Origin of the sequence: Thermobifida alba, assembly GCF_023208015.1 — a bacterium.
Classification (GTDB): Bacteria; Actinomycetota; Actinomycetes; order Streptosporangiales; family Streptosporangiaceae; genus Thermobifida; species Thermobifida alba.
This window is the reverse complement of sequence record NZ_CP051627.1, coordinates 2,909,113-2,966,783: the sequence shown is the minus strand read 5'-3', so window position 1 is coordinate 2,966,783 and position 57,671 is coordinate 2,909,113. Positions and strand designations below refer to the sequence as shown.

Sequence of the window (57,671 nt, the reverse complement as noted above, 5' to 3'; positions counted from 1 at the left end):
GAGCGGGTGGACGCCGTCCTCCCCGCGGCGGAACGGCATGGTCGTCCTGGTGGCGGAATCGTCGACCGGGCCGGTTGCGACGGGCGGAGCGGCCGGTTCGGGGACGCGCTCCCGGGCGGGGGAGGGGACGGCCTCGACCGGCGGGTACGCCTCCCCGGCCCGGTCACGGCGGGGCGAGCGCCACCGGGACGGGACGAGCGCGGAGATGAACAGCAGCGTGCCCACGGCGAGGAAGAGCGGCAGCCCCGGACCCAGCGGACGCCAGAACGAGTCGGCTCCGGCCAGCCAGGCCGGAACGACCGCGGCCATCGAGGCGGGGTCCAGCAGCGCCCACAGGGGAACGCCCAGCAGCGCCCCGCCGGAGACGAACGCGGCCAGCGGGGAGACGCGGGTCGCGGCCAGGACGCCGCCGACCAGGCCGACCCCGATCAGGGCCGCACAGGCGGCCGGCAGCGGGACGCCGGACGCCTGGGAGTGGACGTGCTCGGCGATCCGGCCGGCCGACCACGCCGCGCCGACCCACAGCAGCGGGGTCAAGACGAGCCCGGCCAGCAGACCGAGTGAGTGGCGCAACACGAAGGCCCTCCTCTGTACCGGTGTCCCCTCCCAATACCACCGGAAGCGGGGGAGCTAACACCTTCCGGTCCACCGGGACAACGGACGGTGCCCGCTTTCCGTTTCCGCACCGTCCCGCGACGGCCGTCACCGGCAGACGTTGTCCGCCGCGGTGCGGGTGTGCACCGTGTCCCGGCCGCCCACGTCCACGGGCTGCTGGTGGGCCGGGGAGGCCGCGGACGCGGGGACGGCCACACCCGTGTGGCCCGCCCCCGCGACGACCTGGACGCGGCCGCCCAGCGTCGCGTCCTCCTCCGGCCGCGAGTTCGGGATGCTCTCCAGCAGCAGGTGCGCCGCGTCCTGGCGGTCGGGCGAGTAGCGGACCAGTGTCTCGGCGAGGTCCTGACGCGTCCAGTTCCCGGCCGTCGCGGGAACCCGGAAACCCGACTCCAGCAGTTCCGAGCGCAGCCGCGCCCCCAGCCCGGGGATCCCGGTGCCGTTGTAGACCTCCACCGTCACCTCCTCGGGGGCGGGGAAGTCCGCCTCGGCCGGGGGAGCCCCGGAGGGGATCGGCCGGTCCCCCGCGATCGCCTCGAACAGCTCCACGGCGTGCTGATCGTGCCAGGTGACCGCGACCTCGCCGGTCGGCGTCCAGAAGTCGATCCGGTCCACCGGAACCTGGGTGAACGTCACGTCGTCCAGACCGATGGAGCGCAGTTGCGCGCCGAGCTGGTTGAGGGCGGCGGTGTCCAGCGACTCGTCGACCGTGACCGAACCGAGCATGGTCTCCAGGAACCGGGTGAACCGGGCCGGATCGCTCAGGGTCCGCGAGTCGAGCGCCCGCTCCAGCAGCGCGGCCAGCACCTGCTGCTGCCGGTCGATGCGGTCCAGGTCGCCGTGGGCGCTCTTGCGGGTGCGGGCGAAGGCCAGTGCCTGGACGCCGTCGACCCGGTGGGTGCCCGCCTCCAGGAACAGGTGGGCCTTGTCGTCGTGGATGGCCTCGGGAAGGCACACGGTGATCCCGCCGAGCGCGTCCACCACCTCGACGAAGCCGGTGAAGTCGACCTCCACGTAGTGGTCGACGCGCACGCCCGTGGCCGACTCCACCGTCTGCACGACCAGGCCCGGACCGCCCAGGGAGTAGGCGGCGTTGATCTTGTGCGGTCCGTGGCCGGGGATGTGCACCCAGGAGTCCCGGGGGATGCCCACCACGGTGATGTGGTCCCGGTCGTGGTCCAGGTGGACCAGCATGATGGTGTCCGAGCGCCGCCCCTCCACGTGGCCCACGCCGAGCTCGGAACGCTGTTCGGGGGCCACACCGCTGCGGTCGTCGGAGCCGATGACCAGGAAGTTCAGCGCGCCGTGCGGGCCGGCGGCGGGCCGGTCGCCCTCCAGCAGGCCCGCGAACACGTCGTAGCGCTGCAACTGGCCGGACAGCCACCCGGTCACCGACCACGCGGTCCCCGAGGCCAGCAGGACCAGCATGGAGAGGAAGCCCGACAGCAGCAGCGCGGCGCGGCGCCGCCGGGCCGCCGCGCTGGGCAGCCACGCGGGCTCCCGGCCGTCGGGAGTGCGCCGTCGCGGCGGGGACTCCCGCTGCGGCGGAAGCGGTTCCGAGCGGATGCGCCGGAACTCCGGAACCTCGCCCGAGGGGCGGGGCGTGTCGCTGCCGTCCTCGTTCACCGGTCGTCCTCCCGAACCATCCGGCCCACCGCTCCCGTGGAAGCGGCCCGTGCCGCCGACCCCTCAAGACTGGCAGGAACACCGGGCCGGATCGGGAAAATCCGGTCACGGCGTGTTGCCGGGCCGTCCACCGCGTCCGCGAGCGGGTGACCGGTCGGTTCCTCCCGGCCACTCCCGCGGTGCAGTACCGTTGCGACAGCGGATTCCCGCACCCAGATACCCAGATTTCTTCCCGGATCGCGTGAAATTCTTGTGGATATGCCCGTGAGCTGGCCTGCCGTTTCGGTTGTCATGCCCGTCCTGAACGAGGAACGCCACCTCGCCTCCGCCGTGCGCCACGTCCTGAGCCAGGACTATCCAGGCGAGCTGGAGGTCGTGCTCGCCGTGGGGCCGTCCCACGACCGGACCCAGGAGGTCGCGGACGAACTCGCCGCGTCCGACCCGCGGGTCAAGGTGGTGCCCAACCCGTCGGGCCGCACCCCCTCGGGGCTCAACGCGGCGATCGCCGCGTCCTCGCACGACATCGTCGCGCGCATCGACGGCCACGCCATGATGCCCGCCGACTACCTGCGCATCGCCGTGGAGACGCTGGAGGAGACCGGCGCCGACAACGTGGGCGGCATCATGGCCGCCGAGGGGGAGACCCCGTGGGAGAAGGCGGTGGCCGCCGCGATGACGTCGAAGATCGGCGTGGGCAACGCGCGGTTCCACACCGGCGGCCAGAGCGGCCCGGCCGACACCGTCTACCTGGGCGTGTTCCGGCGCTCCGCGCTGGACCGGGTCCAGGGCTACGACGAGGCGTTCCTGCGCGCCCAGGACTGGGAGATGAACCACCGCATCCGCATGACCGGCGGCACCGTGTGGTTCCAGCCCCGCATGCGGGTCTCCTACCGGCCCCGGCCCAACGTCCGGGCGCTGGCCAAGCAGTACTTCCACTACGGGCGGTGGCGCCGGGTGGTGGCCCGGCAGCACCGGGGCACCCTCAACCTGCGCTACCTGGCGCCCCCGGTCGCGTTGACCGGGATCGTCCTGGGACTGGTCGGCGGGTTCTTCTTCTGGCCCGCCTGGCTGGTGCCGGGCGGCTACCTGGCCGCGATCCTGGTCGCCTCGGTCCCGCTCGGCTCCGGACTGCCCGCGGCGTCCCGCTTCGCCATCCCCGTGGCGCTGGCCACCATGCACATGGCGTGGGGAGCGGGCTTCATCACCAGCCCGCCGAGTCTGGGCGCCGACTCCCGCACCGCCCGGGCACAGCGACAGGACGCCCAGACGGGCTGACGCGGAGGCGCCCGCCGGCCCCGGTCACCCCGCGGGCCGGGCGGAGGCCGGCGCCGCGGCGGCGAGGGCCCGCACGGTGCCCGGGACGTCGTCGACGACGACGGCGTCCATCCCGGCCGCGGCGAGGCGGACCGAGTCCGCCGGGCCGGGGCACCACGACACCACCCGCAGGCCGGCCCGGTGCGCCGCCTCGACCGTCTCCTCCGGCGAACGGCGGCCGGGACGCTCCGGCTCACCGGCCAGGCCGAAGGAGCGGGCGTCGATCGCGACCAGTTCACAGCCCAGGCCGGCCGCGCCCGCCACCGCCTGGTCCACCGGATTGCGGACGAACGGCATCCACGCGGTGGCCACGCCGGGCGCCTGCTCGCGCACGGCCAGCACCACCGAGGGGTCGAAGGAGCACACGAAGAGCCGCCGGAACCGCACCTGCCGCCGCAGGTACGGCGCCAGCAGCGCCACGGTGCGCCGCGCGGGCGCGTCCACGGCGTCCTCCAGCACCGTCTTGACGTCCACGTCCAGACCGACGTGCGCGGGAACGGCGTCGAGCACCTCGTCCAGGGTGGCCACCCCGGCGGCCCGGCACTCCGCGGCGGGCAGGTCCACGACGAGGCGCCCGTCGGGCAGAGCCGCGTTGTGGTACGCCAGCAGCACGTCGTCGGCGCTGCGCCGGACGTCGACCTCCACCCAGGAGGCTCCGGCCGCCGCGGCCGCGGCGAACGACTCGGGGGTGTTCTCCAGCAGGCCGTCGACCGTGCCGCGGCCGAGCCCCCGGTGTCCGATCACCTCGGTCGGGACGAACATCACCGCTCCTCCGCGGCGCGCAGCAGGGTCTCGGCCACCGCGAGGTCACCGGGATGGGTCACCTTGATGTTGCTCTCCTCGCCGGGGACGATGCGGACCGGTTCCTCCGGCAGGTAGCGCAGCACCACGCCGCAGTCGTCGGTGGCCACGAAGGCGGGGTCGGCGAACGCCCGCTCGTAGGCGCGGCGGACCACCCCGAGCCGGAAGCCCTGCGGTGTCTGCATCCGGCGCAGCCCGGAGCGGTCGGGGACCGAGTCGATCACCTCGTGCCCGTGCGCGTCGGTGGCGACCCGCACCACCGTGTCGCTGGACGGCACGGCCACGCCGACCGCTCCGGCCTCGGCGAGCTCGGCCACGCAGGCGGCGATGGTGCGGCCGCTCACCAGGGGGCGCGCGGCGTCGTGCAGCAGCAGCAGGTCGTCGTCCGCGCGGTCCCGGACCGCCCGCAGGGCCGCGCGGGAGCTCTCGGAGCGGCTCGCCCCGCCGGGGACGATCCGGGACACCTTGCCGTGTCCGCCCTCGGCGACGATCTTCTCGGCCTCGGCGACGTGGTCGGCGACCATGACCACGACGACCTCGTCCACCTCGGGTGCGGCGCAGAACGCCGCGATCGAGCGTTCCAGGACCGTTCGTCCGGCCAGCCGCAGGAGCTGCTTGGGACGCGGGCCGCCCATGCGGGACCCCACGCCGCCGGCGAGCACGGCGGCCGTCACGTGCGGTCGGCCGCGGACGGGCTGATCGATCGACATGACCCCTCTCCCGGGTGCGACGGGACACAGCGGTGGAACAGAGGAGAGGCTAGCCCAACGGCGTCGGGAGTCCCCGGGACTGTCCGGAGACGAAGGAACAATCCCTCTCGAACGGGACAATCGGTCTGTCCGACCGGTAACCTTAGGACGCCTGGAATCGCGGGGCCGCCGATCGTGCGAATATGGGTCTGGTCCCGGTGTTCTCCCGGAGGCGCGGCGGACGTGTCCCGGCCGGCTCCCGAGCGGCGTCGCCAACCCCCCGAGCATCCCTGCCGCTGTCACACGCGAGACGTCCTGTGACGGCGGCCCGGACGCCGCCGCGGTGTACCGACGGCTTCGCCGGCCGCTCCGGGCGCCACAGGCAAACCCCTGGTCCCACGGCGATACGCGTCGCGCGATCGTTCCCATACGACTGCATCCCGAGGAGGTGGCGGTGGCGTCGAGGACGCTGGCCGTCTGGCGGAACCGGAAAGTCGTCGGACACCTGGTCCGCCGTGATCTCAAGGTCAAATACCAGAACTCGATCCTCGGCTACGCCTGGTCGATGTTGGAGCCGCTGGCGATGGCCTGCGTCTACTACTTCGTCTTCGGCGTGGTGTTCGCGGCGACCGGCGGGGCGCGGGAGGCCCCGGGCGGTCCCGACGCGCCCGGGGGCTACGCCCTGTTCCTGCTCTCGGGTCTGCTGCCGTGGATGTGGTTCAGCGCGGCGCTGAGCGACGCCCCCAAGGCGCTCATCACCCACTCCAAACTGATCACCACGATGAAGGTGCCCCGGGAGATCTTCCCGATCGCCATCGTGCAGACCAAGTTCGTGGAGTACCTGCTCACCTGGCCGGTCCTGCTGCTGTTCGTGATCACCCTGCAGGGGGAGACCGGCTGGAACTTCTTCTGGATCATCCCGGCGATCCTGGTGCAGTTCGTCCTGTCGCTGGGGGTGACGCTGCTGCTGTCCTCCATCAACGTGCTGCTGCGCGACGTGGAGCGGATCGTCCGTATTCTGAACCGGGTGCTGTTCTACGGGACGCCCATCATCTACCCGATGTTCCGTGTCATGGAGGTCGAGGCGCTTCCCGACTGGTTCAAGACGCTCTACGCGCACAACCCGCTGGCCGGTATCTTCCAGATGCACCACGCGGTGTGGTACAGCACCGAGGCGCCTCCCGCGTCCGTCCTGTGCGCTGCGGTCGGGGGGGCCCTCCTGGTGCTGCTGGTCGGGTATGTCACGTTCCGACGACTCGAAAGCGCCGTTCTTAAGGAGTTGTAATGGCGGAGCCGGTCATCGAGGCCAAGGGGCTCGGCATCAAGTTCGCGACGAACCGCCGACGCAAGCGCAGCCTGCGGGAGATGTTCATCCACGGGACCAAGCGCGACCCCAACCGCGGCGCCGCCGACTTCTGGGCGCTGCGCAACGTCTCCTTCGAGGTGACCAGGGGCGAGTGCGTCGGCATCGTCGGCAAGAACGGCACCGGGAAGTCGACCCTGCTCAAGCTGATCGCCGGAGTGCTCATCCCCGACGAGGGCACCGTCACCGTCCGCGGCCGGGTCGCCCCGCTGCTGGAGCTGCGCGCGGGTTTCAACGACCAGCTCACCGGCCGGGAGAACGTGCACCTCGTGGGCTCCCTGCACGGCATGAGCCCGCAGATGCTGCAGGAGCGGTTCGACGAGATCATCGACTTCGCCGAGATCGAGTCGCGGTTCATCGACACCCCGGTGCGCCACTACTCCAGCGGTATGAAGGTGCGGCTCGGCTTCGCGCTGATCTCCCAGCTGGAGCACCCCATCATGCTCGTGGACGAGGTGCTCGCGGTGGGCGACAAGTCCTTCCGCAACAAGTGCTACGACGCCATCGAGCGGATGCTGCAGAACCAGCGCACCATGGTCCTGGTCTCGCACAACGAGGGCGACCTGAAGCGCTTCTGCGACCGCGGCCTCTACATCAGGAACGGCGAGCTGGCGCTGGACACCGACATCAAGGCCGCGTTGGACGCCTACAACGCCGACACCAAGGCCGAGATCGCCAAGCGCAAGAAGAAGGGCGGCGACAAGGCCGCCTGAGCCGCCCCGGGGCACACGGTCCGTGTGGCCGCTTGCCAAGCGGTCCCCGCATGGGTAACGGTTACACCACGAACACGTGTGGGAAGGGCGCGGCGAGTGACGGAGACCGGAGTACTCACCGCCCGCGGGCTGCGGCCGCTGGCCGGACCCGTCGTGCGCTGGGCCGCGCGCCGGGGGACCACCCCGGCGGCCCTGGCCCGGGCGGGGGTCGTCCTCACCGTCGTGGCAGCCGTGTGGTTCACCGACCCGTCCCCGGTGGGCGGCCTGGCCGGGGCGCTCGCGCTGGCGCTGGTGCTCTGCTGCGACGCGGTCGGCGACCGCCTGGGGGAGCAGAGCAGCGACACGCTCACCGCCTGGACGGTCGCGGTCCTGGTCCACCTGCGCGAGTTCGTGCTCTACGCGGCCCTGGCGGTCGGCGCGGGCCTGGCGGGCCGCACCGACGCCTGGATGTGGGCAGCCGGGGCGCTCGTCGCGTACGCGGTACGCGAGTCGGTGACGGCGGCCCGCGCGTCCCGCAGCCCGGTCCCCCCGCGGCGCGGCGGGCCGAGGACCTCCCCGATCGAGGCGGTGGACCCCAGCCGCGACAGCCGGGAGCCGGCCGACCCGGAGTTCACCGCCGAACTGCTGGGTGCTGCCCGCCGCCGCGACGACGGTGCCGAGCGGAACGACCCGGTCCGCGGACGGACCGCCCTGCCGCGGCGGGAGGGCGGGGCACGCCCCCTCGCCCACGACGGCGCCGTACCCCCCGAAGCCGTCGGGAAGCCGACCGCCCCCGCACCTTCCGGAGGCGTGGGGGAGCTCCTCGGCGCCCTGGCGGCCTTCGGGCCCTCCGAACGCTTCCTCGTGATCGCCGTCTCGGTAACGATTTGGGGTGCATCAGCGGCCTTCCCGGCGCTGATCCTCGGCTCCGCCGTCGCGGTGGCCACCGCGACGATGACCCCCCACCGTGATCCCCAGTGAGGGCCGCAGATGAACTCCGCTTCGCAGTCCCACCACGTTGACCTGCGTTTTCTTCGCGATGACGGTCACCTGAGCACGGGGATCGGCACCCTCGTCCAGGGGGCGCTCCCGCCGGTCCTGCCCGCCTTCGCCGGAATCCTGGTGATGGGCGTCCTGCTGCTCACCGGTTTCGGGGATCTGACCGGGGTTACCCTGTTCGCACCGGCGGCGGCGCTCCTGCTGTCAGGGGTGGCCTCCGCGCATCCGCACGACGGACGGTTCGACTGGATCGTTCCACCGCTGCTGCACGGAGCCGAATACCTGTACCTGTTCGCCCTCGGCTACGGTTCAGGCGTACCGGGTCCTCTGGTGTTCGCGCTCGTCGCGCTGGTCGTCCTCCACCACGGTTCCGCCGTACGCCGGGCACGCCACGGTGTCCCCCCGTCCGGGTGGGCCAGGCGGGCCATGCTGGGCTGGGACGGTCGGATGCTCCTGATCGCGGCCGGAGGGGCGATGGGATGGTTCCCCTTCACCTACGGTCTGCTGCTGGGCTATCTGACGGTCCTGCTCGTGTGGGAGACCGCCACGAGCTGGCTCGCGGCGCCGGTGACCACGGTGGCGAACCACGGACCGCGTGACACACGAGGAGGCGTCGCAGCCTCCGACAGTTGAGGGAGGGAGGCGCCGACATGCTCGGCATGATTCTCGCCGCGGGGGCGGGGCGCCGGCTGCGCCCGTACACCGACACACTGCCCAAGGCGCTGGTGCCGGTGGACGGCGACACCACCATCATGGACATCTCACTGCGCAACCTGGCCGCAGTGGGCCTCACCGACGTGGTGGTCGTCGTCGGATACCGCTCCGAGGCGGTCGAGGAGCGCCGGGAGGCGCTGGAACGCCGGCACGGCGTGAAGATCACCACGGTCTTCAACGACAAGGCCGAGGAGTGGAACAACGCCTACTCGCTGTGGACCGCGCGTGACTACTTCGCTGAAGGGGTGCTGCTGGTCAACGGCGACACCGTGCACCCGGTCGGTGTGGAGAAGACACTACTCGCCAACAGGGGACCGGAGATCGTCCTCGCGGTGGACAACGTGAAAACACTCGCCGACGAGGAGATGAAGGTGACCCTGGACGAGACGGGGCACCTCAGCCGGATCACCAAGCTGATGGACCCCGCGACGGCCGCGGGCGAGTACATCGGGGTCACCCTCATCGAGGGCGGCATCGCCGGCCGCCTGGCCGACGCGCTGCGCACCACCTGGGAACGCGACCCCCAGCTGTACTACGAGGACGGCTACCAGGAACTGGTCGACCGGGGCGGCAGGATCGCCGTGGCGCCGATCGGCGAGGTCGACTGGGTCGAGGTGGACAACCACGACGACCTGGCCCGCGCCCGGGAGATCGCATGCCGCTACTAGCCCGGATGATCGCCTCGCCGCTCTCGATCGACGTGCGGCGCGGAGCGATCGCGGACCTCGGGCTGCTGCTCGCCGACCGGCGCATCGCCCACGAGGGGCGGATCGCGGTGGCGGTCGGCCCCGGGCAGGGCGCCCAGATCGCCGCCGAACTCGACCTGCCCAACTGCGAGGTGTTCCGGGTCGAGGACGGCACCGTGGACACCGCCAACGAACTCGGCAAGAAGCTGCGGGCCGGAGCCTACGAGGCGGTCGCCGGGATCGGCGGCGGGAAGACCATCGACGTCACCAAGTTCGCCGCCACCATGGCGGGGATCCCGATGATCGCGGTCGCCACCAACCTCTCCCACGACGGCATCGCCTCCCCGGTCAGCTCGCTGGAGCACGAGAGCGGCAAGAGCTCCTACGGGGTGACCCTGCCGATCGCGGTGGTGGTGGACGTGGACTACGTGCGTGCTGCCCCGGACCGGCTGGTCCGCTCGGGCATCGGGGACGTGCTGAGCAACCTGTCCGCGATTGCCGACTGGGAGCTGGCAGGCGCCGAGCAGGGCGAACCGGTGGACGGCATGGCCGTCACCTTCGCCAGGGTCGCGGCCGAGGCGGTGCTGCACCGCGGAGACTCCGTCGACTCCCAGGACTTCCTGACCGCGCTGGCCGAGGCGCTCGTGCTGTCGGGCATGGCGATGTCGGTGGCCGGGTCCAGCCGCCCCGCCAGCGGCGCCGACCACGAGGTCCTGCACGCCATCGACCAGCTCTACCCGGGCACCAGCAACCACGGGGAGCTGGCCGGCCTGGGCACGCTGTACGCCTTCTTCCTGCGCTCCCGGTACCTGGGCGAGGGCGAGCAGCAGCTCCGGGACATCCACGCCTGCCTGAAGCGCCACGGACTGCCGACCGTCCCCGCCGACGTGGGGCTGGACGAGGAGCAGTTCGTGCGCGCCGTGGTCTTCGCGCCGTCCACACGGCCGGGGCGCTATACGATCCTGGAGCACCTCAACCTTTCCGAAGACGAGATCAGGCGGAGCGTTCGCGACTATGTCCAAGCCCTCGGTCGCTGAGGTTCGGGCCGGTGGCCAGCCCGAAGGAATCAAGGAACGGGTCAACGAGGAGCACTGGGCGGGGCGCCTCTACATGCGGGACCTCTCGCCCTACGTGAGCACGTTCTTCGTCCGCCTGGGCGTGCCGCCGAACCCGATCACCTACCTGATGATGGTCTGCGGCGTGCTCGCCGGAGTCGTGCTGGCCTTCGGCGGGCTGTGGTCGGCGCTGCTGGCCGCCGCGCTCATCCAGGTCTACCTGCTGCTGGACTGCTCCGACGGCGAGGTCGCCCGGTTCACCGGCCGGACCAGCGTGACCGGCGTCTACCTGGACCGCATCGGCCACTACCTGTCCGAGGTGGCACTGCTGATCGGGCTGGGGATACGCGCCCAGGGGGAGTTCGCCGCCGGGGGCTGGGTGGTCGCCGGGCTGGCCGCGGCGCTGGGAGCGGCGCTGATCAAGGCGGAGACCGACAACGTGGTGGTGGCCCGGGCCAAGGCGGGGCTGGGCGAGCAGGTGTCGGAGGAGGCGCTGCGGCCCCGCTCCGCCGGGCTGAGCCTGGCCCGGACGGTCGCCTCCGCGCTGCGGTTCCACCGCATCATCCAGGCGGTGGAGCTGTCGCTGCTGGTCGTGGTGGCGGCGGTGGTGGACGCGGTCCGCGGCGACCTGCTGGCCACCCAGGTGCTCACGGCCGCGTGCGTCGCGGTGGCGGCGGTGCAGACGGTGCTGCACCTGGTGAGCATCCTGGCGTCCAACCGGCTGCGGTGAACCGCCCGACCGCCCCCCTCCCGGTTCCGGATATTGATACGGTCGTTATCCGGTTCATGTGACCGTTGAATTCCGTTGGCCTGTCATACATCTCGATGAACGGTTGTCGATGAGCAGTTCCGTCTCCTCTCCGCACACGGCGCGGCAGGACGCGGCGTCCGGCGAGGCCGCCGCGTCCCCCCAGGACAAGCACCCCTACGACGGGTTCGCGCGGACCGAACAGGGGCGGGACGAGGACGTTCCGGAACGCGGAGGGACACAGCGGTTGAGGCTCTCCTGTGTGCTGCTGACGATGGGCAACCGCCCGGCAGAACTGCGCCGGGCCATCGCCAGCGTGTTCGAGCAGGAGGGCGTCGACATCGAGGTGGTCGTCGTCGGCAACGGGGCGGACCTGCCGGAACTGGACGACCGGGTGGTCACGGTGCGACTGCCCGAGAACGTCGGGATCCCGGCCGGACGCAACGAGGGCGTCCGGGCCAGCACCGGCGACGTCATCCTGTTCCTCGACGACGACGGCTGGTACCGGTCCCGGGACCTGGGGCGGCACGTGCACGACCGGTTCGCGGCGGACCCCTCCCTGGGGGTGCTCTCCTTCCGGATCGCCGATCCCGACGGCGGCCCCGACCAGCGGCGGCACGTGCCCCGGCTGCGGGTGGGCGACCCGGGGCGCTCCAGCCGGGTGACCACCTTCCTGGGCGGGGCCTCGGCGGTCCGGCGCACCGCATTCGAGCGGGGCGGCGGCCTGCCGGACGAGTTCTTCTACGCGCACGAGGAGACCGACCTGGCCTGGCGCATCCTGGACGAGGGCTTCCACATCGAGTACGACGCCGAGGCGGTCATGTACCACCCGGCGACCGCCCCGACCCGGCACGCCGACTTCTACCGGCTCAACGCGCGCAACCGGGTCTGGCTGGCCCGGCGCAACCTGCCGTGGCCGCTGGCCGTGGTCTACCTGGCGGTCTGGGTGGCGCTGACGGTGCTGCGGGAACGCTCCGCCGACGCGCTGCGCGCCTGGTTCGCGGGGTTCCGCGAGGGGTGGCGCACCGACGCGGGGCGGCGCAGGCCGATCCGGTGGTCCACCGCCTGGCGGATGACCCTGGACGGGCGGCCGCCGATCATCTGAGTCCGCTGCGCGGACGCCCGCGTACACGTCCGCGGCCCACCCCATCCCCGGGGTGGGCCGCGTGTCGTCCGGGCCGGTGGCGGTGCGGTCCTAGAGCTCGGTCACCACGTCCGTGTAGTCGAGGCGGGGCAGCCGCGGGAACTGCGGGTGGTCCGCGCCGGGCTTGCCGATGTTCATCGCCACGAGGACGTGGTGGCGGCCCTCGGGGAAGAACTCGGCGTCGACCGCGGCGGCGTCGAAGCCGGTCATCGGGCCCGCAGCCAGACCGGCGGCGCGCACCCCCAGGAGGAAGTAGCCGATCTGCAGCGAGGCGTTGAGCTTCGCGGTGTTCACGCGTGCCTCGGCGTCAGCGGAGAACATCTCCCGGATGCCCTGGGCGCGGTCGGGGAAGAACCGGTCCGCCTTCTCCTGGAACTCGCTGTCGTAGGCGAGGAGCGCCGTGAGCGGAGCCGAGAGGGTCTTGGCCCGGTTGCCCTCGGCCATGTGCCGCACGAGGCGCTCCCGGCTTTCCCGCGAACGCAGCAGGACGACGCGCAGCGGCTGGACGTTCATCGCGGTGGGAGCGTACTTGACCAGGTCGTGGATGGCGCGGACCTGTTCCTCGGTCACGGGCTCGGCGGCGAAGGTGTTCGCGGTCCGCGCCTCACGGAACAGCAGGTCCTGGGCGTCCTTGGCAAGCTCCAGCGGCTCGGAGATCGGGGACACGGTCTCTCCTGGAAGTTCGGTGACAGGAATCCGCCCGGCCTTCGGAAGCCGGGTCCGTAAGGGGCAACTTGTCTTCCTCGGAAAGGATTCCGTTCTTCCGGGTGGTTCCTCTCACACAGACCCCGAGGTCACAGCCCGGTGGGCGGCCGTGCACACAGGCCGGTCCCGTTCCCGGAGCGCCGCGCCGCTGCCGACGGGCGGTCCGGGAACGGGACCGGAGCGAACAGGGGACAGGACACGACCCGTCGACGACGGTCAAAGCACCTGGACCCCGTCGCGGGAGACCGGGGCGGTGAGCCGGCCCTCCGGAAGGTCGTGGTCGGCGCGGCGCAGCACCCCCCTGGTGTCCAGCAGCCGTCGGCTCCGCTTCAGCAGCAGCTCCGGCGTGTACTCCCGGTGGTCGGTGAGCAGGACCGTCAGGTCGGCCTCGCCCAGCGCCTCCTCCAGGTCGGGCACCCGCTGCACCGGGGAGCCGTCCACCTGCCACTCGGTGACGTGCGGGTCGTGGAAGAGCAGCGTGGCGCCCTTCTCCGCGAGCTTGGCCGCCACGGGGCGGGCGGGGGACTCACGCTGGTCGGCGATGTCCGCCTTGTAGGTGACCCCCAGCAGCAGGACCGTGGCCCGCGACAGCGCCAGCCCGGCGTCGTTGAGCATGTCCTGGACGCGCCGCAGCACGTGGTCGGGCATCCGCGTGTTGATCTCCTGGGCCAGTTCGACGAAGCGGAACGGGTACCCCAGGGTCTTGACCTTGTACGAAAGGTAGTTGGGGTCGATGGGGATGCAGTGTCCGCCCACCCCCGGACCGGGGTAGAACGCCTGGAAACCGAACGGCTTGGTGGCGGCGCAGGCAATGGCGTCCCACAGGTCCACGCCCAGTTCACGGCAGAACACCGCCATCTCGTTGACCAGGGCGATGTTCACGTGCCGGTAGGTGTTTTCCAGGAGTTTGGCCATCTCGGCCTCCCGGGTGCCGCGCGCCCGCACCACCGTGCGCACGAACTTGCCGTAGAAGGCCGCCGCGAGTTCACCGCAGAGGTCGGTGTAGCCGCCCACGACCTTCGGGGTGTTGGACACCCCGAAGAGGGGATTGCCCGGGTCGATCCGCTCGGGGGAGAACGCCAGGTGGAAATCCTGGCCCGCGACCAGCCCGGACCGTTCCAGGATCGGGCGGAGCACCTCGTCGGTGGTGCCGGGAAAGGTGGTCGACTCCAGGATGACCAGGGTTCCCGGGGACAGGTGGGCCGAGATCGCCTCCGCCGCGGAGGTGACCGCGCCGAGATCGGGGGAGCCCTCCTCCGACAGGGGAGTGGGAACGCAGATCACGATGGTCTGGGCATGCCGCAGGACGCTCGGGTCCGAGGTCGCGGTGAACCCGGCCATCCGCATGTCCGCGATATCCGACTCGGAGAGGTCGTCGATGTGCGACTTCCCCGCGTTCAGTCCGTCGACCACGCGCTGGCTCACGTCGAGTCCGGTGACTTTCAACCCGGACCGGGAAGCCTCCTGCGCCAACGGAAGGCCGACGTATCCCAGGCCGACGACCACCAGGTCAGAGGTGTAGGTCGAGACGCCCACAGTTGATCTCCCTCATATGGAAAACATGCTCGCGGGATGTTCGTTTTCCCGGTAGCTAGACGCCTGAGATTGGTACCGCGTTGCCTTCCGATATCTCTCTGGCCTGATCAGGACATTCTTGTTCCTGGAGACATGGGTGGCCGATATCTGGGTATGCGGCTGCGGGCTGCTCTCGGCGCGCGCATGATGATATCGCCCGTTCCGGCGCGAGAGGGAGAGAAGCCGTGATGGGAAAACGATTCCACGAAGATTGGCGAATTGCCGGATCGGCAAAGAAACGGTCTTGGTGTCATCGACAAATTTAATGATTCCGCCGGGGAGGGTGGGCTGCTGTTTGCACTCGTCGATTCACGCGGAGCGCCGGAGGAGGAGCCGTCCCGGGCGGGACCGGAGCGGGCACTACGATGGCGGTGCCCGACGCCTCGGCTGTCCGGGCACGGAACGCCGAAGCGACCGTCGGGCGTGGAGCCCAGTTCATCACCCGTTCATCCGCGTTCGCCAACGTGGGGGAGGGGAAGAGGTGGCGTCCGCACGGGCCCCGCAGGTGCGAACGCGCCGGGAGGACGGACTATGAAGCGGCGTGAGCAGAGCCAGACCGAGCAACTCCGCAGGGCGCTGGCCGCGCGGGAGGCGCAACTCCAGGAGGTCCAGGCCCGCCTGGCCGCCCTGGAGGGCTCGACCTCCCTCCAGGTGGGCCGGGCACTCGCCGGAGCCGCCCGGCGGCCCGCCCGGGGACTGGTCAGCCTGCCGCGGGAACTGTACCGGCTGTGGCGGGGCAGCGGTCGGCCCGGCGAGCGGACGGAACGGAAGGCGCGCACCCCCGAACCGGTCCGCTCCTACGAGACCGAACGCCAGGAGGCCCGGCTGCTGGCCGGGCAACCGGCCTTCGGGGACGAGCGGATCGTCGTCGCCGGGGTGCTCTCGGCCGAGGCCCGCGCCGCCCTGGAACCGTACGCGCGGACCATTCCGCTGCGCCCCCACGACGTCCAGGTCGTCTTCGACTCCGCCGATGTCGACCTGGTGCTGGTCACCGCCTCGGCGGCCCGTCCCGGCAGCCCGTGGGCGCACCTGGGCGACCCCGCCGCGGTGGACCGCACCAGGGCGCTGCGCTGGGTGCTGGAGGCGGCCGCCGCCCGCGGCGTGGCGTCGGTCCTCGTCCGCGACGCCCCCGCCGCCCCCGCCCTGGCCGGACTCGGCTTCGACCACGTCCACGACGGCGACCTCGGGGTTCCCCTGCACCGCTACAACCCGATCGCCGCGGAACCGGAACGCGCGGCCGCCCCGGTGCGCGTCTGCGGAACCGGCCGTCCCCCGCACCCCCTCGTCGCGGCCGACGGCGGGGCACTGCACGCCGACGTCCACTGGGAGGACCTGCCCCAGACCCTGCGCGCCGCCGCGGTCGCGGTCGTGGACACCCCGGCCCTGGCCGACCGGGCCCTGGCCTGCGGTACCCGGGTCCTCATCGCCGACGGCTCCCCCGGCCCCGGACTGCCGGCCACCGCGGCCCGCACCGCCACCGCGGACGCCGACCTCGCCCAGGCCGTCGCGGAGGGCCCCCTCACCCCCGGCGAACTGCGCCTGGTCCTGCGCTCCCTCTTCCTGACCCGGGCCACCCCCGTGCTCCTGGCGGACCTGCTGGGCCGGGTGCGGCTGCTGCCCGGGGGCGGAACCCGGACCCAGCCGCTGGCCCACCGCGCCGTCGCCGTGCTGGCCAGCCCCTTCGACGACACCGAGTCGCTGGCCCTGGCCGACGACATGTTCCGCCAGCAGCATCTGCCCGCCGAGATCGTCGTGCCCGCCTCCCACGCCGACTTCGCCGGAATCCGACGGCTCCGGGACCGCGGCCTCACGGTGCGCACGGCGGACGCCGCCCCCGGGGAGCCCCGGTCGTCCGCGGAGTGGGCCCGGCTCGCCGAAGCCGCCACCGCACCGTGGACGGCGCTGTGGGACCGTCCCTCGGGAGAGTCCTTCCTGGTCGACGCCCTGTGCGCCGCGGAGTGCTCCGGCGCCGACGCCGTCGGACCCGCCGTGGTCGCGGGCGGAACCGGGGAAGCACGCGCCGACGGCACCGGCCTCGGGTGGCTCGCCGCCGGACAGGAGTACGTGTTCGTCACCGAGGTGCGTCCGTTCCTCGCCCGCCGCGACCTCGTCCGCAGGGGCCTGCACCCCGGGGTCTGGAGCCGCCACGGCGCCCGCCTCCTCGCCCTCGGCGAGCCCCGCCCCACCGAACGGGGCGCCGCGCCGGACCACGCACACGCCGGCTGACGGCACACTGGGAGGCAGCGACGGGCGCCGACGGGGCCGACAGCGACGGCCACCACAGGGCGCATCCCCGCGAGGCGCAGAAAGGAAGCACGTGAGCATCCGCGCACTCGTCTACGGCGACGCCGACCCCGACTCCCTGGACGCGGCCGCGGTGTGGGCACAGTCCATGGCGCGGGCGCTGGCGGCGGCCGGATGTTCCACCATGCTCCTGCTGAGGAGCAGGCCGGCCACGGACCGCCTGACCGCGGCCCTGGCGGGAACGTCGGACGTCACGGTGCGCCACCCGCAGGAGGGCGGGCACCGCGTCGACCCCGGTCCCCAGGGGCTCACGCCGGAGCAGGCCGTGGAACTGATCACCCGGATCGATGCCGAGCGGCGCTTCCACCTCGTGGTGCTCCGCGGACGGCGCACCGCCGTGGTCGCCGCCCACTCCGAGGCCCTCGCCGGACGGCTGTGGACCTGCGTGGACGACATCCCGCCCACCCTGGCGGGGATGACCCCGGGGGTGGTCTCGGAACTCACCGACATCGCGCTGGCCTCCCGGTTCCTGCTGTGCGCGGGGGAGGAGCTGCGCTGCTTCCTGGAGTCCAACGTCCCCGCCGCCTGCGGTCGCGCCGTGCTGCTGCCCCCGGCGCTCACCGCGCCGCGCCGACCCGCCGCGGACGGGCCGGGCGTGCCGCTGCGCGTCGGCTACGCCGGTTCGCTCACGGAGTCCCGCAACGTCCCGGAGATGACCGAGCTGCCCGCGCTCCTCGCCGCCCGCGGCGTCCCCGCCGAACTGCACGTGGTCGGCGCCCTCGGCCGCGGGTCCCCGGAGTGGACGCGGCGTGCGGCCAAGGCGCTGGAGCACACCCCCAACGTGGTCTGGCACGGCGGCCGCTCCCGGGAGGAGGCCCTGGGGCTGCTCGCCGACTGCCACGTCGCCCTGTCCTGGCACCGCCACGACTCCGACGCCGCGCTGGCCCCGGCGCTGACCGCGCTGGAACCGGGCGCACTGGGGATTCCCGTGGTGGTCAACCGCACCCCGCTGTACGAGGAGCTGCTCGGGGCCGACTACCCCCTGTACGCCGACCCCGCCCCCCAGGGGGCGGCCGCCGCACTGGAACGGGCGGGACGGCCGGAGGTCCACCGGGAGGCGGCGGCCCGCTGCGCGGCCGCGGCCGCCCGGTTCACCCCCGACCGGGGCGTGGAGACACTGCGTTCGCTGCTGCGTACGGCCCTGCCGCCCGCGCCGCGGGGGACCAACCCGCGCCTGCCGCTGAAGGTGGCGGTCGCCGGCCCCGACCTCACCGGACTCGACCCCCTCATCCGGCACCTGGACGGTCTGCCCGGCGTGGAGCTGCGCCTGGACGAGTGGGAGGGGCCGCACACCCACGACCAGTACCTCAGCCGGGAGCTGGCCGCCTGGGCCGACGTGGTGGTCTGCGAGTGGTGCGGCCCGCACGCGCTGTTCTACGCCCGGCACAAGCGGTCCGGGCAGCGGCTGCTGGTGCGGCTGCACCGGTTCGAACTGGCCACCGAGTGGCCGCGCCGCCTCGACATCGAGAAGGTGGACGCCGTCGTCTGCGTCAGCCGGCACTACGCGGAACGCGCCCGCGAACACGCCAGCTGGCCCGCCGACCAGATGGTGGTGCTGCCCGAGGGGATCGACGTGGCGCAGTTGTCCCGCCCCAAACTGGAAGGCGCCCGGTACACGCTGGGCGTGCTCGGCGCCGTCCCGTCCCGCAAGCGACTGGACCGGGCCCTGGACGTGCTCACCGAGCTGCGCGGCCGCGACCCCCGCTACACGCTGGCGGTCAAGACCCGGCAGCCGTGGGACTACTGGTGGGTGTGGAACCGTCCGGAGGAGCGCGCCCACTACGAGCACGCCTACCGGCGCATCCAGCGGTCCGGACGGCTCGCCGAGGCGGTGGTGTTCGACCCCTACGGCCCCGACGTCGCGGCGTGGCTGCGCCGGGTCGGCTTCATCCTGTCCACCGGTGACGACGAGAGTTTCCACCGGGCCGCGGCCGAGGGAGCCGCGTCGGGCAGCGTGCCCGTGGTGTGGCACTGGCCCGGCGCGGACACCGTCTACTCGCCCCGCTGGATCCACCGCGACGTCACGGCGATGGCCGACGCCGTGCACGCCGTCGTCACCGGGGACCGCTTCGACGCGGAGCGCGCCGCGGCCCGTGCCGAGATCGCCGAGCGGTACGCGCTGCCGCAGGTGCTGGAGCAGTGGGTCCGGCTGATCGTGGCGGACGAGCGCCCCGCGCCGGACGGCCCGTGAGACGGCCGGCGCGGGACGCGGCCGACGGCGTGCGGGACGGGGGGCGCGCCGACCGCCGGGTGCCGCACCGGGCGGTACGGCACCCCTAGCAGGCGCTCTCGGTCTCCTCGGCGGTCTTGGCGTCGATGCTGTCCAGGACCTCGGTGGACGACGAGGAGGAGTCCCCCTTGAGACCGTCCCAGTCGGCGGAGATCACCAGCTGCACCGTCGACCCCAGCAGCGGGCTCTCCTCGACCACCGCCTTCTTCAGCTGCGCGGCCACGGTGTTGGCGTGCGCCTCCATGCCGGGGCCGTGGTAGACGGTGGTCCGCCCGGGGACCGAGCCCTGCGGGTTGCCGGTGCCGGCCAGCACGAACCCCTTCCCCTGGAGCTCGGTGCCGACGGTCCCGGCCAGTCCGGGCGTGTCGGTGCCGTTGATGACCTCGACGGAGACCTGGGAGGGGTCGACCGTGGGGGCCTCCTCCGCGCTCTCCTCCGCCTCGTCCTCCTCGGGCTCGTCCTCGACGATCTGGGTGTCGTTGGCGATGGCCTGGAACAGCTGGTCGGCGTCGGGCTGGGTCCAGGCCACCCGGTTCTCGTCGTCGGGATGGGCCCCGTTGGGCACGGTCAGGAACTTGATGTTGCCCAGGTCGACCTCGCGCATCTGGATGGCGATGTCGGTCATCTTGTCGACGGTGAACTGGTCGTCGACGGTGATGGAGTCGGTGACCGAGCCGAGGAAGGAGTAGATGCTGCTGGGACTGGACATGATCTCGCCGCTCATGACCTTGCGCAGCATGGCGCCGAGGAAGACCTGCTGGCGGTCGATGCGGCTCAGGTCGCTGCCGTCGCCCTGGCCGTAGCGGGAACGCATGTACCCCAGGGCCTGCTCGCCGTTGAGGGTCTGCTCGCCCGCCTCCAGGGTCAGGTGGGCCTTGGGGTCGTCGACCGGTTCGGGGATGCACATCTCCACGCCCCCGATGGCGTCGACCATCTCCTTGAACCCGGTGAAGTCCACGCTGACGAAGTGGTCGATGTGGATGCCGGTGAGCTGCTCCACGACCTTCCACTGGCACTGCACCCCGCCGTAGTTCATCGCGGAGTTGATCATGCCGCGGTGCGCATCCATGCCCGGGCGGTCGCCGTTGGGCTCGCAGGAGGGCATGTCCACGACGGAGTCGCGGGGCAGGTTGATCAGGACCGCGCCGTCGTGGTTGGGGGAGATGTGCGCGATGAGCAGGGTGTCGGGGCGCTCGCCCTCGATCTCGCCGCCGTACTCGGCGTTGTCGCCGCTGCGCACGTCGGAGCCGATGATCATGATGTTGATCGCGCCCTCGACCTTGGTCGGCCGGTCCCAGGCGTCGGTGTCGACGGTCTCCTGGCTGATGTTGCCGTAGATGTCGTAGTAGGCGCCGTAGGCGGTGAGGCTGCTGCCGATGACGAGGGCCGTCGTCCCGACGGCGACCCAGCCGCCGAGACCGAGACCGCGCCGGACGGCGCGCGATCCCGCGGATCTGTGGGAGGGGAATCTCTTCGGCATCGAACACCAGGGGGAATAGGCGTCAGGAAAGCGACCTGAGGTCGGTCTGCGACAACAGAGTGGGAGGATCACCGATGACTGCTGTCACGTGCTCCATGCCGAGTCGCGATTGCAGCGTAGTGGAGTCCCGGCTCGGGATGAGCACGATTGCGGAGACAGCCGACAGCACACCCAAGAACTGGGACAGGTCATCCCCGAGTGCCGCAAGAGGGGCGAATCCGGAAGTGATGATAGCCACTCGGTCCTCGGCTGTCAGCCCGCCGCGGTGCGCGGCCTGTCGGCCCCGCTCCAGCAGTTCGGCCCCCGTGCGGACGGTCTCGCCGTTCACCAGGGCCGCGGCGTGCGGGTCGACGCGCACGGGGGAGAACCGGTCGCCGTACCCGCGGACCTCCGCCGTGTAGTCCGTGGCGGCGGGCGGGCAGTCGCCCATCGGCAGGCCCAGCGGGTGCAGCGAGGCCCCGACGACCTCGCGCGCCCCCGAGTCGAGTGCCTCCTCCAGCCGGGCCGCGTCGGCGACCACGACGTCCGCCTCCGGGACCTCCTCCCCGGCCAGGACCACGGTCGTCCCCGTCGACCAGCACGCCACCGCCCAGGCGAGACTCTGCCAGTGCAGCGGCAGCGCCAGCGCCACCCGCTCCCCGGGCAGCACGCCCAGCCCGTCCACGAGCATGTTGGCGGTCTTGGCCACCCAGTTGTCGAAGGTGGCGAAGGACATCTCCACCCGGACGTCGGAGTCCGGATCGTAGGAGGTGAGGAAGGGACGGGCGGCGTCCACGCTCCTGGCCGCCAGCCACAGCTCTCCCGGTGTGCGCGCTGACACGGCGGACCTCTCTCGTGCTCGACTGCGAATCGGGGCACATGCTACCCACGCGGCGGATCCCCCGGCGGGCGGAGCGCCGGTGCCGTGGACACGCGGGGCGGCCGCTGCCGGGTTGTCCACAGAAAGACTCCGGACCCTGTGCCGCGGGGGTGGGGACCTGGCATCGTTGCCCTCATGCGTCTGTCTCCCGGCTCCCTCCTCGCTCGGGTCACCCTCGCCCCGGTCGTGGCCGTCGCGGCCTGGATGCTGGTCGCCTTCCCGCTGCTCTGCCTCGGCCAGCTCAGCCCGCTGACCGGGCTGCTGCTGGGCGTGCCCGCCGTCGCGGCGGCGCTGGCCCTGCTCCCCCGGCTCGCCCCGGAGACCGACGACACGCCCTGGTGGCCGCTGCTGCTGGTGCTGCTGGTCACCGCGGCCTTCGCCGCGGTCCAGCTCGCCTACCACTCCGAACAGCTCGTCATCAGACGCGACGCGGCCTCCTACGCCCAGTACACCGCGTGGATCGCCGACAACGGGTTCCTGCCGATCCCCCAGCAGCGGGAGCTCATCGCCGGCGACGACCCCGTGCTGACCTACGACAGCCTCGCCTACTACCAGGTGGACGACGTGGTCTGGCCGCAGTTCCTGGCCGGTGCGCCCCTGGTGTACACGCTCGGCTTCTGGGCCGCGGGCCTGCACGGCATGGTCCTGGCCCCGCCGCTCGCGGGCGCCCTCGCCGTGCTGACCTTCGCGGGGCTGGCCGCCCGGCTCGTCGGCGCGCGCTGGGCGCCGCTGGCCGCGCTCGTGCTCGCGGTGTGCCTGCCCCAGCAGTGGGTGAGCCGCTCCACCTACAGCGAACCGGTGGCCCAGGTGCTGCTGCTCGGCGGACTCGTGCTCGCCTGCGACGCCCTCACCCGCGGGGCCCGGGGCCGCTGGTCGGCGGGGCACACGCTCGCCCTGGCCGCCGGACTGAGCCTGGGACTGGGGCTGCTGGTGCGCATCGACGCGCTGCGCGACCTGCTGCCGGTCGTGGCCTTCGTGGGACTGCTGCTGCTCGCCCGGCGCCGCGAGGCCGTGCCGCTGGGCGCGGGGCTGGCCGTCGGCGCCGCCTACGGGGCCGTGGCCGGTTTCGGCTACTCCCGTCCCTACCTGGACTACCTCGCCGACTCGCTCAACCCGCTGCTGCTCATCGGCGCAGCCGTGGCGGGGCTCACCGCGGCGGGGGTGCTCCTGCTGTGGCGGCGCGGCCTTCCCCGACTGGACCGTCCCGCCTGGCTGCCCACGGCCCTCGCGGTCCTCGTGGTCGCGGCCGTGGCGGTGATCGCCCTGCGCCCGCTGGTGCTCACCCAGCGCGGCCACGGGGACGAGGCCACCGGCGTCTACATCGGACAGGTCCAGCAGATCGAGGGGCTGGCCGTGGACGCCGACCGCACCTACGAGGAGATGAGCCTGCACTGGGTCGGCTGGTACGTCGGCTGGGCCGCCGTGCTGCTGGCCACAGCCGGCGTCGCCCTGCTGGTGCGCCGCACGGCACTGCGCCGCGACCCGAAGTGGACGCTGGTGCTGATGGTGCTGGCCTGGACGGTCACCACCACCCTGCTGCGCCCCGCCATCACCCCCGACCACCCGTGGGCCAGCCGCCGCCTGGTCACCCTGGTACTCCCGGCGTTCGTCCTGTTCGCGGTCTACTTCCTGGCCTGGACCCGGCGTCGCACCCGGGACGGCCCGCAGCCGTGGCCGGGGTGGCTGCGGACCACCGTGGCCGTCTTCGGCGCCGCGGCGCTGCTGCTGCCCACCGCCGTCACGGCGACCGGGATCATGACCTACCGGATGGACGTCGGGTCGATCGCGGCCACCCGGCAGACCTGCGCCGAGATCCCCGCCCCCGCCAGCGTGCTCATCGTCGAACCCAACACCGCAAGCAAGTTCATGCAGCTCGTCCGGGGCATGTGCGGGGTGCCCACGGCGTACGTGAACCCGCCCGCCCCCGAAACCGTGCACCGCATCATCGGGGAGGTCCACGCCCGCGGCCGCGACGCGGTGCTGGCTGCCGACCGGGCCGAGGTGCTGCTGCCGTACCTGCCGCCCGGAGTCGAACCGACACACCCGTTCGACGTGCACACCGACCAGGACCCCAGCACCCTGATGAAGCCGCCGGCGGGGGCGTGGCGGTTCAACGGGGACATGTGGATCGCCGTCATCCCCCGACCGTGAGGAGGCCCCGGTATTCTGAACGCACCGTGAGTGAGACCACCCCGGGTCCCCGGACCGCCGCCCCCCGCGTCACGATCGTGTTGCCCTGCTACAACGAGCAGGACCACGTGGTCGCCGAGGTCGAACGGATCTGTGCGGCGATGGACGCCAGCGGGTACTCCTACGAACTGCTGGCCTTCGACGACGCCTCCACCGACGACACCCTCGCCCGGCTGCGTGCCGCCGAAGCCCGCTTCCCGCACCTGAGGGTCATCGCGTTCGCCACCAACGGCGGGTCGGGAACGGTGCGCCGGATCGGCACCCAACGGGCGCGCGGCGAGATCGTGGTGTGGACCGACGCGGACATGTCCTACCCCAACGAGCGCATCCCCGACCTGGTGGAGATCCTCCTCACCGACGACACCGTCGACCAGGTGGTGGGCGCACGCGACCAGGAGATGGGCCGCCACAGGGTGCTGCGGGTGCCCGCCAAGTGGCTGATCCGCAAACTCGCCGAGACGCTCACCAACACGCGCATCCCCGACCTGAACTCGGGCCTGCGCGCGTTCCGCCGCGAGGTGTCGCTGCCCTACCTGAGGCTGCTGCCGCCCGGGTTCTCCTGCGTCACCACCATCACCCTGGCGTTCCTGTCCAACCAGCACGCCATCCACTACGAGCCGATCAGCTACGCCAGGCGGGCCGGACGCTCCAAGTTCCACCCGGTGCGCGATGCCTACCGCTACATCCTCCAGGTGCTGCGGATGGTGGTGTACTTCAACCCGCTGAAGGTGCTCATGCCGCCCGCGCTGTGGCTGCTCGGCATCGGCGCGCTCAAGGTCGTCTACGATCTCGCCACCAACCCGGTCTACATCCGCAACAACACGATCATGCTGCTCATGACGGGGCTGATGATCGCGTCGATGGCGCTGCTGGCCGACCTGATCGTACGCTCGCGCGACTCCTGACCGGGAGGGACATGCGGATCACCCTGGTGGGCCCGGCCCACCCGTACAAGGGCGGAGGCGCCCGGCACACCACCGAACTGGCCCACCGGCTGGCCGCCGCCGGACACCGCGTGGTCATCGAGTCGTGGCGGGCCCAGTATCCGGCGGCGCTGTACCCGGGCCGCCAGACCGTGGCCGAACCGGAGGGGCCGCTCTACCCGCACACCCGCCGTGACCTCGCCTGGTACCGTCCCGACAGCTGGCACCGGGTGGGCCGTCGGGCGGGCCGGGAGGCCGACCTGGTGGTGCTGGCCGTCTTCTCTCCCGTGCAGGTGCCCGCCTACCTGGGACTGCGTGCCGGATGCGGCAACGCGGCGCGGCTGGTCGCGCTCTGCCACAACGTGCTGCCGCACGAGCGGGGACGTTGCGACGCCGCGCTGATGCGGCGGCTGCTGCGCCGGGCCGACGGGGTCCTGACCCATTCGCCGCAGCAGCGCGCGCTCGCCGAGCGGCTGCTGCGCGGCGGCCCTCCGCCGGTGCGCGCGGCCGAACTGCCCCCGCACCTGCCCGACACCGGGCCCCGCCGGCCGCGGCCCGCGGGGACGCGGCGTCGACTGCTGTTCTTCGGGATCGTCCGCCCCTACAAGGGGGTGGACGTGCTGCTGCGTGCCCTGGCAGCCGGACCGCCGGACGTGGCGCTGACCGTGGCGGGCGAGTTCTGGGGCGGCTCGGCACCGTTGCGGACGCTGGCGGAGCGGCTGGGCGTGGCCCATCGGGTGGACTGGCGGGAGGGGTACGTGCCCGCCGAGGAACTGCCCGGCCTGTTCGCCGAGTGCGACGCGGTGGTGCTGCCCTACCGGTCGGCCACCGCCACCCAGAACGTGTGGCTGGCCCACTCCCACGGTCTGCCGGTCATCGCCACCCGCGTGGGCACCCTGCCCGACCACGTACACGACGGTGTGGACGGACTGCTGTGCGCCCCCGACGACCCGGCGGACCTGGCGCGGGCCATTGCGGACTGCTACGCGCCCGGCCGCCTCGACGCCCTGCGGGCGGGGGTGCGGCCGGTGGACGCGGAACCCTACTGGGACCGGTACCTGGCGGCCCTGACCGGAGACGCGCGGTAGCGCTCAGCGCGGGCCCGGGAGGGCGGGGGAGCGCACGACGGCCAGGCACAGCAGCGCCCACAGGACGTCGGCGGCGGTCATCACCAGCCGGGACAGGGCGGCGACCACCAGGGCCGAACCGGGGTCGAGCACCGGCGCCAGCGCGGCCACCAGCACGGCCTCGCGCACCCCCAGCCCGGCGGGCGCGAACACCGCCACCACGCCCAGCGTCCAGGCCAGGGCGTAGCCGCCGGTGGCGGCCGCCCACGAGTCCCAGCCGCCGCCCACCCCGGCCGTCAGCAGCCACACGTGGACACCGAGGGGCCCCCAGGAGGCCAGGGACCAGCCGACGGCGGCGGCCATGCCGCGGCCGCCCAGCCGGTCCAGTTCCGGGTCGGCGTCCGCGCGCAGCCGCCCGACCAGGCGCAGCGCCCGGTGCAGCAGCCACGTCACCACGCGCGGGTGCAGGACGGCCAGCAGGAACGGCACGCAGCCCAGCACCCACCACCAGCGCTGTGCCGCCTCCGCGGCGGCCAGCGGCAGCAGTACCGCCGCGACCAGCAGGTTCACCACCAGAGTCACCGCGACCGCCAACACCGTGGCGGCGGCTCCGCGGCGGCGCGGCACCTCGCGGTCACGGGCCAGCTCCACCTGGGCGACGAACGCCCACACCGACCCGGGCAGGTACTTGCCGAGCTGGCCGACGAACATGACGCGGGCGGCGACCGGCAGCGGAAGCGGCGAGCCCAGGTCGGCCAGGAGCGCCCGCCACGCCAGCAGCTGCGCGCCGAGTCCGGCCATCGCGGCGGCCAGCGCCCCCGCGACCGTCCACGGAGACAGGGCGGCCAGCGCGGCCCCGGCCTCCTGCCACCGGGCGCGCAGCGCCAGACCGGCGCAGCCCAGGACGAGCAGCACGACGACGACGCGCACCCACCGGCGGACACGGAGACGGCTCACCACCCGGCCAGCCTAAGGCGTCCCGTCCCGCCGCGGCGGTGCGCCGTACGCCGGGACCGCGGTGCGAAGGGGGCCCGCGGGCTCCGCGCGGAGCAGAGCGGCTCCCACTCCGACCGGGCCGCGCCTCCCGCGGACGGGGGGCACCCCCGTCCGGCGCTAGGGTGGGGCCGTGCTCACCGACGCCGTGGCCTTCGCGGGCCACCAGATCCACGTGTGCCGCTACCGGGAGGCGGGCACCCTGCTGCGCTGGCTCGGCCGTGACCTGACCGGGCAGGTGGTGCTCGACGTCGCGGGCGGCGACGGCTACTGGGCGGCGCGGGCGCGCAGGCGCGGCGCGCGGGCCGTCTCCCTCGACCTGGCCCGGCACAAGATGCTGCGCGGGCGGCGGCTCGCCAACGCCCCGGCGCTCGTCGAGGGCGACGCGCTGCGGCTGCCGTTCGCCGACGCCAGCGTCGACAAGGTCATGTCCGTCTGCGCGGTCGAGCACTTCGACGACGGCCCCGCCGCGCTGCGCGAGATGGCGCGGGTGCTCAAACCCGGCGGCGACCTCGTCATGTCCGCCGACTGCCTGTCCCGGCGCGGCGAGTGGCCGCACCTGTTCGACGCGCACCGCCGCCGCTACCACGTCCAGCGCACCTACACCCACGAGACGCTGCGGGCACTGCTCGACGGGTGCGGGCTCGACGTGCTGGAACACCGCTACCAGTTCCGGTCCCGCGCCGCCGAGCGCACCTACCTGACGCTGTCGGCCCACGGCGGCCGGATCGGCTTCAACGCCGCGGCCCCGCTCATCCCCCTGGTGGCGTTGAGCGACCGCCGCCACCCCAACACCCGGGGCAGCATCGTGCTGCTGCGGGCCCGCAGGCGCTGAGACGGCCCCCGGACCGCCAACCATGATCACGGATAGGGCAGGACCGGCGACGCCGCGCGAGCCGAAACAGGACACACCAGCGGTCCGCGGCCCCGGACGCGGAGGCCGACGCGTATTGTGCGCCCATGAGTGGTTCTGGAAACGGGAACAAGGAAGCGGTCCCCTCGGCCGCCGCCATGCGGCGCGCGCTGGCCCGGGTCAGGGACGGCAAACCGCTGAACCTGACCGAGGCCGAGGTCCTGCTGCACGCCCGCGGCGACGACCTGGAGGCCCTGCTCGACCACGCCTCCCGCGTCCGTGACGCCGGCCTGGCCGCGGCCGGACGCCCCGGCGTCATCACCTACAGCCGCAAGGTCTTCATCCCCCTGACCCGGCTGTGCCGGGACCGCTGCCACTACTGCACCTTCGCCACCGCTCCCGCGAAACTGCCCGCCCCCTACCTCTCTCCCGACGAGGTCCTCGCCATCGCCCGCGAGGGCGCCGCCCTCGGCTGCAAGGAAGCGCTGTTCACTCTCGGAGACCGGCCCGAGGACCGCTGGCCGCAGGCCCGGCGCTGGCTGGACGAGCAGGGCTACGACGACACCCTCTCCTACGTGCGCGCCATGGCCATCCTGGTCCTGGAGGAGACCGGACTGCTCCCGCACCTCAACCCCGGGGTGCTCACCTGGAGCGACTTCCAGCGCCTCAAGCCCGTCGCCCCGTCCATGGGCATGATGCTGGAGACCACGTCCACGCGGCTGTTCACCGAACGCGGACAGGTCCACTACGGCAGCCCCGACAAGGACCCCGCGGTGCGGCTGCGCGTCCTGGAGGACGCCGGACGCTCCACCGTCCCCTTCACCACCGGCATCCTCATCGGGATCGGCGAGACCCTCGCCGAACGCGCCGAGTCGATCTTCGCCATCCGCAGGACCGCCCGCGAGTACGGGGCGATCCAGGAAGTCATCGTGCAGAACTTCCGTGCCAAGCCGGACACCGCGATGCGCGACCGGCCCGACGCCGAACTCGCCGACCTGGCCGCCACCATCGCCGTCACCCGCGTCGTGCTGGGGCCCGGAGCCCGCATCCAGGCCCCGCCCAACCTCATCACCGAAGGGGGGACGGCACAGGACGGCGGGAACGGCGAGTTCGCGCTGATGCTGCGCGCGGGCATCGACGACTGGGGCGGCGTCTCCCCGCTCACCCCCGACCACGTCAACCCGGAACGCCCCTGGCCGCAGATCGACACGCTCGCCGAACGCACCGCCGAGGCGGGCTTCACGCTGCGGGAACGCCTCACCGTCTACCCCGAGTACGTGCGGCAGGGCGAACCGTGGATCGACCCGCGCCTGCTGGGGCACGTGGCCGCGCTCGCCGACCCCGACACCGGGCTGGCGCGCGCCGACGCCGTCGTCACCGGACGCCCCTGGCAGGAGCCCGAGGCCGGCATGGCCGCCTCGGGCCGTACTGAACTGCACGTGGAGGTGGACACCGAGGGCCGCAGCAGCGACCGGCGCGGTGATTTCGACGCCGTCTACGGGGACTGGTCCGAGCTGCGGGAACGCATCGCCCGGCCCGCGCTCGGCGCCGGGGCGCCCCGCCGGTTCGACCCGGAGGTCCGCGCCGCGCTGCGCCGCGCCGAGGACGACCCCGCCGCCCTCACCGACGACGAGGCCCTGGCCCTGCTGTACGCGCACGGCCCGGAACTGGAGGCGCTCGCGGACCTGGCCGACCGGGTCCGCCGCGACACCGTCGGCGACGACATCACCTTCGTCGTCACCCGCAACATCAACTTCACCAACGTCTGCTACACCGGCTGCCGGTTCTGCGCCTTCGCGCAGCGGCGCACCGACGCCGACGCCTACACCCTCTCCCTGGAGCAGGTCGCCGACCGGGCGGCGGAGGCGTGGGAGGCGGGCGCCACCGAGGTGTGCATGCAGGGCGGCATCCACCCCGACCTGCCCGGCACCGCCTACTTCGATCTCGCCCGGGCGGTCAAGGAGCGGACTCCCGACATGCACGTCCACGCGTTCAGTCCGATGGAGGTGATGAACGGCGCGGCCCGCACCGACCTCCCGGTACGCGAGTGGCTGCTGCGGGCGCGCGAGGCCGGCCTCGACTCGCTGCCCGGCACCGCCGCGGAGATCCTCGACGACGACGTGCGCTGGGTGCTCACCAAGGGCAAACTGCCCGCCGCGCAGTGGATCGACGTCATCACCACGGCGCACGACCTGGGCATCCCCACCACGTCCACGATGATGTACGGACACGTGGACACCCCGGAGCACTGGGTGGCGCACATCCGGCTCATCCGCTCCCTGCAGGAGCGCTCGCTGGAACGCAACGGCCGCCCCGGCTTCACCGAGTTCGTGCTGCTGCCGTTCGTGCACACCAACGCACCCATCTACCTGGCGGGACTGTCGCGCACCGGCCCCACCGAGCGGGAGAACCGGGCGGTGCACGCGCTGGCCCGGCTGCTGCTGCACGGCGCGGTCGACAACATCCAGTGCTCGTGGGTGAAGCTGTCGGAGGAGCAGTGCCGCCGACTGCTCAGCGGCGGTGTCAACGACGTCGGCGGCACCCTGATGGAGGAGACCATCAGCCGCATGGCGGGCTCCGACAACGGCTCGTTCAAGACGATCAGCGACATCCGCGCCATGGTCGCGCCGACCGGGCGTCCGCTGCGCCAACGCGACACCCTCTACCGGGAGGTGCCCGCCGAGCGCCGAGCCGTGGCCGAGGCCAACGACGGCGTGGCCGCGAGCCTGCGCCGCCCCCGCCTGCCCGTGGTCTGACGGGGGCTTCGGGGCGGTCCCGACCCCTCCCGGCGGGACCGCCCCGCGGTGCGCACGACTGCCCGGACCGGGGCGGACGCGGCCCCCGAGCGCGGGGCGCGGGCGCGGTCACGCGACCTTCCGCGGGTCACCGCACCTCGATGAACGCCTCCGGGTCGCGGGGCGGACGGTCCTTCGGCGGGGCCGCCGGGTGCCCGACCGCCACCGCCCCCATCGGCTGCCAGTCCTCGGGCAGCCCCAACACCCCGCGGACCACGTCGGGGCAGAACATCGTGGAGGACACCCACGCCGAGCCCAGCCCCTCCACGGCCAGGCCGACCAGCAGGTTCTGGACGCCCGCGCCCATCGCCACCAGGAACATGGCGCGTTCCGCGGCGGAGCGGCGCTCGTCCGGGTAGGAGTGCGCGCCGTCCGCCACCAGGCACGGCACCACCAGGTAGGGGGCGCGGCGCAGCACGTCGCCGCGCCGGGTCCGCCGGGCGATGCGCTCCTCGGAGAAGCCGTCCGAGCGCAGGTCCGCCACCCAGGCGTCCAGCATCGCGTCCAGCAGCCGCTTGCGTTCGGCGGCGGACTCCACCAGCACGAACCGCCACGGCGTGGTGTGGTGCGGGGCGGGCGCGGTGATCGCGGCGGCCACCGCGCGGCGCACCGCCTCCGGGTCCACCGGGTCGTCGGTGAACTCGCGGATGGTGCGGCGCGCGTGCAGCACGTCCCGGGAGCCGTAGCGGAACAGGTCCTCGTCGGCGGGGCGCACCAGGACGCGCGCTCCGTCGCCGTCGCCGTCGGTGACCAGGTGGCCGAGTCCGCGGACGACCGCCACCGGAACCCCCGACGTCTTGCCCTTGACTAGCTCTCCGGCGGAGGCGATCTCGTCGGCGACCGCGTTCAGCGTGACCTCCAGCACGTTGCCGTGGGTGTCGCGCTGTCCCCGCAGGTCCTCCAGGGCGGCGATCCCGGCGGCACCGATCGCGATGTCGGTCTGCCCCACCCGCCACGGGCGGCCGAAGGTGTCGGAGATGATGACGGCGACCCGCACCCCCAGGCGTTCGCGCAGTCCCGCGCGGATGCGCCGCGCCGACGCGTCGGGGTCCTCGGGCAGCAGCAGCACGTGCCCCGGGGCCACGTTGGAGGAGTCCACCCCGGCCGCCGCCATCACCAGGCCGTGGCGGGTCTGCACGATGCGCGTGCCGCCCCGGCGGGCCACCACACGGACGGTCTCGGCGTCGACGGCCGCCTCCCGGTCCATCCGCCGGAGACGCCCCTCGGCCTTGCTGACGACCTTGGAGGTGACGACGAGCACGTCACCGTCGGCGAGCTCCGCCCGCTCCGCGATCAGCGCGGCGAGGTCGTCCCCGGGGCGCACCTCGGGCAGCCCCTCGATCCCCCGGATCGTGATCATGATCGTTCCCCCAGTTCGACGGCGAGTTCCACGGCGGCGCGCGCGATGGCCGCGGTGCGTTCCGGATCGCTCATGTAGAGCGGCAAGGCGCGCACCTCCACCCCCTCCACCACGACACCGGCGTCGGCCTCGTCCACGAGCCAGCCGTCGAGCAGCTCGGGCCCGTAGTGCTCGGCCACGGCCCGGGCACTGGTCTCCACGCCGATCGCGCGCAGGCAGGCGTCGGCCATGCCCCGCACCGGGGCGCCACCGATGATGGGGGAGACCCCGACCACGGTCTTGGCCGCCACCGCATCCCGGATACCCGGGATGCCGAGGATCGAACCGATGCTGACCACGGGGTTGGAGGGCGGCAGCAGGACGAAGTCGGCCTCTTCGACGGCCTCCAGCACCCCCGGCGCCGGCGTGGCCGAGTCGGCGCCCACGCTCACGAACGACTCCGCGGGGATCTGCGCACGGTGGCGCACCCACCACTCCTGGAAGTGGATGGCGCGGCGGCCGGAGCCGTCCGCCACGAGGACGTGCGTCTCCACCTGGTCGTCGGTCATCGGCAGTAGCCGCACCCCCGGCTGCCAGCGGTCGCACAACGCCTCGGTGATCGCCGAGAGCGGGTATCCGGCCGCCAGCATCTGGGACCGCACGATGTGGGTGGCCACGTCCCGGTCCCCGAGGCCGAACCACTGCGGCTGCATGCCGTAGGCTTTGAGTTCCTCACGGACCGAGAAGGTCTCGTCGGCGCGCCCCCAGCCCTGCTCCTCGTTGATCCCGCCGCCCAGGGTGTACATCACCGTGTCCAGGTCGGGGCAGACCCGCAGACCGAAAAGAGTGATGTCGTCCCCGGTGTTTCCGATCACTGTGATGGAGTGCTGGGGTTCGGCCTGGTCAGCACGGTTGTGAAGGGCGTCCTTGAGGCCTCGGAGGAACCGTGCGCCACCGATGCCGCCAGCCAGTACGACTATCCGCATAAGGTCAAGTCTGGCAGTCTGGGAACGTGCGCCGCGCCCCCCGGTGCCGCGTGCCCGCGCGGTCACTGGCGGACACACGGACATGTGTGGCATGTCGGGTGGCGGTCGGATCGTGGCCTCCCGCGAGACCTTCCCGTCTGAATTCCCGAGGCACACCAGCGATATGCAAAGCTTCCACCGACGCGACAAGAAGCAGCCTGCGGAGGGGAACCTCTCTTGAACAACGAATCAATCCAACGGTTGCGCGAGCCGGCCGCCTGGGCGCTCCTCGGCGCCGTGGCCGCGATCCTGCTCGGCGCACTGATCTACGTCTTCGGCGGCAGCTCGTTCGGGGACGACACGTCCACACGGTTCGCGGGGATCGGCACCACCGTCGTGGGGCCCGGCACGGTCGCGCTGATCCTGGCCGCCGTGGCGCTCGTGCTGACCGGGCCGAACCGTTCGCCGCGCACCTTCGGCATCGTGATGATGGCGATGATCGAACTGGGTATCGGTGCGCTCTTCGGCGTCATCTCGCTCATCATGGGCTTCGTCGCCTACGGCGACTACAGCCTCGCCAACGCCTTCCAGCACTTCTTCACCATCGGCGCCTACCTGACGGTGGTGGTCTTCGCCGGGCTGTTCCTGATCCGGGTCTTCGGCGACCCCAACCTGGTCCCCCGCAGCGCCGCACCGGCCTACCCCGCGACTGGCGCGCAGCCGGCCTTCGGGCAGCAGCAGCCCGGATACGTCACCGGTGCCCAGCCCGGAGCGACGCAGACCGGTACCTGGCAGCAGGGCGCCGACGCCTACGCCCAGGCCGGAACGGCGCAGGGCGAGGCCCAGCAGGCTGCGTCGGGCTACGACCAGTCGGCGTACGCCCAGCAGTACCAGCAGGGCTATGACCAGCAGCAGGCGGCTGCGGGGTACTCCCAGACCGGTGGGCAGCAGGCTGCGTCGGGCTACGACCAGTCGGCCTACGGTCAGCAGTACCAGCAGGGGTACGACCAGCAGCAGGCGGCCTACTCGCAGAGCGGTGGGCAGCAGGCTGCGTCGGGCTACGACCAGTCGGCCTACGGTCAGCAGTACCAGCAGGGGTACGACCAGCAGCAGGCGGCCTACTCGCAGAGCGGTGGGCAGCAGGCTGCGTCGGCCTATGACCAGTCGGCGTACGGTCAGCAGTACCAGCAGGGGTACGACCAGCAGCAGGCGGCCTACTCGCAGAGCGGTGGGCAGCAGGCTGCGTCGGGCTACGACCAGTCGGCCTACGGCCAGCAGTACCAGCAGGGGTACGACCAGCAGCAGGCGGCCTACTCGCAGAGCGGTGGGCAGCAGGCTGCGTCGGGCTACGACCAGTCGGCCTACGGCCAGCAGTACCAGCAGGCCGGGTACACCGCCGGCGACTCCGAGGCGACCCTGGTGCAGCCCGCGGTCTCCGACTCCTCCGGCGGTTCCTACGCGGCGGGTGAGGACGCCCGCTCCGAGGAGCGTGCCGCCCAGGAAGCGATCCAGCACGGCTGGTCGCAGCCCGCGACCGGAGTGGCGGACAGCCAGAGCGGCGGGAACCAGCCCTACGCCGACCCCGGGCAGTACGGGACCGGCGGCTACGCCGCGCCTTCCTCCCCCTCCGGGGGCTACCCCGCTGACCAGCAGCGCTCCGGAACGGAGACCGGTGACCCGTGGTCCGGGCAGTACCGGGACGACAACCGGTCCTGACCCCCCTTCCCCCCGAACACCGACGAAAAGGACGAGGTAATCCCCTGGAGCCGTGTGATCAGACTCGGAATCTTGTTTGTTACATGATATTCAGGGGATTACCAGCTGACGCGGTTGACGTATAGCGCAGACCGCGCGTGTAATTTCTAAGGTGTGATTCCACCCTCCCGGGGGTTGTAATGGGGGGGTACATCCAGGGGGGCAATAGGAGGTGCGCGTGAGCGAGGTTATCCCGCTGGCGCACGGCCCAGGCGAGGATCTGGGCTGGCAGGAGCGCGCGCTGTGCGCGCAGACCGACCCCGAGGCGTTCTTCCCCGAGAAGGGCGGCTCGACGAGGGAAGCCAAGAAGGTCTGCCACTCGTGCGAGGTGCGGGCGGAATGTCTGGAATACGCGCTGGAGCATGACGAACGCTTCGGTATCTGGGGCGGCCTCTCCGAACGGGAGCGGCGCCGTCTCAAGAAGGCTGCCGGGCAGGATTTCGATTTCTCCTCAGAGACGGTCTAGGCCACAGCGCAGTACGGTGTGCGTCTCGGTTTTTTTATCCGGGGCGCACGCCTTTTTTGTCAATTGTTTACCTTCCGGGCTTTCCGGGGGAGCACCGGCCCTCCCGGCGGGGTGCGGGCGGCCCCGCCCCGGCGACCGGGGGAACCTGTGGACAGCGAAGCCGCACGGGGGGTGCGAGTGGCGTATCGTGATCCTCCGATAGCGACCTGACCGCAATAGCCTTTTTGTCCATTTTGCAAACTCCTGAGGCGACCACCAGCAGTGTTACCCCTCGATTCCGCCCGGCACATCGTCACCGCCGTCGTCGTCACCCACGACGGCGCCCGTTGGCTGCCCGAGACGCTGGAAGCGGTCCGCTCCCAGACCCGACCGGTGCAGCGGGTCATCGGAGTGGATACCGGAAGCCGTGACCGCAGCGGCGCCATCCTCGCCGAGTACATCAACTCCGAGTCGATCCTCACCCTGCCCCGCAACACCGGTTACGGAGAGGCCGTCCAGGCGGCCCTGGACCACCCGCGCTCCCGTTCCCGGCTCGGCGGAGGCGAGGGGAGCGTCGAGTGGATCTGGCTGATCCACGACGACTGCACCCCCGAACCGGACGCCCTCGCCCAGCTCCTCGCCGCGGCCGACGACAACCCCCGCGCCGCCGTCCTGGGGCCCAAGCTCCGCGACTGGTTCGACCGCAGACTCCTGGTGGAGGTCGGCGTCACCATCGACGGTGCGGGGCGCCGGGAGACCGGACTGGAGACCTCGGAGTTCGACCACGGACAGCACGACGGCACCCGCCAGGTCCTCGCGGTCTCCAGCGCCGGCATGCTGATCCGCCGGGACGTGTGGGAGGAACTCGGCGGGTTCGACCGCTCCCTGCGACTGTTCCGCGACGACATCGACTTCTGCTGGCGGGTGGGCGGCGCGGGCCACCGGGTCCTCATCGTCACCGACGCCGTCGCCTACCACGCCGAGGCCGCCGCACGCCGTCGGCGCCGCATCCACGCCACCAGCGACCACCCGCGCCGCATCGACCGGCGCAACGCCCTCTACGTCCTCCTCGCCAACCTGCCCGCGGGGGCGATGCTGGCCGCGCTGCTGCGCAACTCCTTCGCCTCGGCCCTGCGCGTGCTCACCTACCTGGTCGCCAAGCAGCCCGCCAACGCCCTCGACGAGGCGGCGGCCATCACCTCGGTGTTCTTCGTGATGCCGTTCCGGCTGCTGCGGGCCAGGATCAGGCGGCGCAGAGGCCGCCGCCGCACCTACAGCGCGATCCGGCCGTTCATGGCGCGCGGCGTGGCACTGCGCCAGTTCACCGAGGCCGTGGCCAACCTGCTCAGCGGCGACCCCACCCCCCTGGACGGCGCGGGACGGCACCAGGCGGTCACCGTGGCCCCCCGCGCCGAGGACGACGACGACCCGCTGCGCGACGACACCGGACTGCTGCGCCGGGCCATCACCAACCCCGCCGTGCTGCTGATCACGGGCCTGACCGTGGTCTCCCTCGTCGCCGGACGCTCCCTGCTGCTGGGCGACCGGCTCGCCGGAGGCGCCCTGCCGCCCGTGTGGGGCAGCGCCTCGGACCTGTGGGCGATGTACCTGGCCAGCTGGCACGACATCGGAGTCGGCTCCGACGCCGTGGCCCCGCCCTACCTCGCCGTGCTCGCGCTGCTGTCCACCCTCGCCCTGGGCAAGCCGTGGCTGGCGGTCCTCGCGGTCCTGCTCGGCTGCGTGCCGCTGGCCGGGTTCACCGCCTACCAGCTGGCCCGCCGGGTGCTGCGCTACCGCCCCGCCCAACTGTGGATGGCGGCCTCCTACGCGCTGCTGCCCGTGGCCACCGGAGCGATCTCACAGGGACGCGTCGGCACCGCACTGGTCCACGCGCTCTTCCCGGTCCTGGGCCTGCTCGTCACCAGCGTGCTCACGCTCAACCCCCGCCGGTCCCGCCGCGCAGCCTGGGCGCTCGGCCTCCTCCTGGCCCTGCTCATGGCGTTCGTGCCGTTGGTGTGGGTGCTGTCCCTGGTCACCGGGGTGCTCATCGCGGTCGCCTTCGGACACGTCGGCCGCCGCCTGCGCGTCAGCCTGGCCATCAGCCTGGCCACCCCGCTGGTGCTGCTGCTGCCGTGGACGCTGGAACTGTTCCGCCGCCCGTCGCTGTGGCTGCTGGAGGCGGGGATCAACCGCTCCGAGATCGTCAACCCGCGGCTGTCCGCCGAAGCCCTGCTGCTGCTCTCCCCGGGCGGCCCCGGGACCCCGCCGCTGTGGGTCACCGGCGGGTTCGTCGCCGCCGCGCTGTGCGCCCTGCTGCTGCGCCGCAACCGGATGCTGGTGGCCGTCGGCTGGTGCGTCGCCCTCTTCGGCATCCTCATCGCCATCCTGGTCAGCCGGCTCCCGCTGTCGCTGTCGGCGACCGAGGACACCACGCCCTGGCCCGGGGTGGCGCTCGCCTTCGCCTCCACCGCCGTGCTGCTGTCGGCGGCCACCGCCGCGCAGTCCTTCAGCGACCTGTGGCGGCTGGGCTGGCACCGCAGGCTGTTCGCGGCGACGGTGGCGCTGCTGGCGCTGACCACGCCGGTGTCGGCGGCCGGGCTGTGGATGTGGCACGGCGTGGAGGGGCCGCTCACCGGGAACGCCCCGCCCTCCCTGCCGCCCTTCCTGGAGTCGGTGAGCGCCGACGGCACCCAGCCCCGCACCCTGGTCATCGCCCCCCGGGAGGACGGGGCGGTCAGCTACACCGTGCTGCGCGGACGCCCGCCCCGCCTCGGCGAACCCCAGATCCCCCCCGATCCGGCCGTCGACGCCCGCCTCGGCGAGGTCGTGGCCGCGCTGGTGGCCGGACGCGGCGGCGACGAGGCGGCGGCGCTCGCCGACTTCGGCATCCGCTACCTCGTGGTCCCGGCCCCCACGGTGGGCGACTCCGTGGACCGCACGCTGGTGGACACCGTCGACGCCCTGCCCGGCCTGGAACGCCTCCAGCTCACCGAGGACTTCGCGCTGTGGCGGCTGCTGGAGGAGACCGGGCGGCTGCGCATCGTCCCGCCGGGAGAGGACGCCGAACCGACCGTGCTCGCATCCGGTCCCGTGGAGGCCGCGGTCGACATCCCCTCCGGTCCCGAGGGGCGCCGTCTGCTGCTGGCCGAACCCGCCCGGAGCGGTTGGCGGGCGACCCTGGACGGCACCGAACTCACCGGCTCCGCCACCGAGTGGGGAATGCAGGAGTTCACCCTGCCCGCCCAGGGCGGACAACTGGTCCTCACCCACGCCGGACCGGCCCGCCGGATCTGGCTCGCCGTCCAGGTGGTCCTGGTCGCCGTGGCGGTGGCCCTGGCACTGCCCGGCGCCAAGACCGAGGAGGACCTGCGGGAGCAGGCGGCCCAGCCGGCTCTGCGGCCCCGACGGCCGCGCGGCCGCGCCGGCGGAGGAGCCCGCCGCGCCGCCGAGGGGACCCGTCGTGCGGGCCGCGGCCGCCGCGGTCGGCGGCACGGCCGACAGCGAGGAGGACCGTCCACGTGAGGCTGCTCGTCGAAAACCGCTTCGCGCTGCTGTTCTTGGTGGTCGTGGCGCTGGCCGCGCTGTTCGGCGCGGCCCGCCTGTCCGCGGCGGCGCTGCCCGCCCCCGGAGAGAACGCCGAGGAGGTGCTGGCCCCGGTGGAGTCGACCACACGGGTGTGCCCCACCCCCCAGGGGGAGGACCGCCGGACCCTGGTGGCCGGGTACGCCCCCGACCCGGAGGACGGGACCGCCGACGGCGTCCTGGACGTCGCCCCCAACCTCGCCGACGCCGACGGCGACCGGCCGGCCCCGGAGGCCGGGCAGCCGTGGCGGCACGAGCCGGAGGAGACCGACAGCGGCACCGTGGTGCGCGCCGAGGGCGCGTTCGCCGCCGGAGCCGAGATCTCCCAGACCACCGCCGGCGACGCCACGGTCACCGAGGTGCGCTGCGCCGAACCCTCCTCCAGCACCTGGTTCGCGGCCCCCGGCGGCACGGAACTGGAGGATCTGCGGCTGCACCTGGCCAACATCGACGAGACGCCGGCCACCGTCAACGTGGACCTCTACGCCCCCGACGGACCCGCCTTCTCCCTGGAGACCCGGGGCGTCACGGTCGAGGGCCACACGGAGGTGGAACTGTCGGTGCTGCCCCTGGTGGAGCACGCCGAGGCGGTCGTGGTCCACGTGCGCACCAACGCGGGCCGGGTCGCGGCCGCGCTGTACGCGCAGCGCTCCGCGGAGGGCGCCGACTGGGTCCCCGCCACGGCCGCCCCCGCCACGAGCCACGTCGTCCCCGGCGTCCCCGGGGGCGGGGGCAACCGGCGCCTCGTCGTCGCGGCCGTCTCGGACGAGCCCACCACCGCGCAGGTCCGCCTGCTCACCCCCGACGGCGAGGTGACGGCCGAGACGCTGGCCGAGGTGGAGGTGCCCCCGGCTGCGTCGGCCCGGGTGAGCCTGGAGGGCCCCCTGGAGAGCCGGGACGCGACGCTGGTCGTCACCGCCGACCATCCGGTCGTGGTGGGGGTGTCCGTCCGCCGCTCCGACGACGACACCGCCCACACCGCGGCCACCGAACCCCTCACCGTCGGCCACGGCGCCCGCGCGGTCGCCCCGCCGGGCCCCGAGGACGCGGAGAACACCCTGCTGCTGGGCGCCCCCGAGGAGGCGGCGACGGTCAGCCTCACCCCGGTCGCCCCCGACGGCGGCCGGGGCGAACCGCTGAACGTCACGGTGGAGGCGGGCACCACCGCGGTCCCCGAACTCGACCCCGCCGACGGCACGGCCGCCTGGGTGGTCGAGGTCACCGACGGGGGCCCGCTGTACGCGGCCCGCGTCCTGACCGTGGACGACACGATCAGCGTGCTGCCCCTGCCCCCCGCGCCCGCCCGGGTGACGCTGCCGCGGGTGGTCGACAGCCTGACCGCCGTGGTGCCCTGACCGGGAGCCGCGCCCGCGCAGCACAGAGGGGAGCGGCCGCGTCCTCCGCGGCGGCTCCCCTCGGTCAACGGGTCCGACTAGGCTTCGGGGTCGACCGTTTCCGGTTCGAGCCCCAGCAGGTTGGCGACTTCCTCGACCACCGTGTCGTAGACGAGCAGGGCCATCTCCTCGGGGTCCCTGGTGCGGATCTCCACGGGACGCCGGTAGACGATGATGCGTGCCCGCCCCGACCTGGACGTCTCCAACCTGGAGAAGGGTATGCCGTCCTCGGCGGTCACTCCGGGCGGTACCCGGGGCACGTCCTCGACGAGGAATTCAACGTTGGCGAGTTCTCGGGCCCACACCCGTTCCAGGCGTTCGACCGCGTCGAGGACCAGATCGTCGAACACCTGCGCTCTGCTGCGTGTGACCGGTAGTTCCGGAGGCGTCAGCGGGCCTCGGATTCCACGACCCCGGCGGTCCCTGCGTCGTATCCGCCCGGCCTGCGATTGGTTAAGGTGCAAGTGTCGCACACCATCGAGCCTAAGCCATGACCGTCCCGCGGCGCAGCCCCGGGGACACCCCAACGCGTCCGGCTTCGCTCAGGCAGATGTGGACACCGTGCTGCGAAGGTGGCGCAGCGGACAGGAAAGGGATACCGTCTGTCCTCGTGAGCGTTAGCAGACGCTGTTCGCGCACCGCGTGCAGGCAGCCAGCAGTCTTCACGCTCACCTATGTCTACGCGGACTCCACCGCGGTGCTCGGCCCGCTCGCCGCCTACGTCGAACCGCACTGCTACGACCTGTGCGCGATGCACGCCGACCGCCTGACCGCGCCGCTCGGCTGGGAGGTGGTGCGGCTGCCCGCCGACACCTCCACCGGCGGCCCCGGAAGCGACGACCTCGAAGCGCTCGCCAACGCGGTGCGCGAGGCGGGGCGCAGGCCCCCCGCGCCGCAGCAGCCCCCGCCCACGGGCCAGGGAGTCGAGACGGTCCGCCGCGGCCACCTGCGCGTGGTCCGCTCCGAGCCGGTCCACCCCGAGGAGCGGCCCGACCCCCGGACGCCCCGCCGCCCCTCCCGGGACGTTTGAGTCCCCCCGCGACTGGAGAGGCGGAACAGCAGAGGCCGACAGGGGGCCCGCGACAGGACCGCCGCCGCAGTGCCGATTCGGTCACCCAGCGCGAAACCGGCGTCTTGTACGTTTGACCCTGCGGGCCCACCGGGGTCCGCGCCATTGACCATCGGCCGCATATCGACACCTCCGGAGCTGCTGTGGGTGACCTCGGTCAGATCTTCAAGGCATACGACATCCGGGGCGTCTTCCCCGAAACGCTCGACGCGGACGTCGCGCGGGCAGTGGGGGCGGCGTTCGCGCACGTCGTCGACGGCGACGAGATCGTCGTCGCGTACGACATGCGTCCCTCCTCCCCAGAACTGGCCGCGGCGTTCGCCGAGGGCGCCAGCGCGCAGGGGCGCAACGTGATCATGGCGGGCCTCGGCTCGACCGACCTGCTCTACTTCGCCTCGGGCAAACTGGGGGTTCCCGGGGCCATGTTCACCGCCAGCCACAACCCCGCCCAGTACAACGGGATCAAGATGTGCCGTGCCGGAGCCGCGCCGATCGGCGCGGAGTCCGGGCTGGCGCAGATCCGCGAACTCGCGGAGAAGGGCGTTCCCGCCCACGACGGCCCCGCCGGGACGATCACCGAACGCGACCTGCTCGCCGACTACGCCGCGCACCTGCGCTCCCTGGTGGACCTGTCGGGCATCCGCCGGCTCAGGGTCGTGGTGGACGCGGGCAACGGGATGGGCGGCCACACCGTGCCCGCCGTCCTGGGCGACCAGCTGCTGGACGCCCTTCCGCTGGACATCGTCCCGCTCTACTTCGAACTGGACGGCACCTTCCCCAACCACCCGGCCAACCCGATGGACCCCGCCAACATCGTCGACCTCCAGGCGAAGGTCCGCGAGACCGGGGCCGACATCGGCCTGGCGTTCGACGGGGACGCCGACCGCTGCTTCGTCGTGGACGAGCGCGGCGAGCCCGTCCCGCCGTCGGCGATCACCGCGCTGGTCGCGGTGCAGGAGCTCGCCAAGGAGCCGGGCGCGACCATCATCCACAACCTGATCACCTCCCGGGCGGTCCCCGAGGTCGTGGCGGAGCACGGCGGTGTCCCGGTGCGCACCCGGGTCGGACACTCCTACATCAAGACCACCATGGCCGAGACGGGGGCGATCTTCGGCGGCGAGCACTCGGCCCACTACTACTTCCGGGACTTCTGGAGGGCCGACACCGGCATGCTCGCCGCGATGCACGTGCTGCGGGTGCTGGGCTCCGACCACCGGTCCCTGTCGGAGATCACCGCCGAGTACACCCGGTACGCGGCCTCCGGAGAGATCAACTCCGAGGTCGCCGACCAGGCCGAGCGCACCGCCGCGGTGGAGGCGGCCTTCGCCGGACGCGAGGATGTGGTGAGCGTGGACCACCTCGACGGGCTGACGGTGGAACTCGCCTCGGGAGGCTGGTTCAACCTGCGGGCCTCCAACACCGAACCGCTGCTGCGGCTCAACGTGGAGGCCCCCGACGTCGAGTCCATGGCCAAGCTGCGCGACGAGGTCCTGGCGATCATCCGGGCCTGACCGCCGCGCACGGCGTAACCGACAACAGAAGGAAGACCCGAATCATGAGCACCAAGATCGACGAGTGGCTGCTGGAGATCCTGGCCTGCCCGCAGAGCAAGGCCCCGCTGCGGCTGGACGAGGAGGCCGGTGAGCTGGTCTGCGACGAGAGCGGCCTGGCCTACCCGATCCGGGACGGGATTCCCGTGCTGCTGGTCGACGAGGCGCGCAAGATCAGATGACGCCGGCGCGGTGCGGCCCACCGGCCCGGGGCGGCTCGCCCCGGGCCGGTCATGCGCACCGAGAGGGGAGCGGGGCATGGCATTCGTGTTCGAGGAGTACCGGCTCGACGACGTGGGCACCGATCCCGCCCTCGACCGGGGCGGCCTGCTGCGCCAGACCGCCACGGCCGCGGCCCAGGTGCGCCAGGCCAGGACCGCCGCGGCGGAGTCCGGTCTCGCGGCGCTCGCCGACGACGGGCGGCCGCGTTCCGTGGTGGTCGTGGGCACCGGGGTCGCCGCGTTCGCCGGAGCCGTGCTGGAGACGCTGAGCGGGGCCGGCAGCCCGGTCCCGGTGCACACCGTGACCGGCCACCGGCTGCCCGGCTGGGTGGGGGCGCACGACCTCGTCGTCGCCGTGTCGGCCGGTTCCGGCCACGAGACGGACCCCACGGTGCGGACGGCGATGGAGGCGGTGCGCCGCGGAAGCCGGTTCGCGGCCGTGGGACCGCGCGGCGGACCCCTGGCCGGGGTCGCCGAACAGGCCCGCGCCCCCCACGTCGCGCTGCCCCTGCCGGGGGAGCCGCGCACCCTGCTGTGGTCCCTCGTCGTGCCGCTGCTCCTCGCCGTGGAGCAGGTCGGGGTCCGGGCGGCCACCGACGCCGACCTGGAGGCGACCGCCGCGCTCCTGGAGGACGTCGCGCAGCGCTGCCGTCCCGCCGCCGACGTCTACGCCAACCCGGCCAAGGAGCTGGCGCTGGCGTTCGCCGACGTACTGCCCGTGGTCTGGGGGGCCACCCCGGTGGCGGAGCTGGCGGCCCGCTGGGCGGCCGCCCAGTTCGCGGCCAACGTCCGCATCCCGGCGCTGGCGGCCGTCCCGCCGGAGGCCGTCTGGGCGCAGCCGGCGGTGCTGACCGGCCCGCTGGGGACGGGCGGGCCGCGCAGCATCTTCGACGACCCGGAGGACGAGCGCGGGGTCCGCATGCGGATCCTGCTGTTCCGCGACGACCAGGCGCTGCCCGAGGAGGCCGCGGACCTCGCGGCGGCCGAACGCGCCGCCGAGGGGGCGGGGGTGCGGGTGAGCGAGGTCGCGGCACAGGGCGCAAGTCCGATGGAACGGTTGGCCGGTTTGATCGCTCTAACCGATTACGCCACTCTGTATCTCGCAGTGGCTTATGCCGTGGAACCCCTAACAAATACTCTGGTCGTGCGCTAGCGACGCCACGACCGTTCTGGAGGAGATCGATGCCCGGTCCCGAATCGCTGCAGCCGAACGACCCCACCTCGTTCGGTCAGTACAGCGTGATTGGACGCCTGGGGCGCGGGGGCCAGGGAATCGTCTACCTTGCTCGCGACTCCGAGGGACAGAAATACGCGGTCAAGGTGCTCAACGAACAGTGGTCGCAGGACGCTGACCTGCGCAAACGGTTCGAGAAGGAGGTTCGGGCCGCACAGAAGGTGGCCTCCTTCTGCACCGCCGCGATCCATGAGGCCAACCTCGACGCCGAACCCCCGTACGTGGTCAGCGAGTACGTGGAGGGACCGGACCTGCAGGAGGCGGTGTCCAAGGAGGGGCCCCGCAAAGGGGCGGCCCTGCAGCGCCTGGCCATCTCGACGGCCACCGCGCTGGTCGCCATCCACCAGGCGGGGATCGTGCACCGCGACTTCAAACCCGGCAACGTGCTGCTGGGGCCCGACGGCCCCCGGGTGATCGACTTCGGCATCGCCCGGGTCACCGACAGCACCGCGACGGTCACCAACTCGATCGTCGGCACCCCGTCCTACATGGCGCCGGAGCAGATCGCGGGCAAGAACATCACCGACAAGGTGGACGTGTTCGCCTGGGGGTGCGTCATGGCGTTCGCCTCCACCGGGAACGCGCCTTTCGGGGCCGACAGCGTCCCGGCGGTGGTGCACCGGGTGGTCAGCGCGCCTCCGGACATCAGCGAGGTGCCCGAGCAGCTGCGGGAGATCGTCGCCGAGTGCCTCGACAAGGACCCCGACCGGCGGCCCACCGCCAAGCAGCTGCTGATGCGGCTGCTCGGCCACGACACCGTGGACGAGGCGAGCGTCCCCACCTCGCAGGCGGTCGCCGAGGGCGAGCAGCGGGCGGTCGGCCCGACGGCTCCGAGCGGACCGCAGTACCCGGTCCGTCCGCCGAGCGCGAGCGGCCCGCAGACCCCCTTCCCTCACCAGTTGCGCCCCGGGCCGCCCGCGCCGCCGCACACCGGTCCGCAGCAGTCCCCCGGCTACACCCAGCCCCCACGGCCGATGCACAACCCCACCATGACCGGGGGCATGCCTCCGAACCTGACGGGCGGTCTGCCCCCCACCATGTCGCAGCACCCCCCGCTCAACGCCCCCAACCAGGGCTACCGCGCCCCTCTGGGGCAGTCGCAGAACCAGCGGGCGGACGACCCGGTGCTGGCGCAGGGGTGGGTGCTGCCCGCCGTGATCGTCACGATCATCGTGCTGCTGCTGATCCTGCTGCTGACGGCGATCGCGCAGGGCTGAGCCGGCCCTCCGCCCGCCCCCGGCCGGGACCGTCCGGTCCCGGCCGGGGGACCGTCCGGCCTCCGCAGACGCTGCGGCTCACGCCATCACCGAGGTCAGCCGGTTGACCGCACGGGAGATCGACTCGTCGGCCAGCGCCGCCACCTCGGGCCACCGCTCGTCGACGCTGTCGGAGGAGAGAAGAGTCACACAGTCGGTCGGGGCCAGGTCGAGTGCGTCCTCGACACCGCCGGGGGAGTCCACCAGGGCGTCGGCGGTGACCGCGAGCACACCGGTCGCGGGGGCGCCGACCCCCCGCACGGTGAGCAGCAGCCGCAGCGTGCTGTCGGTGCAGTCGGCCTCCAGGCAGACCCACCAGGACGGGCCGCCGCGGGCGAGCAGCGCGCGGTCGGCGGCCCGGTCCATCCGGGACCGGTGCTCCCCCACGTCGGCGGCGTCCCCGGAGGTCACCCGCACCCTGCTGGCCGGGTCGAGTTCCCGCAGCAGCATCGCCAGCGCGGGGGCGCGCCGGCGCAGGTACTCCAGCAGTCTCCGGTACACGGCGCGCGCCAGCGTCTGACCGTGCTCGACGGGCTCCCCGGTGTCGGACGCGGCCCAGCTCAGCTCTCCGCGCATGACGGCGATCTGCAGTTCGGCGAAGAGCCGGACCAGTTGGACGAGCCGCTCCTGCGGCTGCGGGGCGCGCTGCCGGGGCAGCCGTACCGAGACCGGCCGGTGGTCGGCGATCAGCGGCGGGTGGTTGGCGCGCAGGAGCGCCAGCGAGGCCACGGCCCACGGCAGCGGATCGGTCCCCGGCGCGGGCGGCTCGGCGCCGCCGTCCTCCGGCAGCGCCCGTTCGGCGCACAGGTAGACCAGGGCGGCACGGACGACCGGGTGGGTCCACACCGCCGTGGCCTCGGCCAGGCAGGCCGCCAGGCGCTCCCCCAGACCGGGGACGGAACGCCCGGTGAGGGAGCGCGCGACTCCGTCGAGGTAGGCCGCGGACCGGTCGTCCCCGGTCCGGCACGCCTCGGCGAGGGAGGTGAGCGTCCGCTCCTCCTCGTCCAGCCGTTCCCGGACCGCCGGAGCCAGCGAGTCGTCGCTGTCGAAGCCGTCGTGCGCCAACCGCTCGGCGGCCTCCGCGGGGACGGGGAGGCGCCCCCGCAGGGCGCGCAGTTCCAGGATGTGCCGGCGCAACAGGCGGGCCCGGTGGGCGGACCACTGGTGGCCGGGGCGTCGCCCCTGGCTCCCGATCCACACCTCACGCAGCCGGTCCAGTTCGGCGAGCCGCACCCGGAGGTCGTGCGGGAGGCGGTCCGGGGCCGGTTCAAGGTCGCTAGGCGCACTCACATGACACACCGTTACCCGTTGGGAACCGGCAAAACCTCACCGATGCGGACCGACGGCCCGAGGAGGGAGAAATCCCGCCAATCAGGGATGCGCCCCGGCGTGCGGCCGTGGTCGGCTGGAAGCGGAAGCCCGGTGCCGCAGTGGAAGCGCCCGCGCCGCCGTCCGCTGCCCGCCCGCCCCGCGCACTCGTAGACTGCTGAGCGGCATCCTTCAGGACTGGAGTTAAGACACATGGCATTCGACTTCAAGGTCGCCGACCTCTCCCTGGCCGAGTTCGGCCGCAACGAGATCCGCCTCGCCGAGCACGAGATGCCCGGGCTGATGGCCGTCCGCAAGGAGTTCGGCTCCCAGAAACCGCTCAGAGGCGCGAGAATCATGGGCTCGCTGCACATGACCGTCCAGACCGCGGTCCTGATCGAGACCCTCGTGGAACTGGGCGCCGAGGTGCGCTGGGTCAGCTGCAACATCTTCTCCACCCAGGACCACGCCGCCGCGGCCGTCGTCGTCGGCCCCGACGGGACGCCCGACGACCCCCGAGGGGTGCCGGTGTTCGCCTGGAAGGGCGAGACGCTCGAAGAGTACTGGTGGTGCACCGACCAGGCGCTCACCTGGCCCGACGGCGAGGGCCCGAACATGATCCTGGACGACGGCGGCGACGCCACGATGCTCGTCCACAAGGGCGCCCAGTACGAGAAGGCGGGCGCGGTCCCCGACCCCGCCACCGCCGAGAGCGAGGAGTTCCGCGTCTTCCTGGAGCTGCTCCGGAAGAACCTCGCCGAGAACCCCCGCAAGTGGACGGAGATCGCCTCCCGGATCAAGGGGGTGACCGAGGAGACCACCACCGGCGTGCTCCGGCTCTACGAGATGCAGCGCGAGGGCACCCTGCTGTTCCCGGCGATCAACGTCAACGACTCCGTCACCAAGAGCAAGTTCGACAACAAGTACGGCTGCCGCCACTCGCTGGTCGACGGCATCAACCGCGCCACCGACGTGCTCATCGGCGGCAAGGTCGCGGTCGTGGCCGGATACGGCGACGTCGGCAAGGGCTGCGCGGACTCGCTGCGCGGCCAGGGCGCCCGCGTCATCGTCACCGAGATCGACCCCATCTGCGCGCTCCAGGCCGCGATGGACGGCTACCAGGTCACCACGCTCGAAGACGTCGTCGAGACCGCCGACATCTTCATCACCGCCACCGGCAACCGCGACGTCATCACCGCCGACCACATGGCCCGCATGAAGCACCAGGCCATCGTCGGCAACATCGGCCACTTCGACAACGAGATCGACATGGCGGGGCTGGCCGCGATCCCCGGCATCTCGAAGATCGAGATCAAACCGCAGGTGCACGAGTGGCGCTTCCCCGACGGGCACTCCATCATCGTGCTGTCTGAGGGGCGCCTGCTGAACCTGGGCAACGCCACCGGCCACCCCAGCTTCGTGATGTCCAACAGCTTCACCAACCAGGTGATCGCGCAGATCGAGCTGTTCACCAAGACCGACCAGTACCCGATCGGCGTGCACGTGCTGCCCAAGCACCTCGACGAGAAGGTCGCCAGGCTGCACCTGGACGCGCTCGGCGTGAAGCTGACCACGCTCACCAAGAAGCAGGCCGACTACATCGGCGTGGACGTCGAAGGCCCCTACAAGCCCGACCACTACCGCTACTGACCCGCTGCCGGGCCGGCGCCGTGCGGGGTGCCCGCACGGCGCCGGCCGCCGCCCTCACCCGCCGACCCGGTCGAGGACGAAGGCGAAGAGGAAGCCGACGGCCGTGATGAGTCCGGTGAGGACGTGGGTGCGCTCGAACGCCTCCGGGATCATGGTGTCGGCGATCATCGTCAGGATCGCGCCGGCCGCGACGGCGGTGATGGCCGCGACCATGCCCGGTGACGCGTCGTCGAGCACCAGGTTGCCGACGAGGGCGGCCAGGCCGCTGACGACGGCGATGCCGCCCCACACCCCGAAGACGTAGCCCGCGCTCCGGCCCGCTCTCCGCATGCCGACGGAGCTCGACAGCCCCTCGGGAAAGTTGGAGACGAAGACCGCGGCGAGCACCGTCGTCCCGATCCCGCCGTCGAACAGGGACAGGCCCAGCACCACCGATTCGGGCACCCCGTCGAGCAGCGCGCCGACGGCGATGGCGAGCCCACTGCCCTGCGCCTGGGCCTCGGACGGCTGCCGCCCGCCGGACCGCTTGCGGTGCTGGGCGCCCCGCCGGGCGAGGAGCGCGTTGGCCGCCACGTAGCAGACCGCGCCCACGAGGAAGCCGAGCACCGTCGGGGCGAGGCCGCCGGAGCGCTCCGCCTCGTCGACGAGCTCGAACGCCATCGCTGAGACGAGCACCCCCGCGCCGAAGGCCATGACCCCCGCGACGACCGGCGCGGGAACCCGGACCCACCAGCCGGCCGCGGCCCCGAGCACCAGGGAGCTGCCCGCCAGCAGCCCCCACCCTCCCGCTTCCGCCCACAGCGGCATCGTCACCACCTCCACCGGACAGCCTCTGCCCAGGCCGGAGGGGCGCTACTCCTGCACGCCGGAAGGGGTCAGTCCTGGTGGGGAGCCTGGAGCCGGGCGAGCCGCTCCTCCTCGCGCCGACGGCGTTCGGCCAGCACCGCGGCCAGGAACTCGGGCGGACTGGCCTGCGGGGGCGGCGGCGGGGCCACGTACCGGGAGACGGCGTCGGCCAGCCAGAGGCCCATCTCGTAGCGGGTCCGGGCGTCGAAGGCGGTGTAGCGCGTCAGGTACTGGTGGACCGTCGTGGCGACGTCGGCGGGCAGCCGGGACAGTTCGGCCACGCGGGCCCAGCCCGTCATGGGCGGCGGCATCTCCACGACCGCGGCGGGGCGGTGACCGGTGCGCTCCTGCACCACGAGCGTGCCCGCCAGGAAGTCGCCGACCCGGCGGCCCTGCCGGTTCAGCAGTGAACTGGTCAACGCGACCAGACCGCTGGTCAGCCAGAACTCCACGATCCCGGACAGCGCCCGGGCCAGCGACTGCCGGAACCGCACCGGCGACCCGTCGACGCCGACCACCCGCAGCCCCAGGGCGAGCTTGCCGAGGCTGCGGCCCCGGCTGAGGGTCTCGAATGCCACCGGATAGCCGACGACGATCAGCACGACGAGCGTCAGCTCGACGGCCACGGGCAGCGCCCCGTCCAGGTTCCCGTCGGTCAGCAGCGCGACGGTCAGGGACACCGCGACCAGGGAGACGAGCTGGACGAGGAAGTCGATGAAGAGAGCCACCGCGCGGTTGGCGAACCCGGCGGGGCGCAGGTCGAGGGCGACCGCGTCACCCGTCACCAGGAAGGCCGGTCCACCGTGCCCTGCACTGTGCGACACCGTCATCTCCTCACGCGCCGTGGGAAGCCTGGCGGGCCACCGGAGGCGGGGCGCGCCGTGCCGCCCCCGTGACCTGTTCCCAGTCTCTCAGGTCGCCGGGGGGCCGGAGGCGCCCGGACGGCAGGGGGAAACCGGCGGCCCGGAAGGTGAGTAGAGTCGAGGCGTGGATCTCGACCTCTTCATCACCGAGCGCCGTCCCTCCTGGGAGAGGCTGCGGACACTGGTGCGCCGCCACCGCCGCCTCACCGGGGAGGAGGTCGACGAACTGGTCGAGCTGTACCAGCGCGTCGCCACCGACCTGTCGGTGCTGCGCTCGGCGGGCCACGACCCGGCCCTGGCCGGGTGGCTGTCGGGCCTGGTGGCGCGTGCCCGCGCAGTCATCACCGGCGCCCACGCGGGATCCTGGCGCGACCTCGGCCGGTTCTTCACCCGCTCCTTCCCCGCCGCCCTGTACCGGCTGCGCTGGTGGTGGCTGACGGCCACGGCGGTCAACGTGCTGGTGGCCTTCGCCGTGGGCCTCTGGATCGCCGCCAACCCCGAGGTGCAGGCGGCCGTGGGCACCCCCGAGGAGATCAGGGCCTACGTCGAACACGACTTCGCCAACTACTACGTGGAGCACCCGGGCGCGTCGTTCGCGGCCCTGGTGTGGACCAACAACGCCTGGGTGGCGGCGCAGTCCATCGTCTTCGGCGCGTTCCTGTGCCTGCCCGCCGTCTACGTCCTGCTGCTCAACTCCGTCAACCTGGGGGTGGCGGGCGGGCTGATGGCCGCCCACGGCAAGACCGACGTCTTCTTCGGGCTGATCCTGCCGCACGGCCTGCTGGAGCTGACCGCGGTGTTCGTCGCGGGCGGGGTCGGCATCCGGGTCGGCTGGGCCTTCCTCGCCCCCGGCCACCGCACCCGCGCCCAGGCCCTGGGCCAGGAGGCGCGGGCCGCGATGGGCGTGGCCCTGGGCCTGGTGGTGGTGCTGTTCGTCTCCGGCCTCATCGAGGGCTTCGTGACCGGCTGGGTCCACGTCACCTGGCTGCGCATCGGCATCGGCGTGGTCGCCGAGGCCCTGTTCCTGCTCTACGTGTTCACCCTGGGGCGCCGGGCCGCCCGCGAGGGCGAGACCGGCGACATCGCCGACGCCCCGCAGACGGTCGCGGTGGCGGGGTGACCCCCGTCCCGTCCCGCCGGCGCGGGAAGTGCCGGGCCCGCCCGGAAAGGCCCGGGGGAGTCCCCCGGCGGCCGCGGGAGGGGCCGGGGCAGGGGCAGAGCGCTCACAGCCGGCCCTGGGCCTTCAACGCGATGTAGGCGTCGGCCAGAGCCGGGGCGAGGTCCCCCGCGGCGGCCTCGACGACCTCCACGCCGCGGCGGCGCAGCTCTGCGGTGACGCGGCGGCGCTCCACGATGGTGCGCTGCGCGGCGGCGGCACGGTACACGGACTGGGCGTCTCCGCGCTCCGCGGCCAGCCGGGCGACGTGCGGATCGGCCACGGCCGCCACGAGCACCAGGTGGCGGGCGGTCAACGAGGCCAGCCGGGGCAGCAGGCCCGCCTCCAGCGCGGCGGCGTTGAGGTCGGTGAGCAGCACCACCAGCTGGCGGCTGCGGCGCTGGCCGGCCAGGATCGCCGAGACCATCCCGGCGGCGTCCACCTCCACCAGTTCCGGTTCCAGCGGCGCCATCGCCGAGACGATCGCGGGCAGGGTGCTGCCGCGCCCCTCCGACCGCACCCGGGCACGCACCCGCCGGTCGTAGGCGAGGAAGTCCACCCGGTCCCCGGCCTTCGCGGCCAGCGCGGTCAGCAGCAGCGCCGCGTCCATCGAGTGCTCCAGCCGGGGCAGGTCGTCCACCCGCCCGGCCGAGGTGCGGCTGGTGTCCAGCACCAGCAGGATGCGGCGGTCCCGTTCCGGCCGCCAGGTGCGCACCACGACCGTCTCCCGGCGCGCGGTGGCCCGCCAGTCGATGGAGCGCACGTCGTCGCCGGGCACGTACTCGCGCAGCGAGTCGAACTCGCTGCCCCGGCCCCGGATCATCGCGCGGTGCTGCCCCTCCAGCTCCTGCAGCTTCGCCAGCTTGCCCGGCAGGTGCCGCCGGCTGCGAAACGGCGGGAGGACCCGGACGGTCCACGGCACCGTGTGCGAGGACTGGCGCGCCGCCAGCCGCAGCGGCCCGTGGGAGCGCACCGTGACGTGCGCGCTGTGCTGGTCGCCGCGCCTGCTCGGCGTCAGCGTCGTCCGCACCAGCCGCCGCCCCCCGGCGGGGAGCACCAGGTCGTGGGCGCGCGGCGCGGCCCCGGCGGAGGGCCGCCAGGCGTCGCGCACCGTGGCGCGCAGCGTACGCCGTCCCGGGTTGGCCACCGACAGCCACACCTCGGCACGCTCACCCAGCCGCACCGAGGTGTCACCGCCGTGCTCCAGACGCACCGCCCGGGAGTTCGCGGCCAACGCGAGATCCGTCAGCAGGGCCGCCAGCAGCAGGCCCAGGACCGCCCAGGGCACCCAGGCTCCCGCGGGCGCGGCGACGAACGCCACCGCCACCCCGACGAACGCCAGGAACACCGCGCGACCGGTGACAGCCATGACCACACCCTCTCTGGTTGTGTCCGCCCGACGGGCCGTCAGCGGGGGACCGGCACCGACGCCAGCACGCCGTCGAGCACGCCGTCGGTGGTCGCGCCCTCCAGCTCCGCCTCGGCGCGCAGCGCGACACGGTGCCGCAGCGTCGCCTTGGCCAGGGCCTTCACATCGTCGGGGGTCACGTAGTCGCGTCCCGACAGCCACGCCCACGCCCGGCTGGTGCGCAGCAGCGCGGTGGCGCCGCGCGGGGAGGCGCCCAACAGCAGCGAGGGCGACATCCGGGTGGCCCGGCACAGGTCCACGATGTAGCCGAGCACCTGGGGGGCGACGTGCACCGTCTGCACCGCCTCCCGGGCGGCCTTGAGCTCGGGAGCGCCCGCCACCGCGCGCACCCCCGCCGCGGTCAGGTCGCCCGGGTCGAAGCCGGCGGCGTGCCGGGAGAGCATCTCGACCTCCTGGGCGCGCTCCGGCAGCGGCACGATCAGCTTCACCAGGAAACGGTCGAGCTGGGCCTCGGGCAGCGGGTAGGTGCCCTCGTACTCCACCGGGTTCTGCGTGGCCGCCACCACGAACGGGTCGGGCAGTGCCATCGTCCGCCCGTCCATGCTGACCTGCCGCTCCTCCATCGCCTCCAGCAGCGCCGCCTGCGTCTTGGGCGGCGTGCGGTTGATCTCGTCGGCCAGCAGCAGGTTGGTGAAGACCGGGCCCTCGCGGAACTCGAACTTCGCGGTCCGCGCGTCGTAGACCATCGACCCGGTCACGTCGCCGGGCATCAGGTCGGGGGTGAACTGGACGCGCCGGTGGTCCAGGGACAGCGCGGCGGAGACCGCCCGGACCAGCAGGGTCTTGGCCACCCCCGGCACACCCTCCAGCAGCACGTGACCGCGGCACAGCAGCGCGATGACCAGTCCGGTCACCGTCTCCTCCTGGCCCACCACGGCTTTGGCGACCTCGGAACGCAGCGCGATCAGGGCCTGTCGCGCCGCGTCTGCGGACGGCTCGGGCCCCGGGAGGACGTCGCTCACGACTGCCTTACCTCTCTTTCGAGTCGATCGAGTTCGTCGGCGAGCCGGACCAGTCCCGCGTCGTCGTGGACGAAGGGGTCGGCGTCGGTCGGTCCGCCGTACAGCAGGGCACGCACCTGCTGGGGGGAGCGCGCGCAGCGTGCGGAGACGGCCGCCACGACCGCGTCGGGGGCGGCGTCGGGGCCGAGCCCCAGACCGGGACGGAGCCGGTCGACCAGGCCGGACCGCAGCGCGGCCGCGGCGCGGTCCCGGGCGCGTCGGGACGCGTACAGCCGGGCCCGTCCCTCCGTGGTCTCCGAGGCGCGCACCACCACCGGCAGCCGTTCGGCCACCAGGGGGCCCAGCCGCCGGCCCTGCCAGAACGCCAGCAGCGCGAACGCGGCCAACAGCACGGGCAGGGACCGGACGAAGCCCGGGTGCAGCAGGCTCTGCGGCGCGGGGGACTGCGCGGCCGCGGGGTCGGGGACGAACCACACCACGTCCCGTCCGGCGAGCAGGTTCAACAGCAGCGCGGCGTTGCCCTCCGACCCGAGGGAGTCGTTGCGCAGCGGGGTCCGGGAGCCCAGCACCGTGACGGTGCGTCCCCCCGCGTCCACCCGGACCAGGGCGTGGCCCTCCTCGGCCGGGTAGCAGGCGACCGAGCCGCCCTCGTACAGCTCCTCACCGAGTTCGGCGCTTCCGGCCAGGGTGGCGGCCCGCAGCGGGCAGCGGGGGGCGAGCGGCTCCGCGAAGCCGGGCGACCCGGCCGGCTCCACCCCGGGCGCGGCCGCGTCGAGCAGCTCCCGGGAGGGCCTCACCAGCAGCAGGTCGCCGGGCAGTGCGGTGACCCGCTCGACGTCCTCGGGCAGCAGTTCGTCGCTGTGCACGACCAGCAGCACCGTGTCCGGTCCGGCCGCGCCGGCTGCCTCGTCGGTGGTGCGGGCGACCGTGACCTCGGCGCCGCGCTCCCGCAGAAGTTGCGCCAGGGCGCGGGAGCCCTCGGGGGTGACGGCCTCGGGGTCGAGCTCGCCCGAGGGCGTCGGCTGGGCGCCCCATGCCAGGACCGTGGCGATTCCCACGGCGACGAGGAGGAACGCGAGCGGTCCGCGCGCCCGCCGCCACAGTTCGCGGGGGCCCGCGGAGAACGCGGAGGAGGGGGCGGTGGTCATCGGGCGGGCTCCGCGGTCGTCGGGGGCACGGCGGTGCGCAGCGTGCCGTCCAGCGCGCACAGCAGACCGTAGCCCCCGGAGGTGGCCTCGCGGTCGCCGTACCAGACGTCGTTGAACAGGGTCGCGGCCCGGTGCAGTTCGGCGCGCAGGTCCGGCAGCACCGCGGAGGTCTCGGCCGCCAGTTCGGTGGCGGTGCGCCCCACGCGCGGGGTGAGCACGGCGCGGTCCTCCAGGTCGCGGGCGATCGCGCGCAGCCGCTCCCGGATCGCCTCGGCGTAGGCGCCCCGCGCGGCGTGCTGCTCGGCCCGGGCGCGGTGGCCGTCGGCGGTCAGCGTTTCGGCGGGGTCGAGCACGGCGGCGCGGCGGGAGCCGCCGCCGGGACGCAGGTACCAGACGAGTGCCGCGACCAGCAGGAGGAGGAGCACCAGCAGCGCCCCCAGGGTCCACCAGCCGCCGGGCAGCACCGCCTGGGCCTCCCCCAGCAGGCCGCCCAGCAGCTCGTCCAGCCAGGCGAGGAAGCGTTCCAGCAGGGACGGGCGGGCCTCCTGGTAGGCCGGGTCGGACAGCTCCTCCCAGGCGAGGCGGGCCCCCTCCTCGCGGCTCACCATCTCGCTCAAGCCGCCGCTCCCCCGGGGGAGGTGGCGGCCAGGAACTCGGGTCCGGGGGTCGCGCCGGCCCGCACCGCCTCGCGCAGCCGCAGGTCCAGCGCCTCCCGGCGGACCCGCACGTCCAGGTAGAGCAGTGTGGTGACGCCCGCGATGAACGGTTCGCTGACGCAGCCGGTCACCAGCATGCCCAGGAACGACAGCACGACGGTGAACAGGGTGGCCAGGGGCAGTTCTTCGGTGATGCCGGTCAGCAGCGCGCCCAGGGAGAACGGCAGGGACAGCACGTTGGCGACGACCGAGGAGAGCAGGAAGGCCAGGACCAGCGCTCCCGCCATCCGCCAGAAGTTGCTGGTGCTCAACTGCCAGGAGCGCACCAGCGCCTGGCCGGGGCTCGCCCGCTCCAGGACCGCCACCGGGACGGCCAGCGAGGTCTTGACCGCGAGCCAGCCGAACAGCGCGACGTACCCGGCGAGGAGCAGCAGGAACAGCGGCAGGCCGACGAGGGGAACGATCACCAGCAGGAGCACGGCGAGCAGGAACACCACGGTCAGCGCGCTCAGCGCCACGGAGGAGAACGCCAGGTAGAAGCCGACCAGGGTGAACAGGCTGCCCCAGCGGCCGCGCAGGGCCGCGACGGCCTCGCGCAGGGACATCCGGCGGCCCAGCGCGGCCGCGGCGACCACGGCGCTGAGCAGACCCAGGAGCAGGACGCTGCCCACGGACTGCAGCAGCGTGCCGACGTAGAAGCTGGCCGTGCCGAGCCCCGACATCCCCAGGACGGCGGGGTCGGCGACCTCCGAGCGGAGCAGTTCCGTGTATCCGGAGAACATGTCGGCCATCCCCAGGGCGGGCAGCACGCTGGTGAGCGCGACGACGAGGAAGCTCAGGCCGAACGCGGTCCGCGGATTGGCGCGCACGTAGTCGAATCCGCCGTTGAGCAGGTCGCCCAGGGTGGCGGGGCGCAGGGCGGCCGCGGCGGCGCCGTCCGTCCCGGCCGCGGCGGAAGCGGGGCCGTCCGGGCCCGGCGGGGCGGGCGCGCCCGGGGGAGGGGGCCACCCCTGCGGGACCGCCGCGGGGGCGGGGGCGTCCGGCGCGGCCCAGGGCGACGGGGCGGGCGGGGTCCAGCCCGGTGCGCCGACCGGGTCAGGAGGCGCGGCGTCCGGTGCCCCCGGCTCCTGCGGCGCCGCCGGCGGCTGCCCCGGGACGGGGGCGGAGGTGTGATTCCCCCCATCGGGGCCGGGCGCTGGGGTAATGTCCTGCCTGGGGGGCTGGCTGGAAGAGGGCTGCCCTCCCGGGGCGCGCCATTCCTGACCCTCCTCCTCGGACATGGGACCTCCTGTGTCGACCGTGCAGGCGGTGCGCCGCCTCCCGTGGTGCGGCACTCTCACGCTATGCGAGTCCAACCTACTGCCGGGATGTCGGGGACGGGGACGTCACTGACCGCGTATCGTCCGACCTGCGGTCATCTGTTGGTTTTGTATGCTTTTGTTATCTGACGTCCTGACCTCCGCCACGAACGCGGCTGCCCGCACTGGACGGAACGGCGGACAGGCGGCAGTGTGGGCGGGACAGCCCGGAGCTCGCCGCCCACCGACGCGAGACGCCGACGGGACGTCCCACCGGAACAACAGCCCGAGGAGGGCCGGTCGAGCTGACGGGGCCCGGCTGGAAGATCGTCGAAGTTCTGCCCCTTGAGAGTGTCCGGAAAGGAGAAGGCGGACCGGAGTCGTCCCCGAGCGGGATGTCGACCGACGCCGGAGAATTGATGAAGGGACGCGTACTGGTCGTCGACGACGACCTCGCTCTCGCCGAGATGCTGGGCATCGTGCTCAGAGGTGAAGGCTTCGAGCCGTCGTTCGTGCACGACGGAGACAAGGCTCTGGAGGCTTTCCGCGAGACCAAACCCGACCTGGTGCTGCTGGACCTCATGCTGCCCGGAGCGGACGGCATCGACGTGTGCCGCCAGATCCGCGCCGAGTCCGGGGTGCCCATCGTGATGCTCACCGCCAAGAGCGACACCGTGGACATCGTCCTCGGCCTGGAGTCCGGCGCCGACGACTACATCGTCAAACCGTTCAAGCCCAAGGAGCTGGTGGCCCGCATCCGGGTCCGGCTGCGCCGCACCGAGGAGCCCGCCCCCGAGGTGCTGCAGATCGGCGACATCACCATCGACGTCGCCGGGCACTCCGTCCGCCGCGGCGACCAGCCGATCAGCCTCACTCCCCTGGAGTTCGACCTGCTCGTCGCGCTCGCCCGCAAGCCCCGCCAGGTCTTCACCCGCGAAGTCCTGCTCGAACAGGTCTGGGGGTACCGCCACGCCGCGGACACCCGCCTGGTCAACGTGCACGTCCAGCGGCTCCGGGCCAAGATCGAGAAGGACCCCGAACACCCGGAGATCGTGGTCACCGTGCGGGGCGTCGGGTACAAGGCCGGCGCCGCCTGACGGCTCCGAGGACGGAAGCGGTGACGGACAG

At 73.0% G+C, this 57,671-nt stretch carries 49 protein-coding genes (2 of these 49 only partly in view); 29 read left to right on the top strand and 20 right to left on the bottom strand.

Annotated features, from left to right (window positions below; all coding sequences use genetic code 11):
- Both FOF52_RS13065 and FOF52_RS13060 read right to left on the bottom strand, forming a co-directional pair.
- Positions 1-576, bottom strand: the 5' portion of a protein-coding gene (locus FOF52_RS13065) for a hypothetical protein (protein WP_248590243.1). 48 nt of this gene lie to the left of the window's left edge; the window shows 576 of its 624 coding nt (coding positions 1-576); it begins with the start codon at positions 574-576; its stop codon lies beyond the left edge, outside the window.
- A 126-nt stretch (positions 577-702) separates the two neighbouring features.
- Positions 703-2,238 (bottom strand): LCP family protein, encoded by a 1,536-nt coding sequence (locus FOF52_RS13060; RefSeq protein ID WP_248590242.1) that lies wholly within the window; start codon positions 2,236-2,238, stop codon positions 703-705.
- A 264-nt stretch (positions 2,239-2,502) separates the two neighbouring features.
- Here FOF52_RS13060 and FOF52_RS13055 point away from each other — a divergent pair, with 264 nt between their 5' ends.
- Positions 2,503-3,513 (top strand): glycosyltransferase family 2 protein, encoded by a 1,011-nt coding sequence (locus tag FOF52_RS13055; protein ID WP_248590241.1) that lies wholly within the window; start codon positions 2,503-2,505, stop codon positions 3,511-3,513.
- Positions 3,514-3,537: 24 nt separating this feature from the next.
- On the opposite strand, the gene FOF52_RS13050 is transcribed toward FOF52_RS13055, so the two are convergent.
- Positions 3,538-4,314: a glycerophosphodiester phosphodiesterase gene (locus FOF52_RS13050; protein WP_248590240.1), complete on the bottom strand. Its 777-nt coding sequence runs from the start codon at positions 4,312-4,314 to the stop codon at positions 3,538-3,540.
- The gene (locus FOF52_RS13045; RefSeq protein WP_248590239.1) at positions 4,314-5,063 is read right to left on the bottom strand and encodes an IspD/TarI family cytidylyltransferase; all 750 of its coding nucleotides are present in this window, start codon (positions 5,061-5,063) and stop codon (positions 4,314-4,316) included. The genes FOF52_RS13050 and FOF52_RS13045 overlap by 1 nt, the downstream gene beginning before the upstream one ends.
- Positions 5,064-5,496: 433 nt before the next feature.
- Between FOF52_RS13045 and FOF52_RS13040 the strand changes: the two genes are divergently transcribed.
- The 8 genes from FOF52_RS13040 to FOF52_RS13005 all read left to right on the top strand — a co-directional run bounded on the left by FOF52_RS13040 (position 5,497) and on the right by FOF52_RS13005 (position 12,404).
- A complete protein-coding gene (locus FOF52_RS13040; protein WP_248590238.1) occupies positions 5,497-6,327 on the top strand; it encodes an ABC transporter permease in 831 nt (276 codons plus the stop codon).
- A complete protein-coding gene (locus FOF52_RS13035) occupies positions 6,327-7,118 on the top strand; it encodes an ABC transporter ATP-binding protein (RefSeq protein WP_248590237.1) in 792 nt (263 codons plus the stop codon). Before FOF52_RS13040 ends, FOF52_RS13035 begins: the two co-directional genes overlap by 1 nt.
- A 96-nt stretch (positions 7,119-7,214) precedes the next feature.
- Positions 7,215-8,078, top strand: a complete 864-nt coding sequence (locus tag FOF52_RS13030) for a hypothetical protein (protein WP_248590236.1) — start codon at positions 7,215-7,217, stop codon at positions 8,076-8,078.
- A 9-nt stretch (positions 8,079-8,087) separates the two neighbouring features.
- Positions 8,088-8,729, top strand: coding sequence for a DUF5941 domain-containing protein (locus tag FOF52_RS13025; RefSeq protein ID WP_248590235.1), 642 nt, complete (start codon positions 8,088-8,090; stop codon positions 8,727-8,729).
- Between the two features lie 17 nt (positions 8,730-8,746).
- Positions 8,747-9,478, top strand: a complete 732-nt coding sequence (locus FOF52_RS13020; RefSeq protein ID WP_248590234.1) for a phosphocholine cytidylyltransferase family protein — start codon at positions 8,747-8,749, stop codon at positions 9,476-9,478.
- A 5-nt stretch (positions 9,479-9,483) separates the two neighbouring features.
- Positions 9,484-10,533, top strand: a complete 1,050-nt coding sequence (locus tag FOF52_RS13015) for an iron-containing alcohol dehydrogenase family protein (protein ID WP_248593858.1) — start codon at positions 9,484-9,486, stop codon at positions 10,531-10,533.
- Entirely contained in the window at positions 10,511-11,281 is a 771-nt protein-coding gene (locus tag FOF52_RS13010) for a CDP-alcohol phosphatidyltransferase family protein (protein WP_248590233.1), read from the top strand. Before FOF52_RS13015 ends, FOF52_RS13010 begins: the two co-directional genes overlap by 23 nt.
- A 292-nt stretch (positions 11,282-11,573) precedes the next feature.
- Positions 11,574-12,404, top strand: coding sequence for a glycosyltransferase family 2 protein (locus FOF52_RS13005; RefSeq protein ID WP_248593857.1), 831 nt, complete (start codon positions 11,574-11,576; stop codon positions 12,402-12,404).
- 90 nt (positions 12,405-12,494) lie between these two features.
- Here FOF52_RS13005 and FOF52_RS13000 read toward each other — a convergent pair whose 3' ends face one another.
- Together FOF52_RS13000 and FOF52_RS12995 are read right to left on the bottom strand one after the other, a co-directional pair.
- Complete coding sequence (locus FOF52_RS13000; RefSeq protein ID WP_248590232.1) at positions 12,495-13,109, bottom strand: malonic semialdehyde reductase; 615 nt, start codon at positions 13,107-13,109, stop codon at positions 12,495-12,497.
- A gap of 255 nt (positions 13,110-13,364) precedes the next feature.
- On the bottom strand, positions 13,365-14,684 hold the full coding sequence (locus tag FOF52_RS12995) for a nucleotide sugar dehydrogenase (protein ID WP_248590231.1): 1,320 nt from the start codon (positions 14,682-14,684) through the stop codon (positions 13,365-13,367).
- 570 nt (positions 14,685-15,254) lie between these two features.
- Here FOF52_RS12995 and FOF52_RS12990 point away from each other — a divergent pair.
- Both FOF52_RS12990 and FOF52_RS12985 read left to right on the top strand, forming a co-directional pair.
- Entirely contained in the window at positions 15,255-16,949 is a 1,695-nt protein-coding gene (locus FOF52_RS12990) for a hypothetical protein (RefSeq protein WP_248590230.1), read from the top strand.
- 91 nt (positions 16,950-17,040) lie between these two features.
- Positions 17,041-19,218 (top strand): glycosyltransferase, encoded by a 2,178-nt coding sequence (locus tag FOF52_RS12985; protein WP_248590229.1) that lies wholly within the window; start codon positions 17,041-17,043, stop codon positions 19,216-19,218.
- A gap of 85 nt (positions 19,219-19,303) precedes the next feature.
- Here FOF52_RS12985 and FOF52_RS12980 read toward each other — a convergent pair whose 3' ends face one another.
- The gene (locus FOF52_RS12980; RefSeq protein WP_248590228.1) at positions 19,304-20,737 is read right to left on the bottom strand and encodes an LCP family protein; all 1,434 of its coding nucleotides are present in this window, start codon (positions 20,735-20,737) and stop codon (positions 19,304-19,306) included.
- A 22-nt stretch (positions 20,738-20,759) separates the two neighbouring features.
- On the bottom strand, positions 20,760-21,557 hold the full coding sequence (locus FOF52_RS12975; protein WP_248590227.1) for a TIGR03089 family protein: 798 nt from the start codon (positions 21,555-21,557) through the stop codon (positions 20,760-20,762).
- Between the two features lie 174 nt (positions 21,558-21,731).
- Between FOF52_RS12975 and FOF52_RS12970 the strand changes: the two genes are divergently transcribed.
- From FOF52_RS12970 to FOF52_RS12960, 3 genes are read left to right on the top strand one after another with little or no spacing between them, the layout of a single operon-like run.
- Positions 21,732-23,747, top strand: a complete 2,016-nt coding sequence (locus FOF52_RS12970; protein WP_248590226.1) for a hypothetical protein — start codon at positions 21,732-21,734, stop codon at positions 23,745-23,747.
- A gap of 26 nt (positions 23,748-23,773) precedes the next feature.
- Complete coding sequence (locus tag FOF52_RS12965; RefSeq protein ID WP_248590225.1) at positions 23,774-24,691, top strand: glycosyltransferase family 2 protein; 918 nt, start codon at positions 23,774-23,776, stop codon at positions 24,689-24,691.
- Positions 24,692-24,702: 11 nt separating this feature from the next.
- Positions 24,703-25,797, top strand: coding sequence for a glycosyltransferase family 4 protein (locus FOF52_RS12960; protein ID WP_248590224.1), 1,095 nt, complete (start codon positions 24,703-24,705; stop codon positions 25,795-25,797).
- 3 nt (positions 25,798-25,800) lie between these two features.
- On the opposite strand, the gene FOF52_RS12955 is transcribed toward FOF52_RS12960, so the two are convergent.
- Entirely contained in the window at positions 25,801-26,736 is a 936-nt protein-coding gene (locus FOF52_RS12955) for a lysylphosphatidylglycerol synthase domain-containing protein (protein ID WP_248590223.1), read from the bottom strand.
- Between the two features lie 166 nt (positions 26,737-26,902).
- Between FOF52_RS12955 and FOF52_RS12950 the strand changes: the two genes are divergently transcribed.
- Both FOF52_RS12950 and FOF52_RS12945 read left to right on the top strand, forming a co-directional pair.
- The gene (locus FOF52_RS12950; protein ID WP_248590222.1) at positions 26,903-27,604 is read left to right on the top strand and encodes a class I SAM-dependent methyltransferase; all 702 of its coding nucleotides are present in this window, start codon (positions 26,903-26,905) and stop codon (positions 27,602-27,604) included.
- A gap of 125 nt (positions 27,605-27,729) precedes the next feature.
- Positions 27,730-30,378 carry a bifunctional FO biosynthesis protein CofGH gene (locus tag FOF52_RS12945; protein WP_282573458.1) on the top strand — a complete coding sequence of 883 codons (2,649 nt, stop codon included), beginning with the start codon at positions 27,730-27,732 and terminating at the stop codon, positions 30,376-30,378.
- A 127-nt stretch (positions 30,379-30,505) separates the two neighbouring features.
- Here FOF52_RS12945 and FOF52_RS12940 read toward each other — a convergent pair whose 3' ends face one another.
- Positions 30,506-31,777 (bottom strand): coenzyme F420-0:L-glutamate ligase, encoded by a 1,272-nt coding sequence (locus FOF52_RS12940; RefSeq protein ID WP_248590221.1) that lies wholly within the window; start codon positions 31,775-31,777, stop codon positions 30,506-30,508.
- Positions 31,774-32,742 carry a 2-phospho-L-lactate transferase gene (gene cofD / locus FOF52_RS12935; RefSeq protein WP_248590220.1) on the bottom strand — a complete coding sequence of 323 codons (969 nt, stop codon included), beginning with the start codon at positions 32,740-32,742 and terminating at the stop codon, positions 31,774-31,776. The genes FOF52_RS12940 and cofD overlap by 4 nt, the downstream gene beginning before the upstream one ends.
- A gap of 216 nt (positions 32,743-32,958) precedes the next feature.
- On the opposite strand from cofD, the gene FOF52_RS12930 reads away from it, so the two are divergent.
- From FOF52_RS12930 to FOF52_RS12915, 4 genes are all read left to right on the top strand, one after another.
- The gene (locus FOF52_RS12930; RefSeq protein WP_248593974.1) at positions 32,959-34,437 is read left to right on the top strand and encodes a cation:proton antiporter; all 1,479 of its coding nucleotides are present in this window, start codon (positions 32,959-32,961) and stop codon (positions 34,435-34,437) included.
- Positions 34,438-34,654: 217 nt separating this feature from the next.
- Complete coding sequence (locus FOF52_RS12925; RefSeq protein WP_248590219.1) at positions 34,655-34,942, top strand: WhiB family transcriptional regulator; 288 nt, start codon at positions 34,655-34,657, stop codon at positions 34,940-34,942.
- Positions 34,943-35,203: 261 nt separating this feature from the next.
- On the top strand, positions 35,204-38,443 hold the full coding sequence (locus tag FOF52_RS12920; protein WP_248590218.1) for a glycosyltransferase: 3,240 nt from the start codon (positions 35,204-35,206) through the stop codon (positions 38,441-38,443).
- Complete coding sequence (locus FOF52_RS12915) at positions 38,440-39,858, top strand: DUF5719 family protein (RefSeq protein WP_248590217.1); 1,419 nt, start codon at positions 38,440-38,442, stop codon at positions 39,856-39,858. The genes FOF52_RS12920 and FOF52_RS12915 overlap by 4 nt, the downstream gene beginning before the upstream one ends.
- 77 nt (positions 39,859-39,935) lie before the next feature.
- Here the strand turns inward: FOF52_RS12915 and FOF52_RS12910 are convergent, their stop codons facing one another.
- Positions 39,936-40,331 (bottom strand): metallopeptidase family protein, encoded by a 396-nt coding sequence (locus FOF52_RS12910; protein ID WP_248593855.1) that lies wholly within the window; start codon positions 40,329-40,331, stop codon positions 39,936-39,938.
- Positions 40,332-40,507: 176 nt separating this feature from the next.
- On the opposite strand from FOF52_RS12910, the gene FOF52_RS12905 reads away from it, so the two are divergent.
- From FOF52_RS12905 to FOF52_RS12885, 5 genes are all read left to right on the top strand, one after another.
- Positions 40,508-40,927 carry a DUF3499 domain-containing protein gene (locus tag FOF52_RS12905; RefSeq protein WP_248590216.1) on the top strand — a complete coding sequence of 140 codons (420 nt, stop codon included), beginning with the start codon at positions 40,508-40,510 and terminating at the stop codon, positions 40,925-40,927.
- Positions 40,928-41,109: 182 nt separating this feature from the next.
- A complete protein-coding gene (locus tag FOF52_RS12900) occupies positions 41,110-42,477 on the top strand; it encodes a phosphomannomutase/phosphoglucomutase (RefSeq protein ID WP_248590215.1) in 1,368 nt (455 codons plus the stop codon).
- 44 nt (positions 42,478-42,521) lie between these two features.
- The gene (locus tag FOF52_RS12895) at positions 42,522-42,698 is read left to right on the top strand and encodes a Trm112 family protein (RefSeq protein WP_248590214.1); all 177 of its coding nucleotides are present in this window, start codon (positions 42,522-42,524) and stop codon (positions 42,696-42,698) included.
- Between the two features lie 76 nt (positions 42,699-42,774).
- Positions 42,775-43,890 carry an SIS domain-containing protein gene (locus tag FOF52_RS12890; protein ID WP_248590213.1) on the top strand — a complete coding sequence of 372 codons (1,116 nt, stop codon included), beginning with the start codon at positions 42,775-42,777 and terminating at the stop codon, positions 43,888-43,890.
- Positions 43,891-43,919: 29 nt separating this feature from the next.
- The gene (locus tag FOF52_RS12885) at positions 43,920-45,188 is read left to right on the top strand and encodes a serine/threonine-protein kinase (RefSeq protein ID WP_248590212.1); all 1,269 of its coding nucleotides are present in this window, start codon (positions 43,920-43,922) and stop codon (positions 45,186-45,188) included.
- Positions 45,189-45,266: 78 nt separating this feature from the next.
- Here the strand turns inward: FOF52_RS12885 and FOF52_RS12880 are convergent, their stop codons facing one another.
- Positions 45,267-46,517 carry a hypothetical protein gene (locus tag FOF52_RS12880; protein WP_248590211.1) on the bottom strand — a complete coding sequence of 417 codons (1,251 nt, stop codon included), beginning with the start codon at positions 46,515-46,517 and terminating at the stop codon, positions 45,267-45,269.
- A 231-nt stretch (positions 46,518-46,748) separates the two neighbouring features.
- Here FOF52_RS12880 and ahcY point away from each other — a divergent pair, with 231 nt between their 5' ends.
- Positions 46,749-48,185, top strand: coding sequence for an adenosylhomocysteinase (ahcY, locus tag FOF52_RS12875; protein ID WP_248590210.1), 1,437 nt, complete (start codon positions 46,749-46,751; stop codon positions 48,183-48,185).
- Positions 48,186-48,239: 54 nt separating this feature from the next.
- Here ahcY and FOF52_RS12870 read toward each other — a convergent pair whose 3' ends face one another.
- Both FOF52_RS12870 and FOF52_RS12865 read right to left on the bottom strand, forming a co-directional pair.
- Entirely contained in the window at positions 48,240-48,992 is a 753-nt protein-coding gene (locus tag FOF52_RS12870) for a ZIP family metal transporter (RefSeq protein ID WP_248590209.1), read from the bottom strand.
- 68 nt (positions 48,993-49,060) lie between these two features.
- Positions 49,061-49,861 carry an RDD family protein gene (locus FOF52_RS12865; RefSeq protein WP_425265488.1) on the bottom strand — a complete coding sequence of 267 codons (801 nt, stop codon included), beginning with the start codon at positions 49,859-49,861 and terminating at the stop codon, positions 49,061-49,063.
- Between the two features lie 157 nt (positions 49,862-50,018).
- On the opposite strand from FOF52_RS12865, the gene FOF52_RS12860 reads away from it, so the two are divergent.
- On the top strand, positions 50,019-51,014 hold the full coding sequence (locus tag FOF52_RS12860) for a stage II sporulation protein M (RefSeq protein WP_248590207.1): 996 nt from the start codon (positions 50,019-50,021) through the stop codon (positions 51,012-51,014).
- Between the two features lie 103 nt (positions 51,015-51,117).
- Here FOF52_RS12860 and FOF52_RS12855 read toward each other — a convergent pair whose 3' ends face one another.
- From FOF52_RS12855 to FOF52_RS12835, 5 genes are read right to left on the bottom strand one after another with little or no spacing between them, the layout of a single operon-like run.
- Positions 51,118-52,419, bottom strand: a complete 1,302-nt coding sequence (locus FOF52_RS12855; RefSeq protein WP_248590206.1) for a DUF58 domain-containing protein — start codon at positions 52,417-52,419, stop codon at positions 51,118-51,120.
- 38 nt (positions 52,420-52,457) lie between these two features.
- Positions 52,458-53,441, bottom strand: a complete 984-nt coding sequence (locus FOF52_RS12850; RefSeq protein WP_248590205.1) for an AAA family ATPase — start codon at positions 53,439-53,441, stop codon at positions 52,458-52,460.
- A complete protein-coding gene (locus FOF52_RS12845) occupies positions 53,438-54,589 on the bottom strand; it encodes a DUF4350 domain-containing protein (RefSeq protein WP_248590204.1) in 1,152 nt (383 codons plus the stop codon). The genes FOF52_RS12850 and FOF52_RS12845 overlap by 4 nt, the downstream gene beginning before the upstream one ends.
- The gene (locus FOF52_RS12840; RefSeq protein WP_248593854.1) at positions 54,586-55,197 is read right to left on the bottom strand and encodes a DUF4129 domain-containing protein; all 612 of its coding nucleotides are present in this window, start codon (positions 55,195-55,197) and stop codon (positions 54,586-54,588) included. The genes FOF52_RS12845 and FOF52_RS12840 overlap by 4 nt, the downstream gene beginning before the upstream one ends.
- Positions 55,198-55,202: 5 nt before the next feature.
- Complete coding sequence (locus FOF52_RS12835; protein ID WP_248593973.1) at positions 55,203-56,525, bottom strand: hypothetical protein; 1,323 nt, start codon at positions 56,523-56,525, stop codon at positions 55,203-55,205.
- Positions 56,526-56,962: 437 nt separating this feature from the next.
- On the opposite strand from FOF52_RS12835, the gene mtrA reads away from it, so the two are divergent.
- The gene (gene mtrA / locus FOF52_RS12830) at positions 56,963-57,640 is read left to right on the top strand and encodes an MtrAB system response regulator MtrA (protein ID WP_248590203.1); all 678 of its coding nucleotides are present in this window, start codon (positions 56,963-56,965) and stop codon (positions 57,638-57,640) included.
- Between the two features lie 20 nt (positions 57,641-57,660).
- Positions 57,661-57,671: the 5' end (the start) of an MtrAB system histidine kinase MtrB gene (gene mtrB / locus FOF52_RS12825; RefSeq protein ID WP_248590202.1), read on the top strand. It continues 1,723 nt past the right edge of the window; the window shows 11 of its 1,734 coding nt (coding positions 1-11); it begins with the start codon at positions 57,661-57,663; its stop codon lies off the right edge, out of view.

Bases quoted from the DNA above. Each gene is read 5' to 3' on its own strand.
- FOF52_RS13045 (WP_248590239.1), bottom strand. From the start codon at position 5,063: ATGTCGATCGATCAGCCCGTCCGCGGCCGACCGCACGTGACGGCCGCC.
- FOF52_RS12835 (WP_248593973.1), bottom strand. From the start codon at position 56,525: ATGTCCGAGGAGGAGGGTCAGGAATGGCGCGCCCCGGGAGGGCAGCCC.
- FOF52_RS13035 (WP_248590237.1), top strand. From the start codon at position 6,327: ATGGCGGAGCCGGTCATCGAGGCCAAGGGGCTCGGCATCAAGTTCGCG.
- FOF52_RS12895 (WP_248590214.1), top strand. From the start codon at position 42,522: ATGAGCACCAAGATCGACGAGTGGCTGCTGGAGATCCTGGCCTGCCCG.
- FOF52_RS13010 (WP_248590233.1), top strand. From the start codon at position 10,511: ATGTCCAAGCCCTCGGTCGCTGAGGTTCGGGCCGGTGGCCAGCCCGAA.
- FOF52_RS13025 (WP_248590235.1), top strand. From the start codon at position 8,088: ATGAACTCCGCTTCGCAGTCCCACCACGTTGACCTGCGTTTTCTTCGC.
- FOF52_RS12865 (WP_425265488.1), bottom strand. From the start codon at position 49,861: ATGACGGTGTCGCACAGTGCAGGGCACGGTGGACCGGCCTTCCTGGTG.
- FOF52_RS12990 (WP_248590230.1), top strand. From the start codon at position 15,255: ATGAAGCGGCGTGAGCAGAGCCAGACCGAGCAACTCCGCAGGGCGCTG.
- FOF52_RS12890 (WP_248590213.1), top strand. From the start codon at position 42,775: ATGGCATTCGTGTTCGAGGAGTACCGGCTCGACGACGTGGGCACCGAT.
- FOF52_RS12840 (WP_248593854.1), bottom strand. From the start codon at position 55,197: ATGGTGAGCCGCGAGGAGGGGGCCCGCCTCGCCTGGGAGGAGCTGTCC.
- cofD (WP_248590220.1), bottom strand. From the start codon at position 32,742: ATGCGGATAGTCGTACTGGCTGGCGGCATCGGTGGCGCACGGTTCCTC.
- FOF52_RS12960 (WP_248590224.1), top strand. From the start codon at position 24,703: ATGCGGATCACCCTGGTGGGCCCGGCCCACCCGTACAAGGGCGGAGGC.
- FOF52_RS12885 (WP_248590212.1), top strand. From the start codon at position 43,920: ATGCCCGGTCCCGAATCGCTGCAGCCGAACGACCCCACCTCGTTCGGT.
- ahcY (WP_248590210.1), top strand. From the start codon at position 46,749: ATGGCATTCGACTTCAAGGTCGCCGACCTCTCCCTGGCCGAGTTCGGC.
- FOF52_RS12845 (WP_248590204.1), bottom strand. From the start codon at position 54,589: ATGACCACCGCCCCCTCCTCCGCGTTCTCCGCGGGCCCCCGCGAACTG.
- FOF52_RS13020 (WP_248590234.1), top strand. From the start codon at position 8,747: ATGCTCGGCATGATTCTCGCCGCGGGGGCGGGGCGCCGGCTGCGCCCG.
- FOF52_RS13050 (WP_248590240.1), bottom strand. From the start codon at position 4,314: ATGTTCGTCCCGACCGAGGTGATCGGACACCGGGGGCTCGGCCGCGGC.
- FOF52_RS13015 (WP_248593858.1), top strand. From the start codon at position 9,484: ATGATCGCCTCGCCGCTCTCGATCGACGTGCGGCGCGGAGCGATCGCG.
- FOF52_RS13005 (WP_248593857.1), top strand. From the start codon at position 11,574: ATGGGCAACCGCCCGGCAGAACTGCGCCGGGCCATCGCCAGCGTGTTC.
- FOF52_RS12940 (WP_248590221.1), bottom strand. From the start codon at position 31,777: ATGATCACGATCCGGGGGATCGAGGGGCTGCCCGAGGTGCGCCCCGGG.
- FOF52_RS12980 (WP_248590228.1), bottom strand. From the start codon at position 20,737: ATGCCGAAGAGATTCCCCTCCCACAGATCCGCGGGATCGCGCGCCGTC.
- FOF52_RS12870 (WP_248590209.1), bottom strand. From the start codon at position 48,992: ATGCCGCTGTGGGCGGAAGCGGGAGGGTGGGGGCTGCTGGCGGGCAGC.
- mtrA (WP_248590203.1), top strand. From the start codon at position 56,963: ATGAAGGGACGCGTACTGGTCGTCGACGACGACCTCGCTCTCGCCGAG.
- FOF52_RS12970 (WP_248590226.1), top strand. From the start codon at position 21,732: ATGCGTCTGTCTCCCGGCTCCCTCCTCGCTCGGGTCACCCTCGCCCCG.
- FOF52_RS12945 (WP_282573458.1), top strand. From the start codon at position 27,730: ATGAGTGGTTCTGGAAACGGGAACAAGGAAGCGGTCCCCTCGGCCGCC.
- FOF52_RS12855 (WP_248590206.1), bottom strand. From the start codon at position 52,419: ATGGCTGTCACCGGTCGCGCGGTGTTCCTGGCGTTCGTCGGGGTGGCG.